This is a genomic window from Bacillus sp. BC05(2025) (assembly GCF_056725905.1).
This window is the reverse complement of the sequence record NZ_JBWYRA010000005.1, coordinates 115,343-173,013: the sequence shown is the minus strand read 5'-3', so window position 1 is coordinate 173,013 and position 57,671 is coordinate 115,343. Positions and strand designations below refer to the sequence as shown.

At 32.9% G+C, this 57,671-nt stretch carries 63 protein-coding genes and 9 pseudogenes; 15 read left to right on the top strand and 57 right to left on the bottom strand.

Translation table 11 applies throughout. The features are described 5' to 3' along the window. Window positions 1-67: 67 nt before the first annotated feature. Both ACZ76X_RS18400 and ACZ76X_RS18395 read left to right on the top strand, forming a co-directional pair. Window positions 68-433 (top strand): annotated as a pseudogene (locus ACZ76X_RS18400) (IS6 family transposase); the annotation flags it as partial. Between the two features lie 13 nt (window positions 434-446). Further along, window positions 447-647 (top strand): annotated as a pseudogene (locus ACZ76X_RS18395) (Y-family DNA polymerase); the annotation flags it as partial. A 162-nt stretch (window positions 648-809) separates the two neighbouring features. Here ACZ76X_RS18395 and ACZ76X_RS18390 read toward each other — a convergent pair. Together ACZ76X_RS18390 and ACZ76X_RS18385 are read right to left on the bottom strand one after the other, a co-directional pair. After that, window positions 810-935: an aspartate phosphatase gene (locus tag ACZ76X_RS18390; RefSeq protein ID WP_332282339.1), complete on the bottom strand. Its 126-nt coding sequence runs from the start codon at window positions 933-935 to the stop codon at window positions 810-812. After that, complete coding sequence (locus ACZ76X_RS18385) at window positions 932-2,005, bottom strand: response regulator aspartate phosphatase (protein WP_479851285.1); 1,074 nt, start codon at window positions 2,003-2,005, stop codon at window positions 932-934. The genes ACZ76X_RS18390 and ACZ76X_RS18385 overlap by 4 nt, the downstream gene beginning before the upstream one ends. Window positions 2,006-2,798: 793 nt before the next feature. On the opposite strand from ACZ76X_RS18385, the pseudogene ACZ76X_RS18380 reads away from it, so the two are divergent. Further along, window positions 2,799-4,216, top strand: a pseudogene (locus tag ACZ76X_RS18380) (right-handed parallel beta-helix repeat-containing protein). 198 nt (window positions 4,217-4,414) lie between these two features. Here the strand turns inward: ACZ76X_RS18380 and ACZ76X_RS18375 are convergent. The 44 genes and pseudogenes from ACZ76X_RS18375 to ACZ76X_RS18160 all read right to left on the bottom strand — a co-directional run. After that, a pseudogene (locus ACZ76X_RS18375) lies at window positions 4,415-4,669 on the bottom strand (restriction endonuclease); the annotation flags it as partial. A gap of 563 nt (window positions 4,670-5,232) precedes the next feature. Beyond that, window positions 5,233-6,267, bottom strand: a complete 1,035-nt coding sequence (locus tag ACZ76X_RS18370; protein ID WP_098346248.1) for an N-acetylmuramoyl-L-alanine amidase — start codon at window positions 6,265-6,267, stop codon at window positions 5,233-5,235. Between the two features lie 77 nt (window positions 6,268-6,344). After that, entirely contained in the window at window positions 6,345-6,842 is a 498-nt protein-coding gene (locus ACZ76X_RS18365) for a phage holin family protein (RefSeq protein ID WP_479851284.1), read from the bottom strand. Between the two features lie 69 nt (window positions 6,843-6,911). Continuing rightward, the gene (locus ACZ76X_RS18360) at window positions 6,912-7,160 is read right to left on the bottom strand and encodes a hypothetical protein (RefSeq protein WP_326043061.1); all 249 of its coding nucleotides are present in this window, start codon (window positions 7,158-7,160) and stop codon (window positions 6,912-6,914) included. Between the two features lie 13 nt (window positions 7,161-7,173). After that, entirely contained in the window at window positions 7,174-8,130 is a 957-nt protein-coding gene (locus tag ACZ76X_RS18355) for a hypothetical protein (protein WP_479851283.1), read from the bottom strand. Between the two features lie 15 nt (window positions 8,131-8,145). After that, window positions 8,146-8,526, bottom strand: a complete 381-nt coding sequence (locus tag ACZ76X_RS18350; protein WP_479851282.1) for a hypothetical protein — start codon at window positions 8,524-8,526, stop codon at window positions 8,146-8,148. A gap of 12 nt (window positions 8,527-8,538) precedes the next feature. Further along, entirely contained in the window at window positions 8,539-10,542 is a 2,004-nt protein-coding gene (locus ACZ76X_RS18345; RefSeq protein WP_479851281.1) for a hypothetical protein, read from the bottom strand. Window positions 10,543-10,760: 218 nt separating this feature from the next. Further along, on the bottom strand, window positions 10,761-11,075 hold the full coding sequence (locus ACZ76X_RS18340; RefSeq protein ID WP_479851280.1) for a hypothetical protein: 315 nt from the start codon (window positions 11,073-11,075) through the stop codon (window positions 10,761-10,763). Window positions 11,076-11,380: 305 nt separating this feature from the next. Next, complete coding sequence (locus tag ACZ76X_RS18335) at window positions 11,381-11,896, bottom strand: phage holin family protein (RefSeq protein ID WP_439980934.1); 516 nt, start codon at window positions 11,894-11,896, stop codon at window positions 11,381-11,383. Between the two features lie 308 nt (window positions 11,897-12,204). Next, window positions 12,205-13,125, bottom strand: coding sequence for a hypothetical protein (locus tag ACZ76X_RS18330; protein WP_283730874.1), 921 nt, complete (start codon window positions 13,123-13,125; stop codon window positions 12,205-12,207). Window positions 13,126-13,138: 13 nt separating this feature from the next. Continuing rightward, the gene (locus ACZ76X_RS18325; RefSeq protein ID WP_283730873.1) at window positions 13,139-13,522 is read right to left on the bottom strand and encodes a hypothetical protein; all 384 of its coding nucleotides are present in this window, start codon (window positions 13,520-13,522) and stop codon (window positions 13,139-13,141) included. Between the two features lie 9 nt (window positions 13,523-13,531). Continuing rightward, window positions 13,532-15,451, bottom strand: a complete 1,920-nt coding sequence (locus ACZ76X_RS18320) for a cell adhesion protein (protein WP_479851279.1) — start codon at window positions 15,449-15,451, stop codon at window positions 13,532-13,534. Between the two features lie 11 nt (window positions 15,452-15,462). Further along, a complete protein-coding gene (locus ACZ76X_RS18315) occupies window positions 15,463-17,685 on the bottom strand; it encodes a hypothetical protein (protein WP_479851278.1) in 2,223 nt (740 codons plus the stop codon). Window positions 17,686-17,708: 23 nt separating this feature from the next. Next, window positions 17,709-19,436 (bottom strand): hypothetical protein, encoded by a 1,728-nt coding sequence (locus ACZ76X_RS18310; RefSeq protein ID WP_479851277.1) that lies wholly within the window; start codon window positions 19,434-19,436, stop codon window positions 17,709-17,711. A 13-nt stretch (window positions 19,437-19,449) separates the two neighbouring features. Further along, entirely contained in the window at window positions 19,450-20,790 is a 1,341-nt protein-coding gene (locus tag ACZ76X_RS18305; protein ID WP_439980938.1) for a hypothetical protein, read from the bottom strand. Window positions 20,791-20,803: 13 nt separating this feature from the next. Then, entirely contained in the window at window positions 20,804-21,181 is a 378-nt protein-coding gene (locus ACZ76X_RS18300) for a Low copy number virion structural protein (protein WP_479851276.1), read from the bottom strand. Between the two features lie 12 nt (window positions 21,182-21,193). Next, on the bottom strand, window positions 21,194-21,568 hold the full coding sequence (locus ACZ76X_RS18295) for a Low copy number virion structural protein (RefSeq protein WP_173601947.1): 375 nt from the start codon (window positions 21,566-21,568) through the stop codon (window positions 21,194-21,196). A 44-nt stretch (window positions 21,569-21,612) separates the two neighbouring features. Further along, the gene (locus ACZ76X_RS18290; protein WP_173601946.1) at window positions 21,613-21,996 is read right to left on the bottom strand and encodes a hypothetical protein; all 384 of its coding nucleotides are present in this window, start codon (window positions 21,994-21,996) and stop codon (window positions 21,613-21,615) included. Window positions 21,997-22,006: 10 nt separating this feature from the next. Then, the gene (locus ACZ76X_RS18285) at window positions 22,007-23,551 is read right to left on the bottom strand and encodes a hypothetical protein (RefSeq protein WP_479851275.1); all 1,545 of its coding nucleotides are present in this window, start codon (window positions 23,549-23,551) and stop codon (window positions 22,007-22,009) included. Next, window positions 23,548-24,231, bottom strand: a complete 684-nt coding sequence (locus tag ACZ76X_RS18280) for a hypothetical protein (protein WP_151614209.1) — start codon at window positions 24,229-24,231, stop codon at window positions 23,548-23,550. Before ACZ76X_RS18280 ends, ACZ76X_RS18285 begins: the two co-directional genes overlap by 4 nt. Continuing rightward, window positions 24,228-26,612, bottom strand: a complete 2,385-nt coding sequence (locus ACZ76X_RS18275; protein ID WP_479851274.1) for a phage tail protein — start codon at window positions 26,610-26,612, stop codon at window positions 24,228-24,230. Before ACZ76X_RS18275 ends, ACZ76X_RS18280 begins: the two co-directional genes overlap by 4 nt. Window positions 26,613-26,642: 30 nt before the next feature. Further along, window positions 26,643-27,047, bottom strand: coding sequence for a hypothetical protein (locus ACZ76X_RS18270; protein WP_000438520.1), 405 nt, complete (start codon window positions 27,045-27,047; stop codon window positions 26,643-26,645). After that, complete coding sequence (locus ACZ76X_RS18265) at window positions 27,026-27,523, bottom strand: hypothetical protein (RefSeq protein WP_098347593.1); 498 nt, start codon at window positions 27,521-27,523, stop codon at window positions 27,026-27,028. Before ACZ76X_RS18265 ends, ACZ76X_RS18270 begins: the two co-directional genes overlap by 22 nt. Before the next feature lie 42 nt (window positions 27,524-27,565). Continuing rightward, window positions 27,566-28,162 (bottom strand): hypothetical protein, encoded by a 597-nt coding sequence (locus tag ACZ76X_RS18260; protein ID WP_098347594.1) that lies wholly within the window; start codon window positions 28,160-28,162, stop codon window positions 27,566-27,568. A 12-nt stretch (window positions 28,163-28,174) separates the two neighbouring features. Continuing rightward, the gene (locus ACZ76X_RS18255) at window positions 28,175-28,591 is read right to left on the bottom strand and encodes a hypothetical protein (protein ID WP_000208342.1); all 417 of its coding nucleotides are present in this window, start codon (window positions 28,589-28,591) and stop codon (window positions 28,175-28,177) included. Beyond that, entirely contained in the window at window positions 28,588-29,004 is a 417-nt protein-coding gene (locus ACZ76X_RS18250; protein ID WP_479851273.1) for an HK97-gp10 family putative phage morphogenesis protein, read from the bottom strand. Before ACZ76X_RS18250 ends, ACZ76X_RS18255 begins: the two co-directional genes overlap by 4 nt. Window position 29,005: 1 nt before the next feature. After that, window positions 29,006-29,332 carry a hypothetical protein gene (locus ACZ76X_RS18245; protein WP_000392019.1) on the bottom strand — a complete coding sequence of 109 codons (327 nt, stop codon included), beginning with the start codon at window positions 29,330-29,332 and terminating at the stop codon, window positions 29,006-29,008. 28 nt (window positions 29,333-29,360) lie between these two features. Then, the gene (locus ACZ76X_RS18240) at window positions 29,361-29,894 is read right to left on the bottom strand and encodes a hypothetical protein (RefSeq protein WP_479851272.1); all 534 of its coding nucleotides are present in this window, start codon (window positions 29,892-29,894) and stop codon (window positions 29,361-29,363) included. A 13-nt stretch (window positions 29,895-29,907) separates the two neighbouring features. Next, the gene (locus ACZ76X_RS18235; protein WP_098347596.1) at window positions 29,908-30,072 is read right to left on the bottom strand and encodes a YqbF domain-containing protein; all 165 of its coding nucleotides are present in this window, start codon (window positions 30,070-30,072) and stop codon (window positions 29,908-29,910) included. 16 nt (window positions 30,073-30,088) lie between these two features. Then, window positions 30,089-31,069, bottom strand: a complete 981-nt coding sequence (locus tag ACZ76X_RS18230) for a phage major capsid family protein (RefSeq protein ID WP_479851271.1) — start codon at window positions 31,067-31,069, stop codon at window positions 30,089-30,091. Between the two features lie 20 nt (window positions 31,070-31,089). Then, window positions 31,090-32,280: an XkdF-like putative serine protease domain-containing protein gene (locus ACZ76X_RS18225; RefSeq protein WP_479851270.1), complete on the bottom strand. Its 1,191-nt coding sequence runs from the start codon at window positions 32,278-32,280 to the stop codon at window positions 31,090-31,092. Between the two features lie 28 nt (window positions 32,281-32,308). Continuing rightward, window positions 32,309-33,649: a phage portal protein gene (locus ACZ76X_RS18220; protein ID WP_479851269.1), complete on the bottom strand. Its 1,341-nt coding sequence runs from the start codon at window positions 33,647-33,649 to the stop codon at window positions 32,309-32,311. 93 nt (window positions 33,650-33,742) lie between these two features. Further along, entirely contained in the window at window positions 33,743-34,990 is a 1,248-nt protein-coding gene (gene terL, locus ACZ76X_RS18215; RefSeq protein WP_270728367.1) for a phage terminase large subunit, read from the bottom strand. Between the two features lie 189 nt (window positions 34,991-35,179). Beyond that, complete coding sequence (locus ACZ76X_RS18210) at window positions 35,180-35,677, bottom strand: hypothetical protein (protein ID WP_479851268.1); 498 nt, start codon at window positions 35,675-35,677, stop codon at window positions 35,180-35,182. A gap of 11 nt (window positions 35,678-35,688) precedes the next feature. Next, the gene (locus tag ACZ76X_RS18205; RefSeq protein WP_000892960.1) at window positions 35,689-35,874 is read right to left on the bottom strand and encodes a hypothetical protein; all 186 of its coding nucleotides are present in this window, start codon (window positions 35,872-35,874) and stop codon (window positions 35,689-35,691) included. A 232-nt stretch (window positions 35,875-36,106) separates the two neighbouring features. Then, complete coding sequence (locus ACZ76X_RS18200; protein WP_283730858.1) at window positions 36,107-36,607, bottom strand: sigma-70 family RNA polymerase sigma factor; 501 nt, start codon at window positions 36,605-36,607, stop codon at window positions 36,107-36,109. 271 nt (window positions 36,608-36,878) lie between these two features. Next, window positions 36,879-37,259, bottom strand: coding sequence for an ArpU family phage packaging/lysis transcriptional regulator (locus ACZ76X_RS18195; RefSeq protein WP_098345839.1), 381 nt, complete (start codon window positions 37,257-37,259; stop codon window positions 36,879-36,881). A gap of 74 nt (window positions 37,260-37,333) precedes the next feature. Then, window positions 37,334-37,513, bottom strand: coding sequence for a Fur-regulated basic protein FbpA (locus tag ACZ76X_RS18190; protein WP_098230535.1), 180 nt, complete (start codon window positions 37,511-37,513; stop codon window positions 37,334-37,336). 4 nt (window positions 37,514-37,517) lie between these two features. Further along, the gene (locus ACZ76X_RS18185; protein WP_479851267.1) at window positions 37,518-38,132 is read right to left on the bottom strand and encodes a hypothetical protein; all 615 of its coding nucleotides are present in this window, start codon (window positions 38,130-38,132) and stop codon (window positions 37,518-37,520) included. A 236-nt stretch (window positions 38,133-38,368) separates the two neighbouring features. Beyond that, window positions 38,369-39,199 (bottom strand): ATP-binding protein, encoded by an 831-nt coding sequence (locus ACZ76X_RS18180; RefSeq protein ID WP_098345837.1) that lies wholly within the window; start codon window positions 39,197-39,199, stop codon window positions 38,369-38,371. Further along, window positions 39,135-39,899, bottom strand: coding sequence for a conserved phage C-terminal domain-containing protein (locus ACZ76X_RS18175; protein WP_098345836.1), 765 nt, complete (start codon window positions 39,897-39,899; stop codon window positions 39,135-39,137). Before ACZ76X_RS18175 ends, ACZ76X_RS18180 begins: the two co-directional genes overlap by 65 nt. Window positions 39,900-39,978: 79 nt before the next feature. Next, on the bottom strand, window positions 39,979-40,263 hold the full coding sequence (locus ACZ76X_RS18170) for a hypothetical protein (protein ID WP_098345835.1): 285 nt from the start codon (window positions 40,261-40,263) through the stop codon (window positions 39,979-39,981). A 68-nt stretch (window positions 40,264-40,331) separates the two neighbouring features. After that, window positions 40,332-40,460: a hypothetical protein gene (locus ACZ76X_RS18165; protein WP_479851266.1), complete on the bottom strand. Its 129-nt coding sequence runs from the start codon at window positions 40,458-40,460 to the stop codon at window positions 40,332-40,334. A 290-nt stretch (window positions 40,461-40,750) separates the two neighbouring features. Next, entirely contained in the window at window positions 40,751-40,957 is a 207-nt protein-coding gene (locus tag ACZ76X_RS18160; protein WP_479851265.1) for a helix-turn-helix transcriptional regulator, read from the bottom strand. Window positions 40,958-41,095: 138 nt separating this feature from the next. Here ACZ76X_RS18160 and ACZ76X_RS18155 point away from each other — a divergent pair, with 138 nt between their 5' ends. Next, complete coding sequence (locus ACZ76X_RS18155) at window positions 41,096-41,740, top strand: LexA family protein (protein WP_098345833.1); 645 nt, start codon at window positions 41,096-41,098, stop codon at window positions 41,738-41,740. Window positions 41,741-41,973: 233 nt separating this feature from the next. After that, window positions 41,974-43,044, top strand: a pseudogene (locus ACZ76X_RS18150) (right-handed parallel beta-helix repeat-containing protein). A 395-nt stretch (window positions 43,045-43,439) separates the two neighbouring features. Here the strand turns inward: ACZ76X_RS18150 and ACZ76X_RS18145 are convergent. Further along, complete coding sequence (locus ACZ76X_RS18145) at window positions 43,440-43,865, bottom strand: GTP pyrophosphokinase (RefSeq protein WP_479851264.1); 426 nt, start codon at window positions 43,863-43,865, stop codon at window positions 43,440-43,442. A gap of 148 nt (window positions 43,866-44,013) precedes the next feature. Between ACZ76X_RS18145 and ACZ76X_RS18140 the strand changes: the two genes are divergently transcribed. The 3 genes from ACZ76X_RS18140 (at window position 44,014) to ACZ76X_RS18130 (ending at window position 45,274) form a co-directional block, all read left to right on the top strand. Continuing rightward, window positions 44,014-44,214, top strand: a complete 201-nt coding sequence (locus ACZ76X_RS18140; protein WP_479851263.1) for a hypothetical protein — start codon at window positions 44,014-44,016, stop codon at window positions 44,212-44,214. A gap of 283 nt (window positions 44,215-44,497) precedes the next feature. Then, window positions 44,498-44,863 carry a hypothetical protein gene (locus ACZ76X_RS18135; RefSeq protein WP_479851262.1) on the top strand — a complete coding sequence of 122 codons (366 nt, stop codon included), beginning with the start codon at window positions 44,498-44,500 and terminating at the stop codon, window positions 44,861-44,863. A 138-nt stretch (window positions 44,864-45,001) separates the two neighbouring features. After that, window positions 45,002-45,274, top strand: a complete 273-nt coding sequence (locus ACZ76X_RS18130; RefSeq protein ID WP_064475131.1) for an HU family DNA-binding protein — start codon at window positions 45,002-45,004, stop codon at window positions 45,272-45,274. 489 nt (window positions 45,275-45,763) lie between these two features. Here ACZ76X_RS18130 and ACZ76X_RS18125 read toward each other — a convergent pair whose 3' ends face one another. Then, on the bottom strand, window positions 45,764-46,279 hold the full coding sequence (locus ACZ76X_RS18125) for a hypothetical protein (RefSeq protein WP_000914523.1): 516 nt from the start codon (window positions 46,277-46,279) through the stop codon (window positions 45,764-45,766). A gap of 747 nt (window positions 46,280-47,026) precedes the next feature. Between ACZ76X_RS18125 and ACZ76X_RS18120 the strand changes: the two genes are divergently transcribed. After that, window positions 47,027-47,119 carry a YjcZ family sporulation protein gene (locus tag ACZ76X_RS18120; RefSeq protein WP_479851261.1) on the top strand — a complete coding sequence of 31 codons (93 nt, stop codon included), beginning with the start codon at window positions 47,027-47,029 and terminating at the stop codon, window positions 47,117-47,119. Between the two features lie 80 nt (window positions 47,120-47,199). On the opposite strand, the gene ACZ76X_RS18115 is transcribed toward ACZ76X_RS18120, so the two are convergent. The 3 genes and pseudogenes from ACZ76X_RS18115 to ACZ76X_RS18105 all read right to left on the bottom strand — a co-directional run bounded on the left by ACZ76X_RS18115 (window position 47,200) and on the right by ACZ76X_RS18105 (window position 48,896). Further along, window positions 47,200-47,934 carry a DUF874 domain-containing protein gene (locus tag ACZ76X_RS18115; protein ID WP_479851260.1) on the bottom strand — a complete coding sequence of 245 codons (735 nt, stop codon included), beginning with the start codon at window positions 47,932-47,934 and terminating at the stop codon, window positions 47,200-47,202. Between the two features lie 293 nt (window positions 47,935-48,227). Further along, window positions 48,228-48,698, bottom strand: coding sequence for a DUF6773 family protein (locus ACZ76X_RS18110; RefSeq protein ID WP_479851259.1), 471 nt, complete (start codon window positions 48,696-48,698; stop codon window positions 48,228-48,230). Window position 48,699: 1 nt separating this feature from the next. Beyond that, window positions 48,700-48,896, bottom strand: a pseudogene (locus tag ACZ76X_RS18105) (helix-turn-helix transcriptional regulator). Between the two features lie 367 nt (window positions 48,897-49,263). Here ACZ76X_RS18105 and ACZ76X_RS18100 point away from each other — a divergent pair. The 4 genes and pseudogenes from ACZ76X_RS18100 (at window position 49,264) to ACZ76X_RS18085 (ending at window position 52,578) form a co-directional block, all read left to right on the top strand. Then, window positions 49,264-49,710, top strand: coding sequence for a hypothetical protein (locus ACZ76X_RS18100; protein WP_098346466.1), 447 nt, complete (start codon window positions 49,264-49,266; stop codon window positions 49,708-49,710). A gap of 418 nt (window positions 49,711-50,128) precedes the next feature. After that, window positions 50,129-50,617, top strand: coding sequence for a hypothetical protein (locus tag ACZ76X_RS18095; protein ID WP_479851258.1), 489 nt, complete (start codon window positions 50,129-50,131; stop codon window positions 50,615-50,617). Between the two features lie 542 nt (window positions 50,618-51,159). Continuing rightward, window positions 51,160-51,616 (top strand): annotated as a pseudogene (locus ACZ76X_RS18090) (exosporium protein D). A 775-nt stretch (window positions 51,617-52,391) separates the two neighbouring features. Then, window positions 52,392-52,578: pseudogene (locus ACZ76X_RS18085) on the top strand (hypothetical protein). 399 nt (window positions 52,579-52,977) lie between these two features. On the opposite strand, the gene ACZ76X_RS18080 reads toward ACZ76X_RS18085, so the two are convergent. The 5 genes and pseudogenes from ACZ76X_RS18080 to ACZ76X_RS18060 form a co-directional block, all read right to left on the bottom strand. After that, a complete protein-coding gene (locus tag ACZ76X_RS18080; RefSeq protein WP_195757125.1) occupies window positions 52,978-53,202 on the bottom strand; it encodes a hypothetical protein in 225 nt (74 codons plus the stop codon). Window positions 53,203-53,599: 397 nt separating this feature from the next. Continuing rightward, a complete protein-coding gene (gene tnpB / locus ACZ76X_RS18075; protein WP_479851257.1) occupies window positions 53,600-54,721 on the bottom strand; it encodes an IS200/IS605 family element RNA-guided endonuclease TnpB in 1,122 nt (373 codons plus the stop codon). 177 nt (window positions 54,722-54,898) lie between these two features. Continuing rightward, window positions 54,899-55,141, bottom strand: coding sequence for a rod shape-determining protein MreC (locus ACZ76X_RS18070; RefSeq protein WP_479851364.1), 243 nt, complete (start codon window positions 55,139-55,141; stop codon window positions 54,899-54,901). A 76-nt stretch (window positions 55,142-55,217) separates the two neighbouring features. Then, window positions 55,218-55,355: pseudogene (locus tag ACZ76X_RS18065) on the bottom strand (hypothetical protein); the annotation flags it as partial. Window positions 55,356-55,501: 146 nt separating this feature from the next. After that, window positions 55,502-55,945 (bottom strand): hypothetical protein, encoded by a 444-nt coding sequence (locus tag ACZ76X_RS18060; protein WP_479851256.1) that lies wholly within the window; start codon window positions 55,943-55,945, stop codon window positions 55,502-55,504. A 435-nt stretch (window positions 55,946-56,380) separates the two neighbouring features. On the opposite strand from ACZ76X_RS18060, the gene ACZ76X_RS18055 reads away from it, so the two are divergent. Together ACZ76X_RS18055 and ACZ76X_RS18050 are read left to right on the top strand one after the other, a co-directional pair. Continuing rightward, window positions 56,381-56,578 (top strand): hypothetical protein, encoded by a 198-nt coding sequence (locus ACZ76X_RS18055; RefSeq protein ID WP_088047510.1) that lies wholly within the window; start codon window positions 56,381-56,383, stop codon window positions 56,576-56,578. A gap of 18 nt (window positions 56,579-56,596) precedes the next feature. After that, entirely contained in the window at window positions 56,597-56,809 is a 213-nt protein-coding gene (locus ACZ76X_RS18050) for a hypothetical protein (protein WP_479851255.1), read from the top strand. Window positions 56,810-56,887: 78 nt separating this feature from the next. On the opposite strand, the gene ACZ76X_RS18045 is transcribed toward ACZ76X_RS18050, so the two are convergent. Continuing rightward, a complete protein-coding gene (locus ACZ76X_RS18045) occupies window positions 56,888-57,145 on the bottom strand; it encodes a hypothetical protein (protein ID WP_479851363.1) in 258 nt (85 codons plus the stop codon). Window positions 57,146-57,671: the final 526 nt, after the last annotated feature.

Here is a 57,671-nt window from a genome sequence, read left to right as displayed (position 1 = left end):
AGGTTTTGTTATGGGGTTTTCTAAGCGAAATTAAAATGTAAGAAAAATGATTCAGGGGGCATGATGCATAAGATATTTTAAAAGGAAACAGTTCAAGAAAGATATTATTTTGGTAGCCGTCGGCTATTATTGCCGTTTTTCTTTAAGTTATCGTAATGTATCTGAAATACTGGAAGAGCATGGAGTTTCCGTTCAGCCAACAACAATCATGCGTTGGGTTCATGAATATGGAAATTTGATTTATCAAAATTGGAAGAAGAAAAATAAATCAGCACATTTCGTATGGCATTTAGATGAAACCTACATCAAAGTTAAAGGAGATTGGTGTTATCTCTATCGTGCGATTGATCAAGAAGGGTACACCTTGGATATCCAACTTCGTAAAACAAGAAATCATCAAGCCGCCTATATGTTTATGAAAAGCATACGCTCTTTTATGAAGGGCAATCACAGCGTTTGACTATTCAATCCTAACGAATAAAATCATCTTATGTGTAGTTTTATGAAGTTTTTATGCTTCAGTAAGTTGCATCAAAATGGGATTAGACCCTATGCATACAAAGTTAGCAGTAGTCGGTGATGTAAATAGAAGCGGTTCAATCGTTCTAGCCGCAACTCCACCCTTAAAAGCATTGCATGTAAAGAAGAATGTATGTTTTTGTATTTAAGAATGTAAATCAGACCGTATTTGGTACTATGGAACATTATCCCTTATATTTTTCATTCCTACTGCTACTTATGTTATTTCTAAATCAATATGTTCATAATTAAAAAAGAGGGTGCTCGCAGCTCCCTCTTTTTTTAGATAATTAAATATGCTCTCCATGATCCATAAACACTTGAATAGTTTCATTTTGTGATACGTCGTTTACATTAGTAAGACCAAAAGTAAAAACAGCAGATAACATCATCATTAATAAGATTGCTTTTTTCATTTTAGCGCCCTTCTTTCTATACTCTTTTTGTCTGCATCTAAAGCGATGTGTAAATACTTGCTGGCTTTTTCGTGATTTTCTGAATCATAGAATATGTTACCTAAAAGATAAGCATATTCTTTTACCCAATCATATAATTCTTCTCTTTCAAAATACGAAATACCTTCCATGACCACCTTTTCTAATTCTTCTTGTGGTGCATAGTTATGTAATGCTTTTAAAATTTGAAAATGATGACGATAACATAAGTCACTAATCTTATATCCATTCTCAATATATTCATTAGCATTATGATTGTGACCTAACTTAAAATGTTCTCTTGCTAAAAGAAACATCGTTTTAGCGTTGTTTTCTAGTGATTCCTCTAAATGCTTAATTGCTAACTCTGACATGTTTTGACTTGCATATAAAAGACCTAAATTGTGCTTTACACGTTTAATAAGACTTTCATCATTAGATTTTTGGAAAGTACCCAATGCTGAAAGTAAATATTCTTCTGCACTTTCGAAATCACTTAAGCGAGTGTGTGCCATCCCTAAAGTATTCAAACAAGCAGCAGTTTTTAATTCATAACCTGGACTAATTGAAAATACTTCATTTGCCTTCGTAGCAAATTGAACTGCTAGGATTGGTTTCAATATGTGATAGTAATGAACTGCAAGCCAATAATTAAATTCAGCTTTTTCGATTTCATCATGCATGTACTCTAAATACTTTTCAGCTTCTTCAAATTGTATTCTTGCTTCACTATGGTTTGCTGTATTAGTAGCATAAATTGCTTTAAATAAATGATGATAGTACTCTAAAAATGTTTCTGTAGGCTCTTGTAATGGCTCAATTTTATCCAAAATATCTTTTGAACTATCCATATCACGAATTAACAGATTATACCGCGCATTCAATAAAGCATAGTAGACTAATATTGTTTGGTCTTCCTTAATATTATTGATTTTATCTGCAATCTCTTCTTTTATTTTATTAGACTGTAATACACGTTGTGAAATTATAGCTTGATACCAGTCGTTTAATAATTTTGTGATTTCTTCTTTAGAAATAATTTCAACATTCATATACGCTACCCCCTTTTGTTAAATGTTACCACAACATACTTGTTTATATAAATCATTTTTTGAATATTAAAACTTGATAAACTTTTTTCGAATACTTATATTAAACCGTTTTAATTTCTGATTTAATAAAGTTTCAAATAAAAGTATGCTATACATAATATTTCACAAATTTTTTACAAGGGATATGCTATAACGTTTGGGATTGAATGCATTTATAAAATTAGCGACAAAACTAAATGATATTTGCAATCCAATCCCAAGAAAAATAGATTTACCTATTGCCATAACAAGATGTTTCTTTCGTATCTTAACGAAATGTTGAAAGAAATAATCTCTCACCGATTTAAACACGATAAACACAGCTATCAAAAGCATAAAAACTGATGACATATGAAATCCATCTACCTCGAAAATACCCCACTTTAAATAATTATCTGTTAATCTTACCCATCCAATTAGTACAACAGTTAACATGATACACAAGTAAGCTTTAATTGAATAGAAAACATATTTTGAATAACTTTCCTTAAAATTAGTATCAGTATCCCTCAATCCCTCGTCTACCGATTTTAATATCCATATTTCTTTAAGTACACGTATATATGATTTGATTTTATACGAAAAACCATGAGCTATTAACAATTCAGTTTCTGATAAAAGACGTAGATCATACGAGTTGGTGTATCTTGATCTAGAATACATTACTCAGTCTTTTTTATTAGTACAAGATATAAATCGTCAGTTTGAATTATATAGTTGAAAAGGAATGCTAATAAAAAGGAGGAAGAAAATGATGAACTATCAAGAAATATTCCCCTCATTAAAAAAATCTCTTTTTATCTTCATGTTTTCTCTCAGTATGTTAATTTTCACACTTCCAGTACCAACCTTTGCACAATCCAATAACAATGAAAATTCTGTTATAAATTACTATGTATCTCCAACAGGTAACAACCTCAATCCCGGCACATTAGATCGACCTTTTGCTACCATTCAAAAAGCTGCTAATGTCGCAAAAGAAGGAAGTATAATCTACATAAGAGGCGGGATTTATAACCAAAAGGTTCGTACAACTCATTCTGGTGCCTCAGGAGCACCTATTACTTTTCAAAATTACCAAGACGAAAAAGTAATCCTTGATGGTTCCACAGTCAAGTTAGAGGATGATGGGTTATTTACAATAGAGGACAAAAATTATATCCAGGTAAAAGGATTAGAGTTTCGCAATTTAAAATCAACAAAAGTTAATGAAACCCCTATTGGTATTTATATTACTGGAACAGGAAGTAATATCGAGATTAGAAATAATTATATTCATCACATTGAAGCAAATGTAAAGAATGGAAATGCACACGGCATTGCTGTATACGATACTTCATCTAGTGCACAGAATAATTTAAATCATATTGTCATCGATAATAACGAAGTAGCAAATTTGAAATTAGGATTGAGTGAAGCAATTGCTGTGAATGGGAATGTAGATTCTTTTGAAGTTACCAATAACAAAGTACATGATAACAACAACATTGGAATTGTTCTGATTGGACATGAAGGCGTATCTCCAGTAGCCGCTTTAGATCAGGCACAGAATGGAGTTGTTCGTAATAACATTGTCCATCACAATTCATCCATCAATAATACGAGTTATAATGAATATTCAGCTGATGGCATTTACGTAGATGGTGGGAAGGATGTTATCACTGAGCAAAATCAAAGCTATGAAAACGACCTCGGTATTGAAGTAGCTAGCGAACATGCAGGAAAAGCGCAAGCCGTATTACTGTTAGGGACAATACGATATCCCATAATATCATGAGTGGCATTGCAATTGGTGGTTATGACAGTCAGCAAGGATATGCGGAAAATAACACAATTACGAACAATGTTATATATAAAAATGATACAAAAGATCGAGAGAGTGGCCAAATCGAATTAAATTATGATACCCGTAATAATTTAATTACCAATAACCAAATCTATGCAAGTAATAGCCTTATTTTTATTAGCAATAAATTTAGTAAAAATACAGGAAACAAACTTGATTACAATCAATACTATGGTGAGTTTGATCAGAGTAATGGCTTATGGCAATGGAAAAGAAAAACGTATAAAGAATTTTCACCTTATCAAGCAAGTATGAGTCAAGAAGGAAATGAACAACATAGTGTATTTAGCAAATTATTCTCTCCGTTCAAACTAAATTCAAAATAAAACAAATCTACTAAAACTTCTCTATTTCCGCCCAGTATCTCTCCCCTATAAGACAGAAATTAAATATAAGCCAAAATCAAATGAGTAATTAGATAACTGGTAATTTTTATTCTCAAGTAGACAAGCATTTTGGTTAGCAACAACATTCGATTATAGGGTTAATGATTGATACGAGGTACAAGAAAAAGACCCAGCTAGTTAATTACTAGCTGGGTTTAGCACGTATTGAGGTAACGGATGTCCCTCAATAGACTCCATATACATTTCAGCCAATCTCAATCTATCAATTAACTGTACATTTAGTTCTTCAGCATACAGCCTTGCATTTTTCGAAAAGCCACCTGCCAATACAATATAACCACCTCTTGCCCCTCTTTTTGCAATATGATTATGCACCAGGGCAATTGTTTTATAGGACATGTCGCTACACAAATATTTCACCTGAATAATATAACACATGGAGTTGCATAGCCGAACTCATGCTATCAGTAAAATGATATGTGTCGTCAAGAACATGACGCTAAAACATATGGACACAACGAACTTTACGGTATGGTGATAGTACCTAAACGGTCTGTCTTAAGAGTGGTGATGGAATACCGCAATCTTGCACGTCAGCAATACGAGAACTGGACTTCGTCTTTGATAGCAAGAATCCCACTGATGTTAAACAGCTTCCCTCTTTAGGGGGATTGTCAAAGCAGCCTTATCAAAATACTTTTATGAATGTTTTGTGGATGAATTACTCTACTTTCAAATAAAAACATTTTACCCATAAAATAAATAAACCTCAACACGTTGTGCGTCAAGGATTTGTGAATCTTAGTATAGAGACATATATTCCGCACACAAGTTCCCATTTGTTAACTTGCGTGCGGAATATATCTTTACTTATCAAAAGCTTTCAATATATATTAAAATTAAACTAACATTCTTCTTCAAATGAAATCCTTTCTTATTCTATATTTGTGGGTGAAGTGTAGGTATTCTTTTCATTGCTTATCCATTATTATTTTTCACTCCACTTTAATAAAGTTTTCATTTGCAGTAATATAGAATGTTTGACCGTTACTATTATGGACTTTATATTGCCAAGAACCACTAACCATTACCTTCTGATCAATAGAAAAACCTAGTCCACTTTGCACTGTACCGTATACATCTTCATCAGACCAAGAAGGTTTGGAATAAAATCTTAAATCATTTACTTTAGAAACCAATCGACTCTTTTTAACAGTCTCTTCTCGATTCAAGTGAATATATGAAGAATCATAATAAATCCATTGTTCCCCTCCTAAATTAAGCCAATCTCCCTTTTTATCCCATACTCTGTATGTTTCACCCTTCTGTAATTTACGAATAATACTATGATTTGTGGATGGTCCAAGACGAAGGTTAATATTATAACCTTCAATATATACAACTGACATATCTTTTTGAACCTCTTCAGCTGGTTTCATAGTAACCTTTACATCATTCCCATAATATGCTTTCTTTACATCTGCACGAAATTGCCTTTCAGAAATATTATGACTTCTTAAATAGTCAAGTGGGTCTGTATGAGTTGTTCCTCCTAAATATTGCTGCACATCATTATGAGTCCAGAGCCCTTTATCTACATCAATATTTCGATCACGAAGAATTTTTGCTAATAACTTTACATATTTTTCATAAGCAAGTTTAAACTTCGATGGATTACTAGTCTCACATAACTCCACATGAACAAATCTCTTATTTGCAGCTGGTCCAGCACCGTAAGCGATATATTTTGTATCTGCGATTTGAATAGTTTCATCCCAATCTACTGCATAATGAACAAAAGCAGAACGCCATGTACGAGACTCATACCTTTGAATATTAATTGCTGGCGCTTCTGGTGTTGCTGTACTATGTGCTACAACGCCCTCATATGCGCCTACACCGTTTCGGTACGCTTGTTTCGGCAAGTCTTGGATAATTAGTATTCTATCGGCAAAAGAAGCCGTAGCGAACGAAAATAAGAGTAATAGAGTCATGAATAATGAACTAAATAGTTTCAATGGTTTTTTCATTGTGTATTTTCCCCTTTTGCCCAAATAAAAAGAGCACCGTCTTTTGACAATGCTCTCCTTATGTAAGGCGTATAGTTTTATTTGTTTTTCTGTTTTTCTTTTCTCGCATCAGACCTTTGGATTTTTGCTTGAATTTCGGATGCTACACTTTCTAACAACCACGCAGGGATCCATCTTTCCCAACCGATACGCGCACAGTTTGCAGCAAAACTATTGAAAATGTGATAGCTTAATCCGCCCACTACCATGAAGAAAAAGAAATCCGGTAGTTTCAGAGCGATATCAAATAAATGTGCAAGAGCCGGTAATGATAAAAGCACCACGGTTCTCGTGATGCCCTCAATTCCATATTGGCTGCTGTATGTTCCATCTAACTTTGAAGCTTTACTACCAGTAATCCAGTCCAGCATAATAATCCAGCAGTAAATCCCGATCCAAATCAAATTCACTTTACCATATAGCAAATTAATTATTGTTCCTAATCCACCGCCTATAGCACCACCTACTTTAAATTGAGTACTTGTAATGACATCAGATATATTCAATGCCTTAATGAGTTCTTGAATTCTTTCCAAGTTCTCACCTCCTTTCAAATTTTGGCCAAAATAAAAAAGCCTGCTGCTACACGCTTGATTTCGATAAAGTTATATGTTCATTTTCTTCCACGCATATTCTAGTGGTTCAGTACGTGGCGGTTTCATTACTTCTTTTTCAGTAGTTTGATTTTCGTTTTGGGAAAAGTTAACCATAACACCTTGCCGTATAGCTGTTTGCCTAACTCCTGTGAGAAACATATTACGGATTTCTAGTTTTGTTCCTTTACGCGTTTGTATTGTACGTGATGCTGTTTGATATTGGGTTTCCGGTTGAAGTATTACGCTCTGTATCGTCATGAAATTACCAGCCTTATTCTATTCGTAAAGCAATATTGGTATCACTAAATGAACCCCATACATTAGGGTAAGAAGTGTTAAATATTTTATACTTTTGCACTTCTTCACCTTGAGTAATTTCAACAATGTCACCATATACATAATTTGAACCCCTATATATATAAAAACCATCAAACTTTGCTCTTAATCCATCCGTGCCATCACCCATGTAAAGAGGTGTAAATATCATATTACCTTCCGGAGTTGGAAATTTCAAAAAAGCTTTCTCCCAAAAGAAAGTATTAACAATTGCATTCGTACCATTTCCATACCAATTAAATCTGGATCTATCTGTTGTTAATGCATTATTGCCAGACCAATTAGAACCAGCACTTACCATTACACTAAATGGTGATGAACCATAAGCTTGTGAAAATACTTCTTGCTGGTAGCATTCACTTGGAAGGCCCAAAAATCCTATTACAGTTTTCTTTTTTCGATTTGGAAAGTTATCATCATTTTCATAAACACAATAAATAACAGTTTCTTTATCAACATATAAGTATAAATCTACCATCAATCTGGAATAGGTTAAATGGGTTACTGAATTTGCACCATTAGCTTTCCCTTGATGAAAAGCTAATGGATAAACATTAGTACTGCCTTTCCCTATACCATTTACTTCATCATATCCATTAATCAACCGGAAGCTACCATCTGTCATATACTTATCGGAAGTTCTTATATCTAAACCATCATAAGAAGTACTGTTTACTAAATTTTCACTTGAGGTATTTGTATCAAATGGACGCAATTCTATGTAAATAGGTTTGGTACCATCGTTACCACTTGAGTACATGACATAAATCTTATCTTTTGATGGTTTATCAGCATTTAATTGCTGCCATCCAGCCTTTTTTATTTCATCGATAATCTTCATAAAGACTTCTCTTCGCTCTAGTCTGTGTAACTTACAAATTTTATTTGTCATTTTACATGTTCCTCCTTAACTTAAACGTATTGCCTTCATAGAAATATTAAAATTAGAGGTTGCTACACCCCTATTTTCTATATAAAGATGTACCTTGTTTGTATGATCTTTATCCTCACATGGAATGGATAGAATATCGTACGTTCTTTTTTCTGATAAGCTTTTATAAATTTGATTCCCGTTCTCCTTTTGGTCGTACATAAATAACATTGCTTCAACATTCGAATCATTTGTAACTTGAATTGTACGAATATCGTATTTATTACAACCTACATCCAGTGGAGTATATAGAGTTTTTCCTGGTTCAATTGTAATTTGTACATTCCTCTCAATAAGGATTGATGGTGTCATCTCACTTTCGGATGTATATCTATATAATTTCATTACAGTTCCCATATGGTATTCACCTCAATTATGTTTTAGATGAATATTAAAATAAATCGGTTCAGATGTTAGGAAATTTGTATCCTTCACAACTTTCACCCAAAAATCACGCGTATCTTGTGCAGCTACTGAATCAATCTGTATTTCATTTGAATAGTTATTACCATCTAATGAAATAAGTGCCCAGGTATAACCGACTTTCTCCATGTACTGCTGAATAGATAGTTTTATATTTGTAGCATAACCAATGTTATCATTTACGATAGTCATTTTTACAATCCGCTCATTATCCAACATGTAGCCTAAATTCGTTGGATCCGTTGTATTTAATTCGTTGTTATTCATTTTGATTTGTAGGGATGAACCCATACAATACATATCTCCACCATAGAAGGTACCTTGTTTCTTTGCTAGTATTTCGTTTTCCTCGTCATATATTTCTATGATTCCCTCAAACTCTAAGGAAGGAAGTAGAATATCAATACCTGTATGAGCTGCAGCTACGATGTTAGTAGAAAAGATATTATCTGCAGTATCTTTTAATACAACCTTATAATTTTCATATAGTTGGCGCAGACGTAACATGTTACTTGTTGTGATAATAATTTTATCGATGTCTAGCGGTACAAACCCCTCTGCAGTTCCTCTTTTTAGAACAACTCCAATTTTTTTTGCTGCTAATGAATCGTTATCTGTATAATCAAAAAATATATCCGTCTTTGTGTAAAAGTCCCATTGATCTTCCTTACATATTGCCATCCACTCTTTATTGCTTTGTGAACTATTAACAGAATAGGATTCAAGAAACTCAACTTTATTCTTTTCATTTTGATAGATTAGTAAGCCGCCTTGATCTCCTTCTTTTGTAGGAGCATAATCCGCAATAACTTGTATTGCAAAGTTACTTTGTGGTTTATCGATTAATAACATTACATCCTTATTTTCTGTATGTTTCAATCTTATAAAGCCTTTTCTTTCAGCGATACTAAAAGAAGTAGAAGGTGATATAATCCACTCTGGGTTTATAGAATCGAAATAATCTAAAAAGATTTTCCCGCTTTCTTTCTTGTATAAAGAACCATTTGTTGTTTTGTTAAATTGGTTTGGATGGAACAGTTTATGACCTTCTTTAACATCGAAAGCATCAATGTTAAAATTCACCCATTTTTCATCTGAAGGAGTTATAATTTCAACTAGATGATCCCCTTCAGATAATCCTGTTTTTTCATAAACTAAAACACGATTTTTTTCTGCCATATTTTCAGTAAAGGTTTCTTTTACTCCGTCTATGATTACCAGGGTATTGTTTGGCTTATTCCCTGGGTATGTTCTTGCAATTAAACGCAAACTCGAACCACTGAACCCAACGCGTAAGGAAGCACCCTTTTGTTCTGTATAATAATGTGATTCTCCATATTGAGTTGGATGTTGATATAATTTCCATTCTCCTCTATATTCAATTAAATCATTATTTGGAACATCGTCAAACCGTTTCCACCCAGGTTCCGGTTCTTTTAGAACATCACCAACTTTAGCACTTAAATCTGCGTAATCAATAGCAGTTAAAAACGTATAAGGTTCCTTATCACTTGAACCAGTAGTGAAACCATCATGAGTTACCTCTACTCTATGGGTGCCTATAGGTAAATCTAATTTCTCAAAACAGACTCTAAACATTGATGAATTATTATAAATTACCGAGCCTTTAATCCAATTCCTACCATTTATTCTTACTTTTATATTATAACGATGTGCTCCATAAGCCATTTGCATTATTCTAAAAGCGGTTCCGGTAAATACAAATGAAAATATATCATCATTTGTATTTTTTGGGCCATAAAATGCAAGCCAACAGTTTTCTATAGAAGGATTATCATTTCCACCTACTATAGCCCAACTAGCACTTGGGTATTTATCCTTATCTCTTACACCTTGAAAAAAAGTGTTAACGTTATCCTCTTGAAAATACTTACGATTCCATCCGGATTCCGGCTTCAGTAAACTATTACCTAATTTGGGTGTTGCCATTCTATCACCTTCTCTTTATCTCGTTTTATTCCAGTTTGAATTTGTCCACCAAGATTGGCGGCTATGACGTAGCTATAGTTAGAAGTTCTTTTTCTACTTTTTCGGATACAACTGTTTGATCTAATTGCATTTGCATTATTTGCGATAGTTTAGAAGCGTCTTCAAAGAGCGTAATGCGTGTTTCTAGTTCCTTGTGAATACGACCAAATAAATCAAATTCAGGCAGGTATACAGGAATCCCCCATACCTTCAAATAAATCGAATTCTTCTATGGAAGCCGGTAATTCTTTTATTGTTTTATTAGCAATAAAATCATGGTCTTCTATAGTAGTAAGAATATCTTGTGTTTTTAATTCGGATGAAATGCTTTCAGATACATCTACAAGTACTGGCGAATCTTCCTTGTCTGCACTAATTAATTCAATTACATCCGCTTGCGATTCATTTAATAAACGATCAGCACCGTCTATATGTGTTATATTTGCAGTTAATTCGGTTAATTGTATAAATTCCTCTTTACTGCTTTCTATCACTTCAAATGTATTTTGTTTTTTTAGTGCAGTGGTACTTGCAGCGATATCTTCAACCGATAATATACGCGAAGCAATTTCGCTTTCTTGTGAATTTGTAACTTCTGCTATAAATACATTTTCTTTGCAGATACTTGTTTCGGTAAGTCTTGAATAATATTAGTACCCTATCGGCGAAAGAAGCCGTAGCGAACAAAAATAAGAGCAATAGAGTCATAGATAATGAGCTAAATAGTTTCAATGGTTTTTCATTGTGTATATTCCCTTTTTAGCCTTACAAAAGTAGAGCACCGTCTTTTGACAATGCTCTACTTTTGTAAGGCGTGTATTTTTTTGTTCTGTTTTTCTTTTCTTGCATCAGACCTTTGGATTTTTGCTTGGATTTCGGATGCTATACTTTCTAACAACCATGCAGGAATCCATTTTTCCCAGCCGATTCTTGCACAGTTTGCAGCGAAGCTATTAAAAATGTGGTAACTCAATCCACCGACTACCATGAAGAAAAAGAAGTCAGGTAGTTTAAGAGCAATATCAAATAAATGTGCAAGAGCCGGTAATGATAAAAGCACTACGGTTCTCGTAATGCCCTCAATTCCGTATTGGCTGCTGTATGTTCCATCTAGCTTTGAAGCTTTACTACCAGTAATCCAGTCCAACATGATAATCCAGCAGTAGATTCCAATCCAAATTACATTCGCCTTACCATATAGCAAATTAATTAATGTCCCTAGTCCTCCGCTTATAATGCCACCCACTTTAAATTGAGTACTTGTAATTACATCAGATATATTCAATGCCTTAATGAGTTCTTGAATTCTTTCCAAGTTCTCACCTCCTTTCAAATTTTGGCCAAAATAAAAAAGCCTACTGTTGTAGGCTTAGAATTTACATATTTAGTCTCTTCCAACAATGCTCTAATGGTTCTTGGCGAGGGTAGCTCACTTCTTGTTTTGAATCATTATTTACTATTAAATCCTCACAAAAAATCATTCCGTTTCGTTTTAGAGGTTTTCTACTTCCGATAAAAAAAATATCGTCAATAATTTTGCCGCTTCTTTGAACTAAATTTCTCTTTAATGATAGGAATTCAGGCTCAAAAATAATACCTTTAAAGACAGTAATGATAATCACCTCATTCAATACGGAATGCTAACGAAGCAGGTAAGGAACCATAACTACCAGTTGCATTTATATATTTATATTTATGAATTTCGTTATTTCTTTCAATCTCTAATATGTCACCATTTACTATTTGCGAATTACTAGTTTGATATATTCCTTCTAGCTTACCACGAACACCATAACTATCTGATAAAATATAAAACGGAGATAGTAGAAAGGTATTATCGATATTTGGATTTAATCCCGTAGGTATTTGCAGCCAAGTACTACGATATGATTGTGACATAGTTGTATCGTTAGATCCTTTTGGACGATTAAAAGTAAGGCCATTGTTACTGGTTGTATAATTTCCACTCCAAGCACTAGCGTACCAAACTAAAGCACGTGTATATGGTTCATGTTTTTCTTCTAGCATTAATCCCCCTAGTGCCCCAATATATGTAACTGCAGGAGCTAATCTTGTGCTTACAGGTGGAATTGTACAGGTTATAAATTTTTCCTTATCAACAAATAGATAAAATTCAATCTCAGTATCTATAGCAATTTGAGGACCATTTGAAGCGAATCCATCATTGTAATTCCTTCCCCGGAACCAACTAGTCGGCCAAGATTGATCGGAACTAGTCCCACGGCCTTTCTCTTTATCGTATCCATAACAAAATTTAAAGAAGGCATCAGAATATATCGTTGATCTAACGTCAAAATCTATTTTTTTTTGGCTTCCCTCCATATTCCTTCCATCATATGGTATAAGTTCGATATAAATATTTTTTTTACCATCATTGCCATTCGAATACATAACATAGACATCATTTGAAGTCGCCTTTCCTTCATTTATCTGTTTCCAACCAACACGTAACATCTCGTTAATAACCAGATTAAATATATCCTTTTTTAACGGTGTGAATCTTTTAAAAATATGTTCTTCCATAAAAGACACTCCTTTATTTTAAACTTACTGCTTTAATAATTAACGTAAATAAGGCCGGTTCATTCCCTTTGTTTTCAATATACAAATGTACAGAACCTGTTGTATCTTTATCCTCGCAAGGAATGGCTAATATATCGTAAGTCTTCTTTTCTTGAAGACTCTTATATATCTGCAGACCATCCTTTTTCTTATCAAAAATTGTAGTGATAGCTTCAACGTTCTTGCTGTTTGTTACATGTATAGTTCGAATGTCAAATTTATTAAATTCCATATTAATTGAAAGGTATTGAGTTTGTCCGTTTTGTACGATTATTTGTTCAGATTTTTCAATAAGTACAGGGGATGAACTATCACCTGTACCCCCTTTGGAACGATTGATTTTCATTTCAGTACCCATATAAACACCTCAATCATGTTGCAATTTAATGTTAAATAAAATAGGTTCAAAACCAATGTAGTTTAAATCTTTAGTTACTAGCACCCAAAACTCCCTAAAACTATTTGCACCTAATGTATTTATTGAGATTTGTTTTACCCAAGCTAAGTTATCTAACGAAATATCTGCCCACGTATATCCCACCTTTTCCATGTATTGCTCAATAGAAATTTTGAGATTTTGAACTGCTACAGAATTTTCATTTTGGACAATCATTTTAATAACTCTTTTTCCCTCAATCATATAGCCTAAATCAGTTGGACCAGTATCGTTTAATTCTTTAGATTTCATTATGATTTTTATAGGGGAACCCATATTATAGATGTCACCGCCATAAAAGAGAGTTTTCTTTTCGGCAATAAGTCTATTTTGTTCATCATAAACTTCAATGCTCCCTTGGAACTCTAAAGATGGTAAGTTTATATCTATACCGGTATTCAATCTGCCCACTTGATTAATAGAAAGTGTAGTTCCATTTTCATCTTTTAAAATTACTTTGTTATCCGGGAACAGTTGTCTTAGTTTTAATTTATGGCCACTTGTGATAAGGATACGATCAATATCTAGTGGCTTGTATGAATCTGCGACCCCTTTCTTTAATACAACACCGATTTTAGTCGCATCTAATTTGTCGCTATCTGCATAATCAAAAGTAGCATCTACCTTGCTGTAAAAGTCCCACTGTTCACCAGTAGAAGTTGCGAGCCATTCCTGGTGTTCTTTAGAAAAATTCATAGAATGAGATTCAAGAAATTCTATTTTATTATCAGCATTTTGATATATGATTAATCCACCTTTATCCCCTTCAACATCAGGGGTATAATCAGCAATGACTTGTATTGCTATATCTCCCTGCGGCTTATCAATTAATAACATTACATCTCTATCAGCCGAATGTTTCAATCTTATAAATCCTTTTCTTGCAGCAATACTAAATGAATCCGAAGGTGATATAATCCATTCAGGGTTTATAGAATTGAAATCATCCATGAGGATTTTTCCACTTTGTTTTTTGTATAACGAAACTTTTGGTCTAGGCGGCAGCAGCCTTCCAGTATCATCGATATCTATAGCATCTAATGAGCTTATCTCATCTGCATACAAGACAACATTATGAGTTATGTACTGTAGATCATTCTTTTCATATAAAAGAATAGAATATTCCCCCCAAGAATCGGGATCAACCATATTATAAGAACCACAAATTTCACCATCTATCTCGACATAAACAGTGCCAGTCCAAAATCTATGAGTACCACCTATAATACGAAGTTTACTACCCACAAATGAGAAATTTATTTTTGATTTACCACTACAAAGATGATATTTACCAGAATAAGCGGCAGAAGAAGATTCATTTTTTCGCCAATCCCCTTCATACGTAATAAAAGAATTGTTATCATCATAACGCTTCCAACCTGGTTCTGGTTGTTTTAGAATATCTCCTACCTTAATAGGAGGCGGAATTATATCTCCTCTAAAGATATCAAACGCATCCATCTCCATATAACTTCCAGTTAATTTAATCGTATGAACTCCATCAGACAACCCTACCCTTTCATAAAACAACACTTGGTTTCTAATCGTCAAAAAGTCACCTGACGAATAGCTCCCTGAGGGAACTCCATCTATCTCAACAAAAACATCTGGTGATCTATTCATTTGTTGGGTAGTAATCACTCGAATACCTGTACCATTAAACGAAAATTCTACAGAACCTTTGCTTGGATCATCACGTTGACACATTTGTGTTTCGTTGTAACAATTTGGTACTACTCCCCTTGAAAGTAAATGCCAGTTTGTCCCTTTGTAAGAAATAAGGGAGTTTGTATCATCGAATCGCTTCCAACCTGGTTCTGGTTGCTTTAAAATATCTCCGATTTTTGCCATTTTATTTCTCCCTATCTTGTTTTCTTCCAATTAGAATTTGTCCACCATGAAGAACGGCTATGTCGTAACCATAATTTCGGTTTTTCTTTTTGAACTTTTCTATTTTCATCAACTTCAATGATTTCAGTAGGGTAAATATTATTAACAAGAAAATCATCAAATTGTATGCACTCTGTATCAATAAATTTATTAATAATAAATCTTTCACTTTCGGTAATTTCAGTATTAATTCCAAGAACTTTTTCCGATGCTTCAAATTCTTCGACTGAACTTTCTATGCAAATCTCCCTGTTAAAGCGCTCGAATTCTTCTATATCAGTTGCTACACTTACATTTCTATCAAATATATCTGGTTCTTGTATTAAAAACTGCTTTGCAGGTGTATCAGCTGCATCATAATCATTAGCGATTTGTGAATCTAATTCTAATACAGGTCTTTTAAAATCTATTATTCCGGACACATCCGACATGATATTTGGTACGCAACGCTCCATATCAATGATATCAATAGTTTCAGAAGCTATAGTAACTTTGGAACGATCCATTAAATTAGACAACACCGTCATTGCTTGTAACTCCCGTTGAACCCTTGCAAATAAATCATAATCCGGTAAATAAACCGGTAGTCCCATACCTTCAAATAAATCCATCTCTTCATTTTGGGCTTCTAATTCGATAATACTTCTATCTGCTGTAGAGGATTCTCCCTCTATAATATCAATTTGTTTGGTTTCTCTTGTGCTCAATTCATCTGTTGTAATGTATGAATGGATATTTTGTGATTTCCTATTAAATTCCCGTGATTCAATGGAACCTGTTATTATTTCTGGTAATACTTTGTGAGCATTGGTTTCATTGTCTAGTATGGTATGTATTAGTTCTTTTTCACGAGTAGCATTATCAAATCCAATGATGTTTTCTGCGATAAAATCCCGAGTTAAAACAAAATTACCTGCAGTATTGACCACATCAATATCAAGTTCACGGCTCTTATTATCCATCGGTTCCATTCCCTCGATAGAATTCCCAGTTAATTCATTTGTAACTCGATTTGATTGTGTTTCATCTTCAATTTCACTTTCAAGACATGAGTAAATTTTATTTACGTTTTCATAAAGCGCAGAGGATGCTATCATTTCATTTTGAATTCTTTTGGCATCTTCTATATCAAAGGTTTCTAGTTTTAAAGATAAGTTTTTTCGCATTGATGTTTCATAGGCTGCAACTGCTGCTATTGTTTCTATTTGTTCTCTTTCAGCTAATTCGAATGATATTGAACCCCCGTCAATTTGAATAATATTTCTATCTGCGGTATCAAATTTTGCATAGTCTGCTTTTAATTCTCTTTGGATTCTTGCAAATAGATCATAATCAGGTAAATAAACCGGTAGTCCTAGATCGTTAAATAGATCATATTCTTCATAATAAGCAGCTACTTCATGAATACATCTATCCGCATTTTCTAAAGGATGTGTTGTTACCGTAGCTAACTCTTTAATTACAATCTTACCGGTGTCATTCTCAAACATACTTGACTGCAGTTCTTTTTCTTTTCGGTCTGCTAATATACTTTCGTAGAATTTTTCTCCATACAATACACGAGCTACTTTTACCCATTCGGGAAGTTCTTCTACTTCTATAGCAAACTCACGAATTTTCTTATGAAGAGGCTCTTCTTCTATGACCTCATTCATTTCATATTCATCTGTATTTCTCGACATAATAGATTCATTTACGATTGTAATTTCATGTGTATCAAATGGTTTATCTACAAGTTCTTCTTTCGCATGTTCCATATCAAAAATACGTCTACGCTGCTTCGCTGACTCATCATTTGTAATATCTATTGCAAAGTATTTCGATTGTACGGAGTGTTCCATTTCAGAAATATCTATATTAACGTTACGGTCTATACTAAAAGCGTTTAACGTTGTCATACTTGCTTCAACTTCGATGTCCCTAGAAGCCCGGGTAATTACATCAGAGAAGACACCTTTAATCCTGTTTACTTTTGTCGCAAATACATCAGCAGAATCTTCTTTAACGGCCTTAAACCTTGAATTAGGCGGCATACTTACAGGAAACTCATGCTCGTTTTTCCCAAAAGGATTAGTAATTGAAATTGAAATACAATAAGTCTTTTCATATGATAGACCTGAACTAACAGAAACTGTATGATTCTTTTCATTTATAAATAAAGAAGGGGCAGCAATTGAATACTTTTTTTCATTCATCTTTTGCCTTCCCCCTTTCTTGTTTAAATATCTTCTTTATAGATTGCTAGGCCAATTGGATTGAAAGGCGAAAACTTACTTGTAAATGGAGAAACCGCTGTTGTTGGCAATGTGTAGCGATATAATTGCGCCATTTGATAATTAGCTAGAATTTCACCACCAGGGAATTCCTTAAAAGTTACCGTTTTATCATCCGGATTATAGTCATAAGCTGCTTTAGGAACTTCCTTACAATCCATGAATAGATTCAATGTATCTCCTTTTGGTTTGTGCTCTAAATGGAATATCTTTTTAGTTCCATCACCTTTACCAATCACTTCATCTGTTACAGTTTTTTCAATTTCAAGCTCGTCTGCTTGTTGAATATTTTTTGGATGTACAGCATATACATCGTCAAGTTTCCCTACATATCCATCATTAGGGTGTACGATATAGATTTGTGATAAATGGTATTTACCGCTATACATAGAAGGGTTAAATCTCCCTTGTCCACTATCGATATCGGCATTATGAGTAATAAACGCAAGGTAATGCTGCTGATACATAGATCCGGTTAATGATTGGGACAAAACAGGCGTAAGATTTCCACCGGATGTGTTTTCACCATAGTCCATATTTGCATTACCGATTTTTTTGGTAGAATTGTTGAATTCTTCCCCAGAACGGCAGCCACCCATAATAATTAAATTCTTTTGCGGTTTATTATCAAATGTATACATTCTTCCTATGTACAATGGAACAAACAAAGCTCGTACAGGGCTTGGTGTTGGATCAATTCGCATAAACATTACGACACGATCTTTATGAGCGTTACCGTACATGTAAACAACAGAATCACGTTTCCAATCCTTTGTGAATCTTTGCTCAGGTGTCAAACTTAGTACTGTATATGGAGAAGCATTCACAAAATTGATAGATGTAAAGATTTCAGCTAGGACTTTAGATGTACTTTGTACGTCAAATGATGTCTTTGCGGCTAGTATTTCTGTTACATCGCTACCGTTACTAGATTCTAGCAAACGTGTGCCTGCAATTTTTATGTTATCTGCACTTGCAGGAGCAACTTTGAAAATAATAGTATCGCCTGTAAATGTATAGTTGTTTGCCTCTAAAATTACTCCGTTTTTGTATACCGCAAAACGGCTTTCATCAAAATCTGGATATGGTAATTTAAAAGCTGTTTTTGTACCATTACCATTGCCTAAATCTGCATCTGAATCACTAATTTTCACTTCTTTTTCAATAAAGTATCGAGTGTAAGTAAAGAAAATAATATCATTCGTTGGTTCATATGCATCGTTAGCTAAACGATATTCCCCTGTCACTCTAGCTCCTTTTGCTACTGGTTTATTAAATTTAATTAATCCGGTTCGACCATCAACTGTATAAGTGTTTTTTTCTTGATAGATACTATTTATATAAATAGATAACGAACTCGCAATGATTGGGGAAGTAGGAATAATAAAGTTTGTTTTCTCCCCATCCCCCACTCCAAAATTCCCTAATCGTGATTCTGTGGCTACATATCTGGAATCTGCGAAATCTGAATCAGCAGTATCGTATGCAACTGCAAAACCAAATCTTCTACGCTCCAAATCACTTCCAGTGGATTCAAATAATCGGACATCAATGAATTTGCTGGTGTCTCTCCGAATACGGAAAAATAGATCACGTTTCCATCCGTGATCTACAAATAACTTTTCTAATTCAGTAGGCAAGGTTTGTAAATTTACAATTTTATCGAACCACATTTATATTCATCCCCTATATTGTTTTCTCGAAAATACCTAACCCTGCTGGACGATATGCAGTAGCTGGCATTTTTGTAATTGGCGAAATTGCATCTACGGTAAAGAATCTGTAGATATCATGCGTATCTGGACATGTATTTTGTCTAACTTTTAATTTATCTCCATTTAACAACCCTAGCGGAGAAAGAAGTACAACATACGGCATATAACCACGCACCCCTTCATCTGGATGTACAATATAAGCCCTAGAAGTATGAACCCTGCCGCTATATAAAGATGGATTAAATTGATACTTATATTCGTCATTATCGTGGCTTTGCCACGCTGTAGGATATTGGCCACCATTAGCACCTTTCCGATCCGGCGGCATAATATTACTCGGTATATTCCATGCAATATAATGTGCTTGGTACCTTGCACCAAAACGTGAACGTTTAATAATTACATTATCAATGCCATTACCTGGCGTTTTAGGGTATTGCTTTGTGCGTGGCATATAGCTAGATACATTCCTAAATGGCGTTTTACTTTCAAAATTAAAGCTATGAGAAGAACTTTCTCCACCTTCATCGTAAGCAGTACCAGCCCAAAGAGCATCCGCTATAGTGTCATCATTTGCATAGCTTTCTAATCGTCCCATATATACCGGAGTTACAGGGACAGTATTATTTTCAAATGCGGGAGTTTTATCTGCTTGTATTAATAAGACAACTCTATCTTTATCAATTTGCCCTGTAATACGTACTAAAGAATCTGGCCACCAATTTGTATCAGCGTCTATATTTAGCAATTTAGGGTTTCTCAAAGTAGATTTAACCCAAGGCGACATCATTAAATCCGGTGCATCTGTATATTCATAAACGGTATATGTGTAAGGTTTGTGGTTGCCATCGTATCCCGTTTTTTCTGTAGCTTTCACTTCAGATAATTCAACATCCATAATAGATTGGAATTCTTTATTGTCTTCTGCTCCCATAATAATTACACTATCCTCTTGATAGCTTGGAAGTTTTTCAATCATATACAAATACATGCATGAACGATCTTTATATTGTGGGTTGTTTTCTAAATATGTCTTAAATTCGTTTTTCCCCTCTGGCTTAGAAAAATCAATGTTTAATTTAGACTTTGTAGTCCATTTCCAAGCTTGGACAATTCCGTATAAACCACCATCGTTATTTTTTAAAACCACATGCTTCGCAGCCCAATATTTATGTTCAGGTTCTTCAGATTTAGTAGCTTTATAAATTGCTTTATAAAAGCTACTTACTTTCTTCCATCCATTTGCAACCATGGTGTTTACTAACTCCATATGAAATTCTGCTTCTGATACTATTTTTTCAATATATGCCATAGGTTTCACGCTCCTAATCTCTTAATAGTTGATAATTCAGCTTTACTACTTTGGATGTGCCGGTTATATTGTGGTATTCGAACTTTAATACAGCGTTAGCCGGAATAGGCCTAATAATAGAAAAATTGAATCCTTCTGGTACGTCTTTTACATAAACACTTTTAAATATTTGTTTCCCATCGATAAATAGATTCCAATAATCACTATCACTATAACTTGATGCAGCTATAGAGAATGCAATTAACTCTGTATCGAATGGTAGTGAGAATTCATCTTTTTTTATTAAATCATCTATTCCAATTCTTCTACCTTCTATATACGGTTCCGTTTTTGTAGGAAAATAGGGAGCGTCAAATCTACCGCCCGCCATATACGTAACAGCAAAACTCATGATATCCCTCCTTTATGATAAAAAATGCAATTCAAACCATACTGTTTTATCAAGGATACCTTGATTTTTAAATGAAAATTGAACAGTACTTCCTGCTGCTATTGGTTTATAAACCATGAAGTGCATACCTTCGGGAATATCCTTGGTGTATATGTTTTTACAAATCGTTTTACCATTCACAATTAAGCTCCATTTATCATCTAATTCATATATAGATGCACTTACACTTATTGCATACAGCTCCATATCTGCAGGTAAAGTATATGTAGTTTCATTTGTTTGGAACGAAAAAGAATCCATAATAAAACCAGGTATAAATGGTTCCGTTTTTGTTGGATGAAAAGGTGGATCTAATCGGCCACCAGCTAAATAGGTTGTTTCAAACAAGAGCATTCACCCTTTTCCTTGTATTAAAAAATTCCCGTGCATCATTACGACACATCGGGAATTGATAAATCAGATAGTATACCGTTACCTTTATTAAGAAGTCTCGGCTGCACACGCTCTAATTGCTTTTGTGCATTGTATATTAATTGTATCTCCATTTCTTTTCCTGTTACTTTATGAGAGACAAGAACCTTTTCTAGCATGCTGTGCGTATTAAAAGCTAAATCATAGTGTAAATATTTATCTCCATCGACTGCAGATAAACGAGCACCATCACGAATAAGCGTATATCCTTCGGTCATGCCTTCTTTAAATACGTCATTTGGATCATTACCAGGTATCGGTTTTCCACCGCTGTAAAATTCCCTATCAATTAACCCTTTCATTAAATACATAATAGGATCGTATAAGTTCTTTTGCATTATCATTGAATCACCCCTAATTTACCCTCGTAACAGACCAAGTTTTTGCTGGTCGTTGGATATAATAGTGATCTTTGTTTTGATTTACCCGAGGAAATGATAAATCTGGTAACGAGCCATAATCAAACAAGATATTATTTTGCTTATCTAGTACTTGCAAACGTCCTGTAAGAATTCCTTTAGGGTTTCGCACTGCTTCAAATACGATAATATTCACGCCATATTCAAGCGGAATATCAACATACGTCGGATTGTTTCGGATGAAATAATTTTCTTCGATTAATTTATCATTACAGTAAATATTTAATAAATCGCCATCCTCTACATCCCAATCCCAAAGTTTTAAACGTAATGTATCTACATTTACTGTAATACCAGTTATATCTGTATATGGAGCTGGTTCATACCCATAGTTAACAGATAAATCTAAAGTTTGATAGAATCCATCATCAGCAGATATCATGGTATTAATTCCTTTAACAAAGTAGTTCCATTGTTGCCCAGAATCTCTATTGTAAACAGAAACCACATCGAATAATTGAATCCTAGGATCTCCAATGACCGCTACAGTTAATGTTCTGAACTTCTGGATTGCTTTTAAATGATAAGCTGCAGCAACCGCTCTTCTTGCAAAGAACGTTGTCGCCCAAGGAACTTCTATCATTTCCTCTCGTAAATCACCCTGCGATACATTTTTTAATAGAAACGAATTAAGAAATCCGTTTGCATAATCTCCACATTTAACAACAATGCTGTTACTTATATCCTGGTCAGTTAGCTGCATATCTAAAGAGATAAGGTTTTCGCCTTCTCTAAAACTAAACTTTGCAGGCTCCTTAATTGCATAGTCTGGCATTTTCATAAATGTACAACTTCCGTCTGGTTCATGTTTAATATAATGGAATGTTGTATCTATGATATCGCGAACAATCTCATCCCATTTTTGAAATCTCTTTCCTGTTGCTCCTTCAATAATCCAGCTTTGATTTGTACCGGGAATGTTTACCCTACTTCCATGTAATGTAACTCCTGCTTTTTCAAGGAAAAATTTCACTACATCATACACATTTCCAGTCGGTGCAACAATTTCATCTGATCCCGGCGTTGGAATTACTGATTTTTGTAGAACCTTTTTATAAGATGTTGTGCAGGTAACTGATATTGTGCCACTTTCGGCATTCACCTTTACGTCAGATACAAAACCATGTATATACGGTAAAACTTCTTCACCATAACCGATAGAAACCTTAAATTCAGTCTGCGGATATAGTTGGTTTGTGTTTGTTACTTCACTGTTGTAAAACCATTCTTGAATGGAAGAAAACTTACCATACCAGTTATCAGGTGCCATTTGCCCATATTCATTAGCAAAGGTAATAGAAAATGTACTTGCGAACTGATCTGCGTTCTCCTGCACTTCCAGGCTCATTACACGATGTTGTATTTGTACATAAGAAGAAGATTCTCTTTTTTTCATATAAACAATTAAATTAGGAGCATTATTCCCCACTTGGAAATAGCTCCCCAACATTCTGATTAAAGAAATAGCTCCTTCTCTCACATTCCATCAACTCCAATACCTGCTTGTGACATAGATATTAATTTACACTTTGCTATTACTAGCGTTCCTTTACGTATTGCATCAACTTCATTAGGTGGAATAATACCACCATAGGTACCGTAATCACCTGTAATAATATGAGGGCGATATATTTCACTCATGAACTCACGCCAATGACTGATATCATTGAATAAAGCAGTAAATTCTACTTCACATCCTTTATTACCCGTACTTTGGTAACGAGGATATCCATGCATAACATTGTAATTTTTTAATCCGTTTAAGGATTTAGGCATTTTCGTTTGTTCAATCATTGCAATTGTAGGTATAGGTCCATATGCATGATAATAAACATCACGCAAATAGGCTACGTCAGAAGAACCGTAACCGCTTGTTGTAAATTCAATTGTTTGCGGCCCTGCGCCAACAAAAATTTCTCTTGCTTCCCAGGCATAAGCACCTCTTGCTCTAAATTTTTCAATGCCATTTACTCGAACAATAAAGTATTTATCTGGTAACATACCATCAGAACCAATAGGAACTTGGGACATAAAGGAAAAGTTATATGTCCCAGGCCATGAAAAATTAATAGTATATTTAATTGTACTTTTTAATTCTGTAGCATCCCATAAGAGATGATATGAACCAGCTCTTCTATGCAATGTTTTTAATATACTCATACATTCCGCACCGCCATTCCCATTAGATCGTCAGCAACTACGTTTTGTAGTAATTTTCTCATTTTCACAAAATCCTCTGCGGTTTGCAATTTTTCAACAGCAACTTTGAATGTAGCATTTTGAATTGTAACACCTTTATCTGTTTTCTTTTCAACAGAAGATTGCCCAGCAAATGGATGTGCAGATTTTCCAATCATATCAGCAGAATGTGCCCCCATTTGTCCAATTCGGGTAGATACATCCGTTACTAGTTGCATCGGTTTCGGTGGAACAACCGCTTTATTTAACAATCCAGAAGCCTTGTCCACAGCCGGGATCATTTTTTCCATCCCTACACCAAGACCTTCTGTAATATATCCGCCGTATTCCATCATTAGACGCGAAGGAGATTTTATACCAAAGAAACTTTTAACTGCTTTTGGTATTCCGTCTACAACGCCTTTAGCTTTATCAACAACCCAGCCAGCCATAGATGTCATACCTTTACCAATACCAGCAATAATATCTTTCCCCCAGCTTACAGCGTCGTTTGCTATCCCCTTAACTATAGAACCAACTTTACCGAATACATCCCTTACTGTATCAACAATGCCGTCAAACGCTCCGACGATAGCTTTTTTAATTGCTGCAAAGTTACTTACTATGAAATCTCTAATAGCACCAACAACACTAAATATTGTGTTTTTTATCTTATTAAAGTTATCCACCACAAAGTTAACAAATGTCCGAACAGCAACTATTATTGTTTCTTTAATAAAATTCCATGCGGTTACAATAATAGACTTTACGATATCCATTACAGTCGTAATTGTGTTTTTTATAAAATGAAATGCTGTAACCACAAAATTCTTTATAGTCTCTAATACAGTTATAAAAACTGTTTTAATTACATTCCAAATCGTAGAAATAACCGTCTTTATTCCATTCATTACAGTTGTAATTATGCTATGAATTGTTTGAAACACACTACTTACAACTGATTTTAAGAAGTTTAATATAGTCGTAAAAATTACCTTTATTCCATTCCACACTGTAGAAATGACGGTTTTTATCCCATTCATCACAGTCGTAATTATGCTGCGAATTGCTTGAAATGCACCACTTATAAATGATTTCAAAAAGTTTAGCACCGTTGTAAAAACTGTTTTTATGATATCCCAGCCAGTTTTAAAAATATTTTGCCATATTTTAATAGCAGTAGAAATATAGCTTTTAATAAATTCTAAAGCAAACTTAACAACACTTTTTATGACGTTTAGCACTGTATTAAATATCGTTTTTATTAAATTCCAACCAATTTCAAATGTCTTTTTCCATATGTTGATATACATTGTAATTACAGTAGTAATTATTTTCCATGCCCCGCTAAGTATTTTATCTATAAACGATACCGCAGATTGGAATACTTTTTTTGTCCCTTCCCAAAAACTTGAGAAAAACTTTGACAAGCTATCCCATACTGACTTTGCAACTTTAACGATAGCATCCCAGGCTTTAGAACAAATATCACTGATCCATTGCACTGCCTGCTTTGTATATTTAACAATTGAATCCCAATTTTTATATAGCACATATACTAAAGCAACCATTGCAATTATCGCAAAACCCCATGGGCTTAATACTAATGAAAACATTGATTTTCCAAGACCAGTCAATATCTGTGCAAACTCACTAAAAACTTTAATTAGTTTTAAGGCATCTTTAATAATCGCCGTAATTGCACCCGGTATTTGTATTAATGTTTTAACTATATTTACAAGACCACCAATGATTTCACTCGCCTTAGCTATAAGACTAGAAACAGATTTTATTAACTCAACCGTTTGCTTCAACGATGGTATTACTATATTGGAAATCTTCACGACTTGTTGAGCGATAGGTTGAATAGTTCCAGCCAAATTCTTTGCATCTTTTTCAGTTAACCCAAGCATATCCTGTAGTTTTTTTTGAGAACCTTCCAAATCGTTAGCAAATTGTAAAGCTTTGCTATTGACTTGTTCTATAGGTTTTGTAACTTTATTTGAAATAGTGTCACCAAACGTTTGCATTTGCTTGCTAATATTCCCAAGAGAATCTGCTGATTTTTGGATTTTTTCTTGCATTGTATTAGAGGCTTTTTGCACTCTCTCTTCAAACTTTTCTACACCTTTATATGCCTGATCCGCTTTGTTACCAATCTTCCCAAAAACATTGGTCGCCCCGCCACCAAACTTTTGAATTTGGCCATTTATTTGATTAAGTACTTCTGCTGGTTTTTGAAATTTTTCTTGTATGTTCTTAGAAGCCTTTTGTAAACTTTCCTCAAACTTTGCTAAATCCTTATAAGCTTCATCTGCTTTAATTCCAATTGTACCGAACAACTGGAATACTTCTGTAAACATTCACTCCCCCCTTTCTAACCAGGAAGTTTTTTATTCCTTATCGTCTTCAAACTGAAACTCTGCAATCAGCTTATTTGCATGGTCGATACATTCCTCTTTGGACCAAACTTCCATAGTCTCATTTTCTTCCCCATCCGACGTAGATTCCGTAAGTCCAAAAGCTTGCAAATAGTCCTGAAAAGTTGTTCCTTCTTCTAATTGCCTTGTTTGAAATCCGATAAAGGCCATCTTTTTCCATTCATTTAATTCTTCTTGCTGCTCTTCCTGACTAATAAAAGAAAATAAGTCCATTAAACGAGAATACGGTATGGATAAGACATAATCATCTGTCCATCCATACCGTTTTTGGACTTTATCAAAAGCCCTTAGCATATTTTGCTCTGTTTCTTCTATGTATTTATTAGAGTCATTTTCTACATTTCTTGTTTGTTCCACTTGAGACTTTGAGATTTGATTAGACCCTTGACCTGATTGAAAAAAGACATTAAATCTTCACTTTCTAATAATCCTTCAATAACTGCAACCATGGCTTCTGGTGGTAACTGATCGAATTCTTCACGCTTAATCTGTAATAGACTAGAGAAAAATTCCGAAAACTCATCTTCACATTCCGGAATCATAGACAATAATTGAAAGACAAACTCTAAACCCTTTTCTTTTTTTTGTTTTTCAATTTCATTTAACTGTTCTTGTTGCTCTTCATTCATTTGAGCCAATTGGATTTTTTCATCGATTTCATTCTTTTCTTTCCCAAACTCCATAAAATCAGTCATTGCATGACGACCAACTTTAGAAATAATCTTAGTAAAACGCCAAACATCTTTTACATTTAAACGTCTCATCTTCATCTTCTGACCTGAAATTGTAATTTCTGTACTATTTTGCATCATTTTTTCTAGCATTGTTGTCATATTCAATATCTCCTTTTATAACCTAAAAATAAAACCTACAACTTATTTACTTGTTGTAGGTAATTTAGGTGCTTTTTTCTTTGGTAAATAAATTTCATAAGGGGGTGTATTAGGTGAACTTTCGCTATAATGACCAATAAATTTGCATTTAAGTCCTACAGTTCCTTTACCATCTTTTAAATCAATTTCTACAGAAGAAACTACCATTGCATTTCGGATAACAAAAATAACTGGAATATCACTACCTGAAACTACACCTACTATTGCAATATCACTATAACTTGTGTCTTTAATTTCATTGGTTGGTTTTACAATGTTATAATCGTTATCAGTCGTACTATCTACATCTACGCCTGGTAGAGCTAACTCTAAATTTTCTTTCGTAAACTCTACAAGTGTAACCTCCATATGTGGCTCATCTTTTAATAGCCATTTTCCGTGAACTAGTTTTCCTAAAACACCATCAATATCAGCATCATAGTATTCTCTAGTAAATCCCACTTTACAGCCACCTGTAGTAGCTCCTAACATCTCACCTAGGTCTTTTACACTTTTAAAACCTTTATACATTACACCCGGTCCAATAACAAAATTATCAGTTGTACCCTCACGTACACCATTAATAAGCTTCCAACTCATTTTTTTCCCTCCCTAATATAATTCCATTCTTCCTACCCGTACAAGAAACTTAATACTAATATGAATAATTGATGGATCTTCATCTGGAACTGTAATACTGCCTGCTCGATGAATTGTAATAATACCAGAATCTCTTAACAATCCCGCTTCTCTGTCTAACAAATGTTCTATTCGCCTTGAAATTACATCCGCTTTTTCATAATCACCTTGGCCACAATATATATCAAAAGTGAGGATCATACGATCAATTACCTCTATATCATCCGGATTATTAGATTCAATTCTCATAACTACATAAGGCATTTTCATATCATTTTGTGCAGTTTGAAATGTTAGAGCGGGCTCTCCTTCATATTTCGATAGATTACTTTGCACAATCGTATCTTTCTCAATAATATTTCTAATTGTTGCAATCGCTTTTGTCGTCATTGTTCTCCTCCCAATGTCCTTTTTAATTCCCCACGCTCTTTTTCAAACGTTTTTAAGAAAAAAGGTCGGGCTTCTACAGTACTTGTACCATTTTCGACATACACCGCTCTTTTTAATTGACTTCCAATCGTTCCTACTACTTCGTTATCTGTAATACGTAAGCCATATTTAATAGAATCTTGTAATTCTCCCGTTCTAGAAGCAAATGTCTCTCCTGGTTTTGAAGCAATATATGTGCGACTCGATCGTGGAATTTTATACTTCACACCATTGTGACTACCTGATACTGTTTGTTTCATTTCTCGTTGCAGTTGATTGCAAGCACTTATAATTCTTTCTACCATCATTTTATTAAGTTGTTCTTTAACCTGCTCTACATTACGTGTAACCATGAATTCCGATGTATTCGTCATTTTATTCCAACAACTCACAATACAATTCAATATGGTGATTTAAAAATGATGGATTTCTTGGTTCCCCTCTTACCTCAAATACATAATCATGAAAATAGATTACATCATTTGTATGGATGTTATGTTCTGCAGAAGTATAAATTTTAAAATTCGGCTCAAAATTTTGTTTATTTCTTTTTAACCTTTCATTATCTACCGCTGTGTGTGTTGTTACACGACACTTCATTCTTTCATAAATAATGACAGGCTCTTCTTTAAAATTTCCTGCCGGCTGCTTTACCTTTTGATTCCTTTTCACAGTTACTTCATGTATATATAATTCTTCCATATCTAATGTTCACAGCCTATTCTTTCATTCATAATGCTATTAAAGGGTTTCTACTTCGATATTTTTTTAATACTTTTAAAATCTTTTTATTAACAGTTTCCTCATCTATCGATTCAATATTTATTTCATATGAATAATCTCCGATATTTGCTGATTTTTTCATATTTTCATATTGTAGATTTGTTCGAATTACCGCATAACACGTCATATCGATGATGCATTTTTTCATTAAAGCCAAAAGCCCATCATAATCTTGTATGGTATACTCAAATTCATATAATTGATTCTCACTTAAACCATATACAGTGCAACCATCAGAAAAAACTGAACTGGTAACTTCTTCTCCAGAACCAATATGGATTACCTTGATCAAATTTTCTGCTCGAAAAGAAAGCCAAGCCAATTTACTTGTTCTAACTTTCTCTTTCATTGGGTTACTTGGCTTATTTCTCAAATAGTTTTTAGTAATCAATTCATATTGACTAATGAGCTCCTGGATTACCGTATCGGGCATTCGTTGAACATTTACCCTGTTCTTTATGTCCTGTACAGTAATTTCCATCCTTCCACCTCTTTTACTTCTCTTTCTTTTTAACCTCTATACTATCTATTAACTTAAAATGTCCTGTACTCAGTAAATAGTTTGCTTTCTCATTTGCAACCTTTTCATTTACTCCGTTAAAAAAAGTATAGCCATATGCAGTATATGTACCGCCTAATTTTAATTCTATAATCTTCATATGCAAATTACCTTACTTAATTCCCAAATTTATCAGGTATATTAGTAAGAATTGCTACTGCGTCCATTTCTTGAATAACTGCATCATCATCCAAATGAATAACATAGAATCGCTTATCTTCCATAACAGCAGATTTACCTTCTACTGTCTTACGAACTCGCGTGTCATACGTATTTACCGCAATAAAGTTTTTAGGATCTGCAAAAATAATTACATCATCTTGAAGAGAAGGAACTGTGACAATCTCATACCCTAACGGCTTATTAACTTGGTCCCCTGTACCTAATAACGCAGCATCACCTAAGCCAGTTGAACGAGTTGTTAAATATTCAATCCACTTCTCTCTACGAGCAGGTGACATAATCCACTTTAAACCTTCATTTTTATATTTATTAGGCATCGCCTTAGATAAATTAAAGATTGAGTCTTTACTAAAGCCAGCGCTAGCTTCAGCATCTCCCGTTCCCGTCACTAATTTAAAATGATCGACAATATGAGATTTACTTGATTGTTTAATTTGTTTTAACCAGCCATCATTAATTTGAAGAAATGAATCCTCTGAAGTTACATCCCCATTCCAATGAAGGTCTTCAAGGTCAATACCTAACTGAGTTGACATTAATGTCATAACAGTATCTTCATATCCTTCACCTTCGATATTTTCTCGAAGTAGCTCCTCCGTAATCTCCCATGGTAAACGAATAGAAACTGTATCATATTCAACTTTCGACGTTTCTACACCCGCTCGATAGCCATCATCACTATTTTCCATTTTCCTACGTAAAATTCGACCACCGATTGCAATTTTATCTAATTCACCTTTTTTTGCTTTACGAATCTCTTTGCGATGCAATTGAGAAAATGGAGTTGCATCAAATACCATTCGGAAAAATTCTTTACTTTGTTCCGGATATAATAGCCCCGCTTTCATTCCTCCTGTTGTCATTGTACTCTTTTCAATTCGTTCAATACGTGCTAATAATTCTTTATTATTCATAGATTCATTTCTCCTTATCTTTATAGATCTAATCCTACCCATTTATTTACTGGTTTTCTCATCTCGTTTGTTGGTTTGGCATCAGCCCCAAGACTTTTACGAACTTGTGCTGATCGCTCAATTACTTCAAGTCTCTTTGAAATAGGGTCTATTACCTTCTGAATAAATTCACTTGCCTTTTTAGATTCTCTGTCATTTTCTAATTCATTAGTATCATGAGTTGATTCAAGTTCTTTATTTAACTGTTCTTCCAACTCCTGTAACCTCTCGAGAAAAGGACCCATTTCTCTCTTTACAATGTCTGCAATTTCATCTGAATTTTGATCTGCATTTTTTTGTAACTTATTTTCTTTAATTTGGTTCATCGAAGAAATCATTTCATCAAATTTTTTATCATTTTTCTTATATAAGATTTTGCCTACTTCATTTATGGAATTAATGGTAATATCTTCCGGCGAGAAATCTGTATCACCACCCTTCATTGTATTTAAAATGTCCTTCATTTCATCTAAGGTGGAAACCATCCGCTTAATATCTACATTTCCCTCCCAAATCCCAACATAAAATACATCTTCAAACAAATTAAATACCTTTTGCATCTTAGAGTTTTGTTTATTATTTAATGACTGATTATCCAGCTCCTGAGTTTGTTCCTCGTCATAATGTGACTTAAAAAAACTAAACATCTTACGAATTACACCTTTCTCATCTTGTGTAAACTCATCCATTTGTGGCATCTCCATTCTTTCTCCAACCCCTCCCATCGAAAAGCCTGTGATTTTCCCTTTTTTAATCTCTTTCCATGTTTCACTATCGTCTACTCGAACAGTCATAAGCCATGTTCCTTTTTTAATATTTTGTTTTCCAACAACCGTATTATTTTTAGAAATCCAGCTTTCTACTACTGTTCCTTTTCCTGCCAACTCGTCATGGTTTTTATCTATGTATCTATATTTCTCTAAAAAATTATAAGCCGCTCTTTCAATTTCTTCGGCCGTCATGATATCACCATGTGCATCTTCTATATTTGGTTCATAAACAACCCCTGTTACAAGCTGTTTTTCATCTTCCCTCTTTAAAATAGGAACATTTTTCAAAACATTAGAGCCATTCATGTTCATACCCTTCATAATTGCAAATGGCCTACCATTAGCTCCTTTTGTTACTAGTGAAACATAACTAATTTCTACATTTTTTAATTCATTTGGCATAATATATTCCTACTTTCTAGCAAGACTACTAAATCGAATTTGAATCTTCATTTAAAAACTTATCTCCTTCTAGAACTGGTTCGTATCCAATAACTTTTCGGCATTCATTTCTTGTTAATATACTCTTTTCGTATCCATCTATTGCATATTGCATATCACTTGCTCGATCATCTGTATCAATTTCATTTAATTGAAACTGCCAGTCCAATTCCCCCAACGTTTCTGTAAACTCTTTAAATAATTGTGTATTTAATCGATGTTCTAAAATTTGTTGACCTGGTTCAATAATTGATCTTTTATACATTTCATTCATTTCTTTTGCTGTCGTCTGTCCAAGTGATCCTGTCATAGCCCAACCAATTCTATATGGTGGAACTCGATGAGCTACACAAATTTCCATAGCATTATCTTGGCGATATAAACGAAAGCTTGCTTCTTTGACATCAGGCCCTAATTTCTCTAAGCGAGCTTTTGCCCCTTCAGGGACAGGAACAACTGCTAACTTATGATGTTCTCCTTTTGTTTCGACAGAGAAAAAGGTTTTTAATTCTCTTTCAACTGAATCATCTATTTCATCAACACCCTCAACAAACAAAACAGCATCTGGAATTGTTTTACCAGTAAAATAATTAATATTGTAATCTCTTACAGCTTGTGATCCTACAATGGAACCAATGGAACTCACATAATCCGGAATACCATAGTATGATGATCTAGAACCAAATTTACGAATTACAATAACTTCACCAGCTTTTTCTTCAGTGTCTAATAACGTGTTTTCATCTAAGCTATCACTAATCATTTCTCCATCTACTAACCTAAAATCAGATGGATAACTAAATCTCTTAAACCATCTCTCCTCGTTATTTACAATCTGTGCAAATCGAATCTTATCTTTATGCGCACGTACCGTATGTGCTGGAATATGGTGAATCTGCGCTGGTTCCCCTTTCAAATTACGAACAACCTCTATAATTCCCCAACCTACAGTTTCATAATCCTCCCAAACTGCCCTAAGTATTTCGCTACTTGTCATTTCATTGTTGCAATATCTCATAAAACGCTTTAATTCTTTATATTGTTCTTGATTTGCCTCTGTCACTTCATCTAGCGGTGCAAAATCAAATCCCATACCAGCAATATCATTTACTTTTGCACTAATACATGCCGAGTGAATAGGGTTACTTTCTCTCAAATTTAATAATATTTGCATATCATATGGAGGCTTTACTAGTTCTTTATCACCGTACACTTGTGCAAATGGATCAATTGCCATTTGCTTGCTTTGAAGTTCCTCGTCACGTAAATTCATCTCACGACTTTGTAATTTAAGTACCTTCACATTTTTAATTGCTTTTTTCTCAACCATAAGATTTATGCCTCCTTTCATATACAAATCATTTATTCAATGTTTTTCATAAAAACTTTACCAATATAAAAAAACTGAACATTATATGTTCAGCTAAACTCTTTTTATTTTTCCACCCATTATTTTTTTTTGCTTAGTAAAAAAGTATTCTAAAGCTTGTGACGTTGTATCTACTTGGTCATTATGCTTACCAGATGGGAAAGAAACTAATTCATCTATATAATCATATACCCAAGATTGTATTTTAGGATTAGGTATATATACATTTCCAGATTGAAATTCAGGGGATATTGCCTCAGCACGTGTTTCTTTTGAACCCTGTGGATTTATAGGAATAATTCCACTGATTTCATTCTTCAATGAACTAATAATAGCAGGGCCATTTGCTTTTTTTTCAACTAATTTCGGAATGGACTTTTTAAACCCAGAATTCCGAAGAATCGACTCATATTTATGATGAAAAACAACAAATGCTTTCTTTGTTTCTAGGAAATTCATTTGCGCCCTCACCTGATCAATTAAATATTTGTCTCCATCTACTTTCCCCCAAATCTGTCCAACCACAAATGAACTTTTATTTGTAGTGTTATCAAAAGCCATATCCCAAGAAGTAATAATTTGATCAAATTGTTCCCAATTTGGTAATACATCATAATATTGAAACCAGTTTCTTTTGAAAATATTCCCTATATCACTTGATGGTTTTTGTTGCCATAAAGATAACCATGAGCGCGCAGAGGAAAACTTCTTTTTATCTTCATAATAATTTTGGCCATAGTGTTCAACCCATAAGCCTCTTCCTATTTCTCTGTTCAATGGATCATCCCTTGATTCTGCTATAGCAGGAATTGATAACACAGTCCATTTCTCCTGTTCTTTCTCTAACAATCTACCAGCTAAATCGTCCTCATGCCATCGCGTCAAAATTAGAATTACCTTTGCACCTTTTTGTAAACGTGTAGATAAAGTATCTTCCCATTCATCCCATAGTCGATTTCGGTATGTAATTGATTCGGCCTCTTGGCGATTTTTAATAGGGTCATCAATAATTAATAAATCTGCTCCTTCCCCTGTAATCGAACCACCAACTCCTACAGACAACATTCCACCAGAGTGGTTATGTAGTGCCCAATCTGTTACTGAACCTTGTCGCTCATCAATTCGAATGTTAAATATTTCTTTACCAAACTCTTCAATCTTAGCACGATTTCTTCTACCAAACTTTTCAGCTAAACTTGATGCATAAGATACCTCTATTACTCTCTTATTTGGATAATTTCCTAAATACCAACTTGGCAATGTTTCTGTAATAGACTGTGACTTTGAATGCCTAGGGGGCATAAACACCATTAATCTATTAGTCGATAATTTCTCTTCAATTAAATCTTGGCAAATCTTTGTTATTAATTTTGTATGTTTTGCATGTTTATAGAATCCCTTATGTGTATACTGAACATAGAAAGGGATAGTTCACTTTTGCCAATTCCTTAAATGTATTTTCATCTATTAACTTATGCATATTCATCCTTGTCATGATTGTAATTCTCCTCCTTGAACTTTCTCAAATAATTTCATAGCTAAATCAAGCATTTCCTCATCACACCCAATTTTCATGGCCATTTTATTATGCTCTACTTTCATTTCTCCTGAATGATTTACGTTTGCTTGCAATTGATCTTTTCTTCCCCATTTAGTTGGGAATTTTCTTTCTAATCTCCATGCTGCGGCTTTCCAATTAGATTTTGCTTGCTCCCCAATTGTCTCAACGTCTCTAGCTTCACTAAATGCTAATGCCTGATCAATTTCCATGACTAACTTAACATAAATCTTATCTTTTCTCGGTACTACTTCACCTGTCTTTTCACTCGTTTCAATTGCTCTACGCCCTTGTTTTAACCAAACGTAAACTATACTTCTACTAATTCCAGCTAACGCACATGCGGTTTCAATATAATTCCCTACTTTAATATATTGGGTCAACCTATTTATCAGCTCATCATTCAATTTCATTGGTCGCGCCACTAGCATTCCCTCCCGTTTTAACTCATCATTTGTACTTCTTTTTCTAAACACTCAATACATATTGTTGTTATATTGTCGTCAACTACCTCACGAATTAACATTTGTTCACAATACTGAATTGTGATTGGAAATTTCAAAACCCACAAACATTTTTCAAGACAAATTGAACATATTGGCATTGTATCTATATCTTGTTCTAACACCTAATCGCATCCTTCTGTAGTTTTTCATGTACTACTGCCTATTTTGTAGTAAATAAAAAGATGCCGTCATTTTTAAAATCTCTCATTTAATTTATAGATATCCTTTGGATCACTCTTTCTTTTTGCTAGTATCCATTCTTCATTTTTTATATTTCATTTATACTTATTTTATTACTCTCTATTTATAGGTGGCACTATGGTGACAAGAATGTATTTGTAAATAAAAAAAGCCTTAACTACTTTCGCAGAAAAGACTTTTTCTTACTTGTTTAGCAATTTTTATTTCAGATCTATATAGAATCGTTTTAATTGTACTTCTTGAAACATTCAAATATTTAGCGATTTTCTCTTGTGTAATTCCCCTTCCTCTTGACATGATATATATTTCTCTTTCATATTTTGTCAAAGTAGAGAGCGCATCTTCTAGTTTTATTCTTTCCCATTCTGAAATGACACTTTCCTTGTTTTCATCATCCCATTCATATGTTGTATCAGTACTACGAAAATACCTTTGCATTAACAAGGAATCATATGATTTTTCTCGTTGGTAAGCAGCTCTACGTTCTATTCCCCGGCGATTACCTGGCATCTTTGCATTCTTCATCCACTCTAAAGCATATGTGACATCACTAATCATACTTGTTAATACTTTAATCTCTTCTTCTTTTGCACTTATTTTGGCACGCTCTAACTTACATAACGTTTCCTTATATTGGACAATTAAATCACGCATATACTATTCCCACCCTTATAACAAATCAAAATTGTTAAAAATAGAGACCATCTAAATCTACATTTAATTTCCATTTAGTTTTTCTTACCAAAAAACTAAAATTATTAAAAAAATCTTCCTTAATACTATTTATCATTGCTACTTTGTACTTATATGATATATGTATATAACGATTCATTTTTATCTCTTTTTCATCATTTTTTTACACAAAAATAACCACCTGTTTGTGTTACACAGGTGGTTATAATCCATATTAAAAACTTATTCATTATTAGTAATCTTTACACTCCTCAACCTCAATTCCTAATGCATATGCATAGTTGTAAAAAGCAGTATTTCTTTTTCTATAATAATCCCCCTCGGATAAATTCAACTCTTTCATAATCTCATATCTATTAACTCGATTCTTTAACAAGTATTTTTGAATAATTATTCTATCACTTTCAATATCTAGCTTTTCTAAACCTTTGTTCATTGCAATTATATAATTGATCCGCTCTTCTTTCGCATTTTCTTTTAATATATTTTCTTTCGAGAGTATCCTTTCGTTAAGATAATTACTCTTCATAAATAACCTGTATTTCTTTATAGCTTTCAGTACATTTTCTTTTGTGGCTTCTTTATTTAATACTGGTAATTCTATATTTAACATGTCAAGCCCCTTTCTTATTATTTATCCTTAATCATAATTTGAATTTCATATATCAAGATTATTACAATGATTTGCTATTGAGGCTTACATTCTTTATGTACTATTTCATACATTGCATTGCTAATATTTATTTTCTTATCCTTATGATTTTCGATTAATTTTATTAACTCATCACTATTTAATTCATATAATTGTTTATCTTTATATTTATAAATTCCATTTTCAATAAGTTGATTAATTAAAAATAACTTCATCTTGCTACACCACCATATCTTCAACGAAAAATTGAATCTCAATATCTTTTGAATTATGATAACAAATTTCTCTCCCATTAATCGGAACACATCCTACTACAATTTGAGATTCACTTCCACTTTTTACAATAGCCACTTTATACAATTTATTATCTCTTTCAACTACATCACCAAGTCTAAAGTTATCTATTTTACGCCCTTTGATAGCGAATAATTTTGCCCGTTCAAATAATAATTTTTCACTTTTTTCAGCTTTCCTAATTTTTAATTCCGTACGTTTTTCAAAATGACCATAATTATTAGAGAACTCCTCTCCATTAATCCAGAACCAACTACCATGCTTTATTTCTTTTTCATTTTCTTTACAATATTCAGCGATGAATTTTTCACTTTTTTCATTTTCAATATACAATAGTTCTCCTTTTCGAATTGTTTCTCTACAATCTATAAATTCATTCTCAAAAAAGAAATTAATTTGTTGATAGCTTTCTTTTTTACTTAAATAATCAGCAATCACTCTTTCACCTTCTATTTTCCAACACATCGGTGTCTCTTGTACTGTTGTAATCCAATTTGTTTTCATTCGTTTAATTGCTTCAAATCCTTTATATGTTCTCATTTTCAAGATGCCTCCATTTAATTATTTAAAACATATTAAATAAACTTAAAAACTGCTTTCAATGTACTTACGTGGAATTTCTAATCAAATGGTCTTTCCATTCCTCATATTCTTTCTTAACTTCCGAATCACTTCACTTACTCGCTAATTAAAAGAGCCAATTCATAGAGTACAAATTTCTTGAACAATATGTTTTCGTCTGCATATATATTTCCTACACAATATATATTCTTTTCTTAAAAAGGTAATTTTCTCTTACGCTTATCTCTTGTTTTTTTAAATTCTATGTGTCGATATGTATTAAACATACGAGATGTAACTCTCTCATCGTACGCTTTTATAATTGCCTCACCTGTTAAATTCGTTGTGATAATTGTTTTTTTCCCTTGTCGTCCATCAAATAGTTTAAATAACACACGATTTACAAATGCTGTTGCTTTTAAATCATTAATATCCATATCCCCTAGCTCTGCTCCTAGATCATCAATGACTAATAAATCCATAGAAATTAGCATATTTGTTATGCTATGTTCTGTTTCACATGATTGCGTATTAAATGTCGAACGTATGTAATCAAAGAGTTCTGAACTTGTAACATACATAACTTTATCCGAACTTTTTTCATTCATTTCATGCGCTATAGAATATGCGATATGACTTTTTCCAGCTCCAACTTTACCCACCAGAATCAAATTAAATCGAATATCATTTAAATAGTCTGCAAGAGCCTTTTTAGCTAAAATTAAATTATTTTCATCCTCTTCACACTCTGATATAAATGTTGAAAATCTAGCTAATTTAATAGTTTCATCTTTAATAAGACTACGATCGTAAAATATACTTTTACGTTTTCTTTCTTCTTTTTCATAACGAAAAACATTCATTTCTTTTTCCAACCTTCTATTTTCCTCTTCTAAACGACATACCGGACAAATCGTTTCACCCTGAATCTCCATCAATCTTACTATTCGCTTCCTCTCCTGCTTACATATCAGACATGTATCAGAAAGGAAATTCATTCTCTTCGAAAGACTTTGTACTATATCTGTTACCTTTGTTAAAGCCATTTGATTTCACCATCTTTCTCTGCTGCAAATATCCTTCAAATTTAGTTCCAAATAAGGTTTCTGGTCTTAAATATTTTGCTTGTTCTGTATAAAGCCATTCTTTCGCCTTCGTCTCAATAACTTCTTTAAATTCATTTATATTAAATCCCTCTTGTAGTCTAGATTTAATTAACATTTGTGTCTTTTTAGTTGAAATACGATAACTTGTATTACATACACTGTTGAGATAATTAATTATCTCTACTATATCTTTTTGAGTGGTATTCTCTGAGTTAATCTTTTGTATAGTCTCTGGTATTGGTTGAGACATATTATCATCTTCCATCATGACAATATGTTCTTTTCGTTGAGACAATTTGTCACAATCGTTATCTATTTCTAATTCAACTAGTTTGTTATAATTTATTGAATACCATTTTGTTTTATCAAACTTTAATTTGTTATAGTTACCACTTATCAATAAATTAAACTCTTCTAGATTTTTAACAATACGTTTCAACGTTCTTTCATTCCAAAATGGGAATTGTTTATGCCAATTTGTAATGCTATTATAGACCCAATAACGATTATCATAATAATGTTTCGAACGCTTGAGCCAATAATGTATTTGTTGAAGAAAAATTGCCTCGTTTAACCCAATCTTACATGCTAATCGAGGTAATACTAATAGCGGCTCATCCTGTATTAGCAAACTACTCATTTTATCTTCCTCCAAAATGTTTTATAAAAATTAATATATTAAGTTTTATATATATTAAAAGTTTTGTTCTCCAAAACCTTTAATTTTCCCAACCTATTAATACTTTTATAGCTTGATTTGCTTGCTTCCTTGTAAGATCACTGAGTGATTGAATATTAAGTTTTTCTTTTAATTTATTTTTGATTTCCTCTTTTGATATTACTCCGTCATATTTCAATGCTATTATATGAATTTTGGCATAAATCATTTTTAACTGTTTATTTGAAAGTTTTTCCGATTTAAAGCGACTAGTATTACTAAATTCTTCATTTTCTTTAGTATTCTTACTGACATATCCTTGTTTTTTTGTCACTTTAAAAACCATGGTTAATCCTCTCCCCTACAATAGACTTTCCTATAAGATTTGTTTTTAAGACGATAGTCTTTCTTTTCTTACACCTCATTCTCTGTTAGCCAATTTAATAAAAATGCTTTCGTTTCTTTAGCTGGAAAATACCATTTCCCGCCCACTTTTAATTTTTGAATAGTATCCCACGACATGCACGTTCTTTTTTCAATCATTTGTATCCCAAAATACAAATTCTACATCCACTTCTTTAAGCTTTTCTTCTAATTTTTCTACATATAATCTTCTGATTGCTCTTTCATCTACTTGAATATTTAACATTCTATATTTACCCTCAATTTTTATATACCAAATACACTTTAGCGTTTGTTTTTTTGAATCTCTTCCCTTCTTTTCTAAGTAAAAACCAATATATAAAGCGTCTTTAATAGTAGGATTATTAGATATCCAGTTTAAAATACCTCTAAAACATCCTATAATCCATATATAATCACGTGCATTTTTGTCACAAATTATTTAAAAAAAGATCAGGGAATAAATCTTCTATAGATTTCTCTAAATAGCAGGATAACATATGTGCCTCTTTCAGAGTAAATTCACTTTTATTATGTTCCTTTGCCCAATATGTACGTGGAGAAATATTAAGAAAATCAGCAACTTCTTCAATAGTTTTTCTCTTTAATTTTCTTTCTAAAAATATCATTTTGTGCATTTTTGTCACCTCTTTTCAAATTCAAATATAGTACTACGTGACAAAACAGTCAAGAAATTTTTTACAAAACAACGAAGAAAGTTGCATTTTTGTCACACCAATTATATAATCAATCAAAGACGGAGGTGACAAAAAGTCATGAAATCATTCGGTTTAAAATTATCTCTATTGATGAAGAAAAATAATATGACAGACGAACAATTAGCTGAATTATTATCTGTTAGTAGAACTACTGTTTTACGGTGGAGAAATGGTGAAAGAAGCCCTAAAATGTCAAAAATATCACAAATCGCTAAGATGTTAAGTGTCCCTGCAACCTACTTTATCGATGAAAATGAATCCTATTGTCCTGAAGATCAAGCAATTGTCAAACGGAATATTCCCATTTATGGTACAATCGCAGCTGGTAAACCAATTGAAGCTATAGAAAATGTAATTGGTGATATACAGGTACCTGATATCATTTTGGATAAATATGGATTTGAAAAACTACTAGCACTTCGTATAAACGGAGACAGCATGAATAGAATTGTACATGATGGACATATAGCTGTACTTGAGAGGACAACAAATATAAATAATGGCGACATAGCCGCTGTACTCATCAACGGATATGACGCCACTTTAAAAAGAATTTACAAAACCAATAATCGAATTATCCTAGAACCAGATTCTTTTAATCCTAGTATACATCCATTAATGTTTGATTGTACAGATATAGAAAATTGCCCAGAAATAAAAGTAGTTGGAAAATACATTTGGAGTTGTGCACCAATTCAATAATATATCATCAATAAATTAAGTTACTTTTTAATAAATTTTAAAGTAAGGGGGGCTCCCCTTACTTTCTATAGGAGAAATTTATTTTGGCTAGTTTCAGAAAATTACTATTACATTCTAAATAGAATACGCTGGGTATCTCCTCTTACATATTAAATATTATTATTGATGCAAGATATAAGCCGTGAATTTTAACTACATAGTTGAGAAGGAATACTAAAAAAAGGAAGAAAATGATGAACTATCAAGAAATATTCTCCTCATTAAAAAATCCTGTTTTATCTTATTACTTTCTTTCAGTATGTTAATTTTCACACTTCCAGTACCCGCCTTTGCACTGTCCAACAACAATACAAATTCTGTTACAAATTACTATGTATCTCCAACAAGAAGCGACCTTAATCCCTGGTACATTAGATCAACCTTTTCCTACTATTCAAAAAGCTGCTAACGTAGCTAAAGAAAAAAGTACAATCTACATAAGAGGCGGGATTTATAACCAAAAAGTTCGTGCCACTCATTCTGGTGCCTCAGGAGTCTCCATTACTTTTCAAAATTACCGGGTTAAAAAATTCATTCTCGATGGTTCTAAGGTCAAGTTACATGATAACAACAACATCATCGGAATTGTTCTGATTGGACATGAAGGAGTATCTCCGGTAGCTGCTTTAAATCAAGCACGGAATGGAATTGTTCGTAACAATATTGTCCATCACAATTCATCCATCACTAATACGAGTTATAATGAATATTCTGCTGATGGTATTTACGTGGATGGTGGGGAGGAAATTATTATTGAGCAAAATCAAAGCTATAAAAACGACCTTGGTATTGAGGTGGCAAGCGAACATGCAGGAAAAAGTGCAAGCCAAATTACCGTTAGAGACAATACAATATCCAATAATATCATGAGTGGTATTGTAATTGGTAGATATGACAATCAGCAAGGATATGCTGAAAATAACACGATTACGAACAATGTAATTTATAAAAATGATACAAACAATCAAGAGAGTGGCCAAATCGAATTAAATTATGATACCCGCAATAATGTGATTACCAATAACCAAATCTATGCAAGTAAAAGCCGTATTTTTATTAGCAATAATTTTAATAAAAACACTGGAAACAAACTTGATTACAATCAATACTATGGCGAATTCGATCAAAATAATGGCTTATGGCAATGGAAAAGAAAAACGTATAAAGGATTTTCACCTTATCAAGCAAGTATGATGCAAGAAGGAAATGAACAACATAGTGTATTTAGCAAAATATCCCCTTCGTTCAAACTACTTTTAAAATAAACCAAATTTATTAAAACAACTTTATCTTAGCTCACTCCTCTCCCATCTCCTATAAAAGTGAATGTAAATGAAAAGTAGTAGTTTCCATTGAAACTACTACTTTCTCATACCTTTAAAAACTCTGTATTCATTCTGTAAGTACATAGGCGTATCCCTGATTATTTAGTAATCCACGGTTGATTTCTCTTAACATAAAATATTTATCTTCCCCTTCCTTACTGCATCATTTTAATTGGAGAATTGAGGATAAAAAACTTCAAATAAAAGACTTAACCCTTTTTTATTTTACAGCAACCAGATAATTGTCCTTATATAACTTAAAACTTTTGTACGAAGTAGTCTCTTCAAACAACTAGTATTCTAGAGAATTGCTACTAAAGAAGTTGCTGTTTCTTTTATTCCTCTAAAAACTGAATCGCTTTACGGTACTTCTCCAACCGTTTTAAGTCTTTATCTGTTATCCTAGCAAGTCGTGAGCGGTCAGAATTATGTTTTAAGTCTGCAAGTTTGACAGTACGGGCAAGAGAATTTTCCTTCACTTTGCTCAGATACTCAAAATAAGGCTTGTATTTCTCCTTTGTCAGTACCTGCACTGCCTCAACTATATTATGAGGTATACCAGCACTTAACAGATCATTAGCAGTTATCTCAGTATCTTCTAGAACATCATGCAAATAAGCAGTAGCTTTCTCTTCGGCCGTATTTACAAAGCTAGCAACTGCCTCAGGGTGTTTGATATAGTCCACACCCGCTTTATCTATTTGTCCAGCATGGGCATTTTTAGCTATCTCATAAGCTATCTCTATATAATAAGGTATCATCACTAAGCTCACTTTCTATTATCATTTATCAGTACTGTATTCAATAATTTCTTCGGTTATTTTCACACAATGAAACACAATAAGCAAGTGTAAAAAATGCTTTCCATTCCCTCCTCCTATGAATCTACAAAAAATAGAATCTGATTCCATGATTAAGCATGCTGAATTACTCCATACAGAAATGAAACAACAAATAAAACGTTTTTCAGAGGCTTCTAAAGAACACCCAAAAGAATATAAAAAAATGTATGAAGAAATAAAAAGGCCTAAGGAAGTATCAAGACAGCAATTACCAATGATAGTAAAAATAAATCTGAACAGATTGAAGAATCCACAACAAAAAAGCTAATGAGGCAAAGGTAAACAACATATATATTTGAATTATATTTCTCAACAACCAAAATTAATTAACGTGGTAAAATAATAATTGGATTGGCATCCAATACCATATCACGATGGTTCAAGTCGCAGGAAGGCACCTTAGGGTGTCTTTTCTTTTGTTTGAAACACATTCTGCCAAAATACCTGTATCTTTGTTGAATTACGACTCATATAATCCAACAAACTTCGTATATATAATTTGTTACCCTAAATGGGTTGACAATACGAACAGTTATAGGAGGATTTTGTGTATGGTAAAAACAGCATGTGTAAGTATGATTACTGGGATTCTTTTAATATGTTCAACAGGATGTGCCACTCAAACTGATTCTATTACAGCTAAAACTCAGTCAATTGATGATGGGACATATACAACAAAAGAAATCACAGACGCATTTCCTGTAGGAACACCCATAACTACTTACATTCAAAAAGAAGAAAAACTGAACGTAAAACATCTCACCAGTATTCCGCTTACAGATGGTGGCGTCGGTAGAGTTCTAGAAGCAATAGATGGTTTTGTTATCGTATGTGGGAATGAAAAAGGAGTTTTTGATGTGTTAATATTTAAAACCATGGAAGATGTAAAGAAATATGAACAGAGTTTAAAGCGATAATTCATATCCTTCTTATGCCTTTTACACAGACATTGTCCTCTTGCTCTTGCTATGGCTTTTCCTATGTACAGTATAATTGCGTTATGAATACACACACGTTATAATAGTCACCTAATTACATATCAAGAGGTGCAGAAAATGAATAAAACAGAATTAACAAAAATAGTAGCAGAAAAAGCTGAACTTACACAAAAAGATGCTGCAGCAGCAACACAAGCGTTATTAGATACAATAACAAATGCGTTAGCAAATGAGGAGAAAGTACAGATTCTTGGTTTTGGTACATTTGAAGTACGTGAAAGATCTGCACGTACAGGACGTAACCCACAAACAGGTGAAGAAATGCAAATCGCCGCTTCAAAGGCACCTGCTTTTAAAGCTGGAAAAGAATTAAAAGAGGCAGTGAAATAATTATATATAGTCAAAAGGGTTTGATATTTATCTCAAACCCTTTTTTAATAGCCTTTTTTTCATAAAACAAAAAATATCATCCAAAGTTTATATAAATAATATAGATTCCCCAAAGAATGTAACTAACTTGTGTTATGATATACATTGTAAATTCGAAACCAGTGAGCTTTCTTTCTCTTTTTATTTTTCGTAAGTACAGATAAAAACAAAAAGTAGATAAAAGCATTAAGAATACAGAAACATTATATATATTCTCTATACTAGTAATAACCGATCAACTCCTCACCTGAAAATTAGTTAGTATAGAATAAGCATATCATATGAAAGTTTAACTTACTTCAAATCTACTTTTTTTCAACAGAATATACTTAATATTTTCATATTTAACAGAAATAATTGTTTAAAAAGATAAAAGAATCTCTTTTGCATTAATAGATTCACAAAAGAGATTCTAATTTTAGTTCATTTACCTACAAGATATCAGGCTTATCATTCATGAGGGTTAGGTGCAATATAAGCTGGAGCTGGCCCGCAAGTTACTGCAAAAGCAAATAACAACGCAGGCTTATATGGTAGCCCAAGCAACGAAAGCATTCCCAATGCTCCCCAGTAATCCTCTTTCTTAAGATACGATTTTATTTGATTAAAATATGATTTACTAATACCTAATGCATCCTGCCAACATCTTTCCCAAACGTTACTAGAGTACATATTAGATGGAATTTCTTCATCATTCATTACATAAACACCAGCTATAATAGCTGCTTTTTCTTCATTGTTATATGAAGATTTCGCTAACTCTTCTTTATTAAGAACATACTTACCTGTTTCTTCATCTTTTACCATTAATACCGAAAATATATATTCTAATTCTTTAACTTGAGCTTCTAATTCCTCGTGTGTTGCGTTGTATTTTTTCCCATCCTCTATAGTTGCAGCTGAAGCGAGAGTTGGGACAAAAACTAGAGTAAGAGCCATTAACATAAACATCATTTTCTTTAACATAGTGAATTAACCTCCAAAATTTAGTTTTTCTTCTTCTCCCAAAACTATAAACTTACTATAGAAAGTTTCAAATTTCATCTAAGTTATTTACATTTATCACCCTCAATTTCCAATATTTATAATAATGTTAATACAACCAACTATAAATGTATATATTTTACAATCAATTTACCTATTACAATTATTAGAATTTCAATATATAACTATAAAAAAGACTATTATGTATAACATAATAGTCTTTTGGTTTACCAATCCTATTAACTTAGTTCTAAATATAGAAAAATATAATTTTCCTATAGTATTTGAGATAAACTCAGTTACATAATATTAATATATAAAATTTTATTAATGAAACCTCATATTTATGTTATGCTAAGATTAAACAAGAAGCATTCAACAATCTTTGATTAATCAATACATTTTCTTTAGAGCTATATCAACAAGAAAAAACACTATATAGTGTCTTTTCTTATGTTTCATGCCTTTAATCAATAGTAAGAGGATATATCTATACCCTCTTACTATTAATTGTAGTTAGAACTGCTGCTCCTGCAAGGCGAATATCTGAAAGACACTCTGAAATCTTTTTTGATTTTAATGAAAGAAAACAACAGTAAATAATAGAATTAAAAAATAGTCCTCCACTAACCCTTTTTTGATTAGATGGAGGGCTATTTTTTCATATTTTGGCAAGCGACAGTGAGGTAAACCTGGATTTGGACAGATTTCAGCCCTCAAAACATTATTATGGGATATGGTGGTAGTTGGGGCGGCTGCTTTGCTTTACTCGTTGTACTCTTTATACTATTAATCATTATCAGATGCAGTTGTTTCTGCTAAAAAACTATTGGAAAAGGCACATTTGGGTGTCTTTTCTTTATGGAAAAATCCCCACACATTGTGTAGGGACCTTGTTTTTCTTACCATTTAATTTTTGTTGGATTTAACTTGGAAATATATCCACGTACTAATTGTTTTTCGTTGCTGTCATAGATACCGATATCACCAGAGAAATTTTCCCAATATTCCCCTAAATAATCTTTTGATGGTGTTTTCAAATCTACATATAATCCCATTGTCCCGAAACCTGCTACCTGGCGCGCTGCTATGTCGCCTACTTGTTGCGCTCGTTCTTTCGATGTTCCAGCTGGAACAATAACAACAATTCGAGTTAGACTGTCTTTTGCTTCAATATGGACGTCTTGTGCCTGTGCAGCCACCTTTATTCCATCCTTTGCTGTTTGGATTCCTAATTGACTTAACTTCACATCCTTATTACGTGCTCCCTGGCCTTGTGCTGTCTTTGATTGTTCCATTTTTTCTTGTGCTTGTGCTTCATTTAACCCACTAGCTTTCGGTTGTTCAACTGGCGTTGACTCTGCTTTTGGTTCTTCTTTAACTGTTTCCTTAACTACATTTTCATGCTGTTTTGATTTATCCGTCGATTGTTGCACAGGTACTTCCCTATGTTCTTGCTGCTTTTCTACCTGAAATGCTTTAACTTTTTCTTTTTGTTCCTCTTTCTTCGCATCTTGCTCTATTTTCGCTTCTTCAGTACCACACGCTGACAATAATAAACTTGCTGCAATTGTTAAGCCTGCTAATTTAATTGCTCTCATAATCAATACCGCCTTTTCATAATTTAATTCTTTCATATGTATAAACGACCTCAGATACAAATATTAACTTTGTATCTCATATCTGAATCATTCAAATGATAACATATTAATATTCAAATTCTTTATATTTAAATATTAACTTTATAATCTATTTTCAATCAAAACAAATTAATTTCTTCTTAAAACGTGGAATCCTTCTTTTAAATTGATAGTGATGGAGTACCACCACATCGCTATCAATTTAAAAGAAGGAACTATTACAAAAACAAAATATAGATAAAAAAGCTTATCATTAAGTGCTAAAGGATAAGCTTTTTTATCTATATTTATTAAATTTTATTGGATCTCTTCCACGCTATGACTGTAATAAGATATTGAATACCAAATAGGAAAACGAACAGTATAATGAATTTTGCTATTGCTTCTAACCATCCACTGAAATCTTCAGGGAAGTAATATTTGTATGTAGTAGCACCTATTGCGACAAAACAAAAAATAAAGGTATTACTCATTTTTTCTTTTAATTTTTCTTTTAATTGCTCTTTATTATTAATATCTGTTTCATAAACTCCAGTTAGAATAGATTTAATAAAGAAGAAAATCATATAACAAATTATAATGGCTAATGAAGCAATCCATTCTAGGAATGGGCGGTGTAAATATGCTCCCCTTATTACAACATCTATAAAAGCTAAAAGTAGGACAATAATTCCAGATTGCGCCCAAATTTTCATTTCGATTTGTTGAATTCTTTCATCTGAGTGTGTACTGAGTGAAAACCATTTTTTTAGTTTTTCCATTTTAGAGTTCCTCCCAAAATAATTTATCTAAATTTTTATCTATTGTTTTAGCTATATGCATACAAAGCTTTAAAGAAGGGTTACACTTATTGCTTTCAATAAGGCTACTGGTTCGTCGCGTAACGTTTACAACATCGGCCAACTCCTGTTGAGTTAGACTTTTTTAACTCTTCCCATTTTCTCATTACTTACAAACATTAAATAAACCTCATTTGTAAAGTTAACTTCATACCACAACATCTTATATTCTATATATTAAATTATCAACAAAATAAATGCAATATATATTTTACATTAAGACACATATATATTACTAAATTCTTTGTTATTTATCTAAAACTATCCTACAAATATAAGAATAGAAATTTTTTCTGTAGACGCCTTTTTCTTGTAGTTATTTTCGTATCCCCAATGTAACAGCAAGGGATTTATGTATCTGAGTTTTGGTGTACTTTATATTAAATATGCATAATTACATAATTATTCTTTATATAACAATATTGAAATTTACATTTTTAACCTGTAAAATACAGGATGTTAAATAAATACCTAAGGGGTTGTTAATATGAAAAAATTTATGGGCATGTTAGCTATGTGTTTTGCACTTACACTAGCATTTTTACCAACTATTTCAAAGGCGGATTCTTCTCCACTACGAAGTGTTAGCATTAGTGCTGTAGGCGATAATAACAAAATGTATAGTGCAAGTTCTTACTTATCTATTCCTGTTCTTAAGGGCGATTACCTTTATGTTAAAGTTAGTGAAGTAGGTACACCAGATTCATATTCAGAAGCTTTAACTATTAATGGTATTAGATATGCAGGAAGTTCTTTAGACGAAGTTAGTTCTTATACTGGTCCATTCGGATCTGAAAAAACATTTAGATTACGTATCAAAGATTCGTACATCTTCTCAAATACACCAAATTCAACAAACACTATAGCTTTTGAAGCTAGAGTTCCTTTCTCAATGCAAGTATTATCTAAAAGCATATCGGTTCATGTAGAATAATTTATAACATTATCATTAAATAAAAAATACATCCCTATAAGGATGTATTTTTTATTTAATAGAAACATAATTTGAACTTACCGTTATAGAAAAAGCGACATCATAAAAATGGTGAACTTAATATTGTTCAAAGTTACTTATACTTATCCCCCAATTAATTGTACAATCTACCCTTTTCATCTACTAAGTTCTTTTACTAAAGAATAGAAACTAAAAAAGAAATAGAAATGAATCTTTTTTATTATTTTGTTCATCTTTTTTCGTTTTAGGAGGGCTTTTATCTTATGGCTTGGTAACAATGTGAAGGGAGCCTAAGTTTATAAACCCCTGTAGTTACTACATACTAGCAACAACCTTTTGAATTTTAGGTTACTGCGATGTATAATTACCAAAGAAATCTAAGGAGTTATATATATATATGGGTAATATAAAAATAATAGCTGAGGTTCTGAGTATTGGGTTACAAATTGGTTTATTTTCAAAAACTGAAATAATTGATTGGGCTGATCAGACAATTGAAGCATTAGATAGCCCTTCTATCGAAATTATAGAAGTTTCTCTATCTAGTAATGATAAGTTGGTTGACATCGTACCTAAATTAAAAAATGTAAAAGGAACGTATGATAAAAAATTACCCGTAAAAATAATACTGGGACTGTTATGGGATAAATTTATTCTAAATGAAGAAAATGTATTGAAAATAAAACCATTTATATTTAATTTGATACATAATAATTGCTGTGAGGGAATTAGTTATATAGATGAACAGCTATATAATTTTAATGAGAAAATTAATTTAGCCGCAGATAATATATATGGGAATCTAGAAGATATTAGTCAAGAATTAAAAAGCTTTTTATCTCCTTATAAAGACTTTAGTAAATACTTTAGTTTTTGGGAAACTTGAAAAATATTAAATTGATGGTAATAAATCATTTAAAAATAGATACTCATAAAATGGTAGTTTTTTGAGTACAGGATATCCAGAAAGATAGAGGTGAATTTACATGAAAGATAAATACATACAATATGAAGAATTAGGTGATTTTTTACTTTTTCTACTTCACATATACAAAAGGGCCATTTGTCGTAACATAATATATCCCCCTCCTTTTCATTCATGATTTTTTACTTCTTTTTTCTTCCTTGCCAATGAATATAGTATATAATTCAGCACCTCCCAAAACTGTTTTTCTTCCACATTACGAGAAAAATCCCCTCAAGGTATCTCAAAAGCAGGACAATTATTTAATATTCCTATACTCTCCAACATACAACAAAATACATCTTAAGATGTATTTTAAAAGGGAAATTGGCATCAATTTTCTTACCCATTAAAATAGTGTTTTCATTCAACTTTATGAGTGGATTTCATATTTTTGTACAAGTACTTTTCCTTTTTGGTAAATAGAATATATTGATACTTCAAAAAAGAAGAGTAAGATAAAGATGGCGGATTACTTTTACAATGATAGTAGAACATGTTATAAAAAACGGTCGGATTCTGAACAGCAAAAGGCTTCTTGCTCCATTGCAACACATACGATATCTGGTACTGGGATTAATTTAAATGGAAATATACTACTGGATATTTTTGTTCCCCCTAACTCTACAATCACTGCATTTGAAGATTTCACTAACAACCATAATAAAGCATTACTTCCATTTTTTCGTTATTAGCGGTCTCCCTCCTGTTACAGTAACCATTGTGACAAGTAATTCTTCTAGACCAATTACTGTTCCCTTGGAGGCCCTTGATACTAGAATATTTCAAGTAGAAGATTTAAAAAATCTTATTTTCACAAACGCAACTAACGAAAATGGTGGTGTTAGTATATTCGTTGAAAAAACATTCTGTATTTGTTGTAATGGTGAAAGCAACTCTTACGATAAATACTACAGTTAATTAAGTATATAGTATTTATCTTATGACATTTTCTAAAGGGCACTTACACAAAGTGCTCTTCTTCTCTTGTTATGAAATAAAGACTTCACATACATTAAAATCTTAAGTTGATGGACATGTGGCGGACCCCTAATAATATTCTTGCTTTTAAATCATTTTAAGTATATTATATTCATATGATAATATAAGAATTATGGTATACAGAAAGGAATTAAATCTATTTGTAAGATTTAATTCCTTTTCAAAGATAAAAAAATTTCACCAAAACGTAATATAATTTATACTTGTCTTTATAAGATGTATCTAATAAAAACGCATTTTTTATTAATAAAATTGTGTTTTTAATATAAATGAGTACTTTTAAATAGAAGTTTATTTACTTTCAATGTTAGGAGTTAGTGTTCTAAAATATAGAGAAATAAGGCACCATATATGGTACCTGACAAACTTGAGAGGTTTTGTATGTAGTTTGCTCATTACAGATAGATAACAAAAGAGCCTTACCTATCTAGGCAAGACTCTACTAGTTTAGTTATATAATATTTACATAACAACTAAGAAACTAAAAACATATAGCACCAAGTAGCAGAACCCTAATACTCCTCCTACAGCTAATACCTGTTTAGCCCAACTTTTAATTTTCCGATTACTGTAAATCACTTGTACTCTTTCCATATTTCCTCCTATTATAGCGAACCCTTAAAGACTCTCACCTCCGTATGGTACCATTAAAGAATGACTAGTAGAGATATAAATTTTGTCTAAACGTATAAATATGCAATATTGCATACAAAAATGTATTGTTATAAATGTAAGCGCTTACTATAATAAGGTTATAAAGATTCAACACATCTTAATACAAAAACAGAGGAGAGAATAATATGGAAATCGCAATGGCAGTTTTAAAATTTATAGGTGGAGCAATACCATTAATTCAAGAACTTCTAAAAGCATTTATGTAATTTCATGATTTAGCAATTCTTTATAAATATTATCATACAAATGATCTGTATATCAAAGATAAGTTGATTTACAGATCATTTGCGTGAGCAAGGTCCCTTTAATATTATTGAGGGACCTTTTAAATTTTTAAACACTTAAGGTTACATCACATCAACATCAAGTTAGCAAAACAAAATGAAAAATACGCCAACCATTCCTATGATTCTCCAAAAAGAATAGCGTATTTTTCATTTTGGAGCATTTTAAATTATATACGTCTACTTTAACATCGATAAGCAATGACTAATGTCTCCTATTCAATCGTACTAATCACCCATGCCATGTTCTATTTGGCTAAAACGATAAAAATAAAGAGAGACTCTTGTCCCCCTCTTCATAAGTACTTTTATTTTTAAATTTTAAATCATGCCTTTTAATATTAAACCCAAAACCGACATAGTGATTGCGCTAATAATAATTCGTAGAATCCAAGTTGTATTCAAGCTAATCTTTTCTAATTGCTTATTAATTGTAGCTATGTCTTTCTCATTAATTGTTGTGCGAGTTTCTAGATTACGAATATCTCTCATAATTTCTTTTTGTTCTGCTTTTAAACTGTCAATTTTTATATAAACATCTTCCAATACGTTCACACCCTTTTATAATCGTAATAAAGCAATCTTTACATGATATGAGACAACCTTATTAATGGTGAATTCATTGCAGGAAATTCCATACAAAATTCGTATTTTGAAAAAACTTGAATTAATTGAGGGATACAAAAGCTGCAGACTATAAAGCGTTAAAAAGATATAATTAAAAAATTAGTTCCTTATGATTCGTTTTTTATTTTTCCTTCATTACCTCTAACACCTTAAATTTTCAAATTGCAGTTAAAGAAATAACATTTTATTTGTTTATCCTTTTTTGTAAGTTAGATTAAGAAATACCTTCTTAAACCTTGATTTGAACTACCCCCACTTTCACTTCGTTTAGAAGTGAGGGATTCCTAAGTAAAGAGTTCTATCGAACTCTAATTGATTAGGCTAACCCCGCAGTCCCTGCGGTTAGAAGTCTTATTGCTTCATTCTTTATATTGATACTTGCGTTAATATCCCTATCATGGTGTGTACGACAAGAAGGACAGTCCCATTTACGTAGGTTTAGATTTTTAACGTCTTTATTTTGATGTCCACAACAAGAACATAATTGGCTGGAAGCAAATGTTTTCGATACGACAATGACTTGTTTGCCATACCATTTTGCTTTATATTCCAACATGGTTCGAAACTGTGACCAAGATACTTCACTAATTGCTTTTGCTAACTTACGATTTTTTAACATATTCGATACTTGCAAATCCTCTATACCGATAACATCGTGGTTTTTGATGATTTCAGTTGAGATTTTGTCTAAGTAATCTTTTCTAGCATTTGATATGTATTCATGAATTCTAGCTACTTTTACTCGTTGTTTATTCCAACGAGATGATCCTTTTATTCTTCTAGAAAGGACACGCTGTGCTTTCGCCAACTTATCTTCTAATGATCGGAAAAACTTCGGATTTTCATAGGGTTTTCCATCTGACAAAATAGCGAAATCTTTGAGTCCTACATCTATCCCAATGTAAGAATGGGTTTTCGGAAGTTCTTGTACTTCTGTTTCAACTAATAGTGACACAAAATATCTGCCAGAAGGGTTCCGTCTAACAGTCGCATTTACAATACGTCCCGTTATTTCACGACTTTTGGCAAATCGAACAAGACCTAGTTTTGGCAATTTTATTTTGTTTCCTACAATGGCAATGTTTTCATTTGTTTGTTTTGTGGTATAAGATTGTACGTTATTTTTCTTGGATTTGAAACGGGGGGCACTATTTTGTTTTTTGAAAAATCGTGTATACGCATCCGCAAGGTTGCGAACAGACGACTGAATCGCAATACTATCCACTTCTTTGAGCCAAACAAACTCTTTCTTCATGGCAGGAAGTTTGGCAGAGCATGTACCATATGTTAAACCTTTTCCAGTTTCTTTATATGCGTGATCCCATAGGGATAGGAAATGATTGAATACAAAGCGAGAACAACCTATTGTTTTATTAATTAGAATTGTTTGTGCTTGATTTGGATAGATACGAAACTTAAAGGATTTATTAATTATCATTTGATTCACCTCCATTTCGGTATATAACCATTATACACCAAACATACATTCGATATATAGTGAAGTAACACTTTATGTATGTCGAACAATTAGGATGGCTTCCTGCCATCCCTTGTTCGAAGCCAATTCATCTCCCACCTACTCACTTCGCGTTCCTTGAGGAAGGAGTCTTCTTGGCTAAAATGATAAAATAACATGTTCCAAATCATACAAATTTGCTTTTGGTTTAGCATAAATGATTTGAGTAAAACCATATTCATCTGACTCTTGTTTCACCACTTCTGCTACTTCAAGACCAGATATTACCTTTGCACTTAGACTAGATGTAACAAATTTATCACCTTTTTTAATTTTTTCAGCCTTATCTTTTGGTTTTTTTTCAATTTTAAGAACTTTCTTCTTCCCATCGTCCCCTGTAATAAACCCTACAATAGATTAATCAGTTTGCAATGTTACTTCTCAACGATTCGTTCTTTCATCTTTAGACATCTGGGGGCATCCCTTTTCGATTCCAACCATGCCTTTTTCTCCAGGACTTAATTATATTAATACTGACTTCATATTTCTCAGCCAGTCCCTTATACTTCATACCGTGCATGTAATCTTCTTGAGCTAACTCGTGTTTTTGTTTCACTTCATATCACCCACCCCCTTCTACATAATAGAAAGAAACTCGCTCATTTCTCCCTTCGAATAACTTTTTTACAAAGAAAAAAGACCTTGTAAATTACAAAGCCTTTTTTCTTATATATAAATTTACAACTTTCATTTTAGTATTAGTTAAATCCCCCCACCAGGCTCTGTATTAGCTGGTGCTCCTGTATTTCCATGTGCGTAACTCGGAGACCATGTATCTCCCTTATTATAAGAAGGCGCCCCTCCTGTATGCCCTTCCGATTCTAACTTCGGTGCAGGGAAATGCCCATGAGTATAAGTTGGTGCTCCTCCATGATCTCCATCAGCTTCTAACTTAGGCGCCGGAGTGTCTCCTACATTAAAAGAAGGTGCTGGATAGTCTCCATATCCATAAACTGGTGCTCCCGTATGCCCATGAGTATAGGACGGTGCTCCCCCATGATTTCCATGTGCATATGCAGGTGCTCCTCCACCATCTCCTAATGAAGCTGCTTGAACAACCCCTCCACCATTTCCATGAGTAAAACCAAAAATTCCAAATCCTAAAACAGATAAACCTACGACTGCCGTACTAATTTTCATTTTCATAATCGCTCTCCTCTTTATGTATTTCATGTAATTGAAATGAACATATTATGGATATCAGTCATGATGAAAATTCGACTCATTTCATTATCATATATTATACTTCTATGTATTTTTTTGTAAAACCTTCTTAAAATCTGAAGAAAATGGTTATTTTTTGTAAAAATTTAAATATAGTAACAAATTATTCTCTTTACAATTTAGGCTTTGTTGCCTAACCATATTCACCCCTTGCGGTAATCCCTAATTTAGTATTGAAATTCTCTAAATCTCAATGTATTATATTTTTGTATTTTCTCAGTTCCCAAGCCGAGAATACATCATCACTTACGAAAGGACCCGAACTTCATCGGGTTCTTTTTCATTCTTCTTGAAAATCTATTTATCTAAATTTATAATTATAAATAAGTTCTAATATTTTGAATCGAGGTGAAAATCATGAGAAGTTTTAGCTCATTAATGATCTCTACTGTTTGTTCAATACTTCTTATAATTTGGAATGTCTATTCCTTCTATAACGGCTTCACAACAGGGGGCACATACTACTGGATTAATGGTATCGCAGCTTTTATCTTCCTTTTATTCTTTATCCTCAACATGCGCGATTTTAAAAAGAAAAACTACAGAACTTCATAACAATAGGAGTTGATACATATGTGGGAAAGATTTAAAAACTATAAGTATTCCTCAAAGGAATTACAATTCATGCTTTGGTTATTTGGTATTACTTGTTTTGTACACTCGGTTGCTTTCTTTGGCGGACTATTTTCTTCTGAATTTTTTTGGTTTAAAGGTGTTTGCGCTATTGCAGCACTACTAGCTTTTATGGATGTTAAGCGAAAAATTAATAAGTACAAGATAGCATGATGAAAAGGAGCCATTACAGGTTCCTTTTTTCTATTCAAAATAAAAAAGCAGCTGTTAGGCTACTTAAAGTTTGTCTTATCACCAAATAAAATGATATATATATTCTCCCGTTACACTTTCATCAACTCCAGCAATCCTAGCAAATCTCACCACGTCAGCACCCTGAAGGAAATACATTGTTAGCATAACTGGCACACGTGACCACATAAACCGATAAAGTTCATTCACTCTTTGCCTAGTCGTAACAATTAAATCGTTCGCAGGTCCATTAATCCACGCAGAGGTTCTAACTGAAGTAAACGGAAGATCTTTCCCATTCACCACTATTCTCGCCATAATATGTGTTATATCCACATCGATACCCTCATTCCAAAAATCAAATCTGTTTCCCCATATTTACATAAGTATTCGATTCTAGAAGAAATGTTTAAAGTTAATTTTTTATAAAATAAAAAAGCAGCTGATTCGCTACTTTTATTTGTTCCAACCTTTAAAATCAGGGTATTTACTTTACTATGTTCTTTTTAATAACGTCTTCTCATGCATTTCGCTTGTAAAGTTCGTTGCTCTTCCTCATCCACAGCTTCTTCAAATGCATGTTTTAATTGTCTATATCTAATTTCATCATCTGTACTTTTCCTAAGTTCCGGAAATAGTAACCCCGTACCAAATTCCGTCCGCTCCTTTATGTTTTAAAATTTCACTTTTAACACTCGGTAATCATGTAATACCTCTATCACGAAAGGACGTATTTCCTTTTCATTTATATTTTTAGAAGAGTAATTCATACGATACGGTTCCCCTCCGTTCGACCTACTTACTCATTAATGGATTATTTTGTTTTAATTTTATTTAGATTTTG

Coding starts and splice junctions, on each gene's coding strand:
- ACZ76X_RS18390 (WP_332282339.1), bottom strand. CDS start 935: ATGAAAAAAGCAATCTTATTAATGATGATGTTATCTGCTGTTTTTACT.
- ACZ76X_RS18385 (WP_479851285.1), bottom strand. CDS start 2,005: ATGAATGTTGAAATTATTTCTAAAGAAGAAATCACAAAATTATTAAAC.
- ACZ76X_RS18370 (WP_098346248.1), bottom strand. CDS start 6,267: ATGAAAAAACCATTGAAACTATTTAGTTCATTATTCATGACTCTATTA.
- ACZ76X_RS18360 (WP_326043061.1), bottom strand. CDS start 7,160: ATGACGATACAGAGCGTAATACTTCAACCGGAAACCCAATATCAAACA.
- ACZ76X_RS18355 (WP_479851283.1), bottom strand. CDS start 8,130: ATGACAAATAAAATTTGTAAGTTACACAGACTAGAGCGAAGAGAAGTC.
- ACZ76X_RS18350 (WP_479851282.1), bottom strand. CDS start 8,526: ATGGGAACTGTAATGAAATTATATAGATATACATCCGAAAGTGAGATG.
- ACZ76X_RS18345 (WP_479851281.1), bottom strand. CDS start 10,542: ATGGCAACACCCAAATTAGGTAATAGTTTACTGAAGCCGGAATCCGGA.
- ACZ76X_RS18330 (WP_283730874.1), bottom strand. CDS start 13,125: ATGGAAGAACATATTTTTAAAAGATTCACACCGTTAAAAAAGGATATA.
- ACZ76X_RS18325 (WP_283730873.1), bottom strand. CDS start 13,522: ATGGGTACTGAAATGAAAATCAATCGTTCCAAAGGGGGTACAGGTGAT.
- ACZ76X_RS18320 (WP_479851279.1), bottom strand. CDS start 15,451: ATGGCAAAAATCGGAGATATTTTAAAGCAACCAGAACCAGGTTGGAAG.
- ACZ76X_RS18315 (WP_479851278.1), bottom strand. CDS start 17,685: ATGAATGAAAAAAAGTATTCAATTGCTGCCCCTTCTTTATTTATAAAT.
- ACZ76X_RS18310 (WP_479851277.1), bottom strand. CDS start 19,436: ATGTGGTTCGATAAAATTGTAAATTTACAAACCTTGCCTACTGAATTA.
- ACZ76X_RS18305 (WP_439980938.1), bottom strand. CDS start 20,790: ATGGCATATATTGAAAAAATAGTATCAGAAGCAGAATTTCATATGGAG.
- ACZ76X_RS18300 (WP_479851276.1), bottom strand. CDS start 21,181: ATGAGTTTTGCTGTTACGTATATGGCGGGCGGTAGATTTGACGCTCCC.
- ACZ76X_RS18290 (WP_173601946.1), bottom strand. CDS start 21,996: ATGATAATGCAAAAGAACTTATACGATCCTATTATGTATTTAATGAAA.
- ACZ76X_RS18280 (WP_151614209.1), bottom strand. CDS start 24,231: ATGAGTATATTAAAAACATTGCATAGAAGAGCTGGTTCATATCATCTC.
- ACZ76X_RS18275 (WP_479851274.1), bottom strand. CDS start 26,612: ATGTTTACAGAAGTATTCCAGTTGTTCGGTACAATTGGAATTAAAGCA.
- ACZ76X_RS18265 (WP_098347593.1), bottom strand. CDS start 27,523: ATGACAACAATGCTAGAAAAAATGATGCAAAATAGTACAGAAATTACA.
- ACZ76X_RS18260 (WP_098347594.1), bottom strand. CDS start 28,162: ATGAGTTGGAAGCTTATTAATGGTGTACGTGAGGGTACAACTGATAAT.
- ACZ76X_RS18255 (WP_000208342.1), bottom strand. CDS start 28,591: ATGACGACAAAAGCGATTGCAACAATTAGAAATATTATTGAGAAAGAT.
- ACZ76X_RS18250 (WP_479851273.1), bottom strand. CDS start 29,004: ATGACGAATACATCGGAATTCATGGTTACACGTAATGTAGAGCAGGTT.
- ACZ76X_RS18245 (WP_000392019.1), bottom strand. CDS start 29,332: ATGGAAGAATTATATATACATGAAGTAACTGTGAAAAGGAATCAAAAG.
- ACZ76X_RS18240 (WP_479851272.1), bottom strand. CDS start 29,894: ATGGAAATTACTGTACAGGACATAAAGAACAGGGTAAATGTTCAACGA.
- ACZ76X_RS18235 (WP_098347596.1), bottom strand. CDS start 30,072: ATGAAGATTATAGAATTAAAATTAGGCGGTACATATACTGCATATGGC.
- ACZ76X_RS18230 (WP_479851271.1), bottom strand. CDS start 31,069: ATGAATAATAAAGAATTATTAGCACGTATTGAACGAATTGAAAAGAGT.
- ACZ76X_RS18225 (WP_479851270.1), bottom strand. CDS start 32,280: ATGCCAAATGAATTAAAAAATGTAGAAATTAGTTATGTTTCACTAGTA.
- ACZ76X_RS18220 (WP_479851269.1), bottom strand. CDS start 33,649: ATGGTTGAGAAAAAAGCAATTAAAAATGTGAAGGTACTTAAATTACAA.
- terL (WP_270728367.1), bottom strand. CDS start 34,990: ATGCCCCCTAGGCATTCAAAGTCACAGTCTATTACAGAAACATTGCCA.
- ACZ76X_RS18210 (WP_479851268.1), bottom strand. CDS start 35,677: ATGCTAGTGGCGCGACCAATGAAATTGAATGATGAGCTGATAAATAGG.
- ACZ76X_RS18200 (WP_283730858.1), bottom strand. CDS start 36,607: ATGCGTGATTTAATTGTCCAATATAAGGAAACGTTATGTAAGTTAGAG.
- ACZ76X_RS18195 (WP_098345839.1), bottom strand. CDS start 37,259: ATGTTAAATATAGAATTACCAGTATTAAATAAAGAAGCCACAAAAGAA.
- ACZ76X_RS18190 (WP_098230535.1), bottom strand. CDS start 37,513: ATGAAGTTATTTTTAATTAATCAACTTATTGAAAATGGAATTTATAAA.
- ACZ76X_RS18185 (WP_479851267.1), bottom strand. CDS start 38,132: ATGAGAACATATAAAGGATTTGAAGCAATTAAACGAATGAAAACAAAT.
- ACZ76X_RS18180 (WP_098345837.1), bottom strand. CDS start 39,199: ATGGCTTTAACAAAGGTAACAGATATAGTACAAAGTCTTTCGAAGAGA.
- ACZ76X_RS18175 (WP_098345836.1), bottom strand. CDS start 39,899: ATGAGTAGTTTGCTAATACAGGATGAGCCGCTATTAGTATTACCTCGA.
- ACZ76X_RS18170 (WP_098345835.1), bottom strand. CDS start 40,263: ATGGTTTTTAAAGTGACAAAAAAACAAGGATATGTCAGTAAGAATACT.
- ACZ76X_RS18165 (WP_479851266.1), bottom strand. CDS start 40,460: ATGATTGAAAAAAGAACGTGCATGTCGTGGGATACTATTCAAAAATTA.
- ACZ76X_RS18160 (WP_479851265.1), bottom strand. CDS start 40,957: ATGCACAAAATGATATTTTTAGAAAGAAAATTAAAGAGAAAAACTATT.
- ACZ76X_RS18155 (WP_098345833.1), top strand. CDS start 41,096: ATGAAATCATTCGGTTTAAAATTATCTCTATTGATGAAGAAAAATAAT.
- ACZ76X_RS18145 (WP_479851264.1), bottom strand. CDS start 43,865: ATGATACCTTATTATATAGAGATAGCTTATGAGATAGCTAAAAATGCC.
- ACZ76X_RS18140 (WP_479851263.1), top strand. CDS start 44,014: ATGATTAAGCATGCTGAATTACTCCATACAGAAATGAAACAACAAATA.
- ACZ76X_RS18135 (WP_479851262.1), top strand. CDS start 44,498: ATGGTAAAAACAGCATGTGTAAGTATGATTACTGGGATTCTTTTAATA.
- ACZ76X_RS18130 (WP_064475131.1), top strand. CDS start 45,002: ATGAATAAAACAGAATTAACAAAAATAGTAGCAGAAAAAGCTGAACTT.
- ACZ76X_RS18125 (WP_000914523.1), bottom strand. CDS start 46,279: ATGTTAAAGAAAATGATGTTTATGTTAATGGCTCTTACTCTAGTTTTT.
- ACZ76X_RS18120 (WP_479851261.1), top strand. CDS start 47,027: ATGGGATATGGTGGTAGTTGGGGCGGCTGCTTTGCTTTACTCGTTGTA.
- ACZ76X_RS18115 (WP_479851260.1), bottom strand. CDS start 47,934: ATGAAAGAATTAAATTATGAAAAGGCGGTATTGATTATGAGAGCAATT.
- ACZ76X_RS18110 (WP_479851259.1), bottom strand. CDS start 48,698: ATGGAAAAACTAAAAAAATGGTTTTCACTCAGTACACACTCAGATGAA.
- ACZ76X_RS18100 (WP_098346466.1), top strand. CDS start 49,264: ATGAAAAAATTTATGGGCATGTTAGCTATGTGTTTTGCACTTACACTA.
- ACZ76X_RS18095 (WP_479851258.1), top strand. CDS start 50,129: ATGGGTAATATAAAAATAATAGCTGAGGTTCTGAGTATTGGGTTACAA.
- tnpB (WP_479851257.1), bottom strand. CDS start 54,721: ATGATAATTAATAAATCCTTTAAGTTTCGTATCTATCCAAATCAAGCA.
- ACZ76X_RS18060 (WP_479851256.1), bottom strand. CDS start 55,945: ATGAAAATGAAAATTAGTACGGCAGTCGTAGGTTTATCTGTTTTAGGA.
- ACZ76X_RS18055 (WP_088047510.1), top strand. CDS start 56,381: ATGAGAAGTTTTAGCTCATTAATGATCTCTACTGTTTGTTCAATACTT.
- ACZ76X_RS18050 (WP_479851255.1), top strand. CDS start 56,597: ATGTGGGAAAGATTTAAAAACTATAAGTATTCCTCAAAGGAATTACAA.
- ACZ76X_RS18045 (WP_479851363.1), bottom strand. CDS start 57,145: ATGGCGAGAATAGTGGTGAATGGGAAAGATCTTCCGTTTACTTCAGTT.